The organism is Pedobacter sp. KBS0701, assembly GCF_005938645.2.
Lineage (GTDB): Bacteria > Bacteroidota > Bacteroidia > Sphingobacteriales > Sphingobacteriaceae > Pedobacter.
The window spans coordinates 4,844,401-4,902,071 of record NZ_CP042171.1 but is presented as its reverse complement, the minus strand read 5'-3'; the positions used below and the strand labels follow the sequence as shown (position 1 = coordinate 4,902,071).

At 38.9% G+C, this 57,671-nt stretch carries 38 protein-coding genes, 2 tRNA genes and 4 rRNA genes (2 of these 44 only partly in view); 29 read left to right on the top strand and 15 right to left on the bottom strand.

Going from position 1 to position 57,671, the window contains the following annotated elements; all coding sequences use genetic code 11:
* The 10 genes from FFJ24_RS19730 to FFJ24_RS19685 form a co-directional block, all read left to right on the top strand.
* A protein-coding gene (locus FFJ24_RS19730; RefSeq protein WP_138818873.1) for a hypothetical protein crosses the window boundary here: on the top strand, positions 1 to 782 show its 3' portion. Its footprint begins 127 nt before the window's first position; the window shows 782 of its 909 coding nt (coding positions 128-909); its start codon lies off the left edge, out of view; it ends in the stop codon at positions 780 to 782.
* Positions 783 to 828: 46 nt separating this feature from the next.
* A complete protein-coding gene (locus FFJ24_RS19725) occupies positions 829 to 2,043 on the top strand; it encodes a hypothetical protein (RefSeq protein WP_138818872.1) in 1,215 nt (404 codons plus the stop codon).
* A gap of 25 nt (positions 2,044 to 2,068) precedes the next feature.
* Positions 2,069 to 2,698: a hypothetical protein gene (locus tag FFJ24_RS19720; RefSeq protein WP_138818871.1), complete on the top strand. Its 630-nt coding sequence runs from the start codon at positions 2,069 to 2,071 to the stop codon at positions 2,696 to 2,698.
* A complete protein-coding gene (locus tag FFJ24_RS19715) occupies positions 2,670 to 3,797 on the top strand; it encodes a glycosyltransferase (RefSeq protein WP_138818870.1) in 1,128 nt (375 codons plus the stop codon). The genes FFJ24_RS19720 and FFJ24_RS19715 overlap by 29 nt, the downstream gene beginning before the upstream one ends.
* A 30-nt stretch (positions 3,798 to 3,827) precedes the next feature.
* Entirely contained in the window at positions 3,828 to 4,448 is a 621-nt protein-coding gene (locus FFJ24_RS19710) for an acyltransferase (protein WP_246862663.1), read from the top strand.
* A 199-nt stretch (positions 4,449 to 4,647) separates the two neighbouring features.
* Positions 4,648 to 5,394: a glycosyltransferase family 2 protein gene (locus tag FFJ24_RS19705; RefSeq protein ID WP_138818868.1), complete on the top strand. Its 747-nt coding sequence runs from the start codon at positions 4,648 to 4,650 to the stop codon at positions 5,392 to 5,394.
* Positions 5,395 to 5,476: 82 nt separating this feature from the next.
* Positions 5,477 to 6,421: an NAD-dependent epimerase/dehydratase family protein gene (locus FFJ24_RS19700; protein WP_210419401.1), complete on the top strand. Its 945-nt coding sequence runs from the start codon at positions 5,477 to 5,479 to the stop codon at positions 6,419 to 6,421.
* Entirely contained in the window at positions 6,414 to 7,322 is a 909-nt protein-coding gene (locus tag FFJ24_RS19695; protein WP_138818867.1) for a glycosyltransferase family 2 protein, read from the top strand. The genes FFJ24_RS19700 and FFJ24_RS19695 overlap by 8 nt, the downstream gene beginning before the upstream one ends.
* Before the next feature lie 20 nt (positions 7,323 to 7,342).
* Positions 7,343 to 8,467 (top strand): glycoside hydrolase family 99-like domain-containing protein, encoded by a 1,125-nt coding sequence (locus tag FFJ24_RS19690; RefSeq protein WP_138818866.1) that lies wholly within the window; start codon positions 7,343 to 7,345, stop codon positions 8,465 to 8,467.
* Positions 8,464 to 9,579, top strand: coding sequence for a DUF1972 domain-containing protein (locus FFJ24_RS19685; RefSeq protein ID WP_138818865.1), 1,116 nt, complete (start codon positions 8,464 to 8,466; stop codon positions 9,577 to 9,579). The genes FFJ24_RS19690 and FFJ24_RS19685 overlap by 4 nt, the downstream gene beginning before the upstream one ends.
* A 388-nt stretch (positions 9,580 to 9,967) precedes the next feature.
* On the opposite strand, the gene FFJ24_RS19680 is transcribed toward FFJ24_RS19685, so the two are convergent.
* The 3 genes from FFJ24_RS19680 to gmd are packed head-to-tail and all read right to left on the bottom strand — an operon-like array spanning position 9,968 to position 13,098.
* Positions 9,968 to 11,047, bottom strand: coding sequence for a mannose-1-phosphate guanylyltransferase (locus FFJ24_RS19680; RefSeq protein ID WP_138818864.1), 1,080 nt, complete (start codon positions 11,045 to 11,047; stop codon positions 9,968 to 9,970).
* A gap of 4 nt (positions 11,048 to 11,051) precedes the next feature.
* Positions 11,052 to 11,984 carry a GDP-L-fucose synthase gene (locus FFJ24_RS19675; RefSeq protein ID WP_138818863.1) on the bottom strand — a complete coding sequence of 311 codons (933 nt, stop codon included), beginning with the start codon at positions 11,982 to 11,984 and terminating at the stop codon, positions 11,052 to 11,054.
* A 1-nt stretch (position 11,985) separates the two neighbouring features.
* Complete coding sequence (gene gmd / locus FFJ24_RS19670) at positions 11,986 to 13,098, bottom strand: GDP-mannose 4,6-dehydratase (RefSeq protein WP_138818862.1); 1,113 nt, start codon at positions 13,096 to 13,098, stop codon at positions 11,986 to 11,988.
* 255 nt (positions 13,099 to 13,353) lie between these two features.
* Here gmd and FFJ24_RS19665 point away from each other — a divergent pair, with 255 nt between their 5' ends.
* The 6 genes from FFJ24_RS19665 (at position 13,354) to FFJ24_RS19640 (ending at position 25,838) form a co-directional block, all read left to right on the top strand.
* Positions 13,354 to 14,748 carry a UDP-glucose 6-dehydrogenase gene (locus FFJ24_RS19665; RefSeq protein ID WP_138818861.1) on the top strand — a complete coding sequence of 465 codons (1,395 nt, stop codon included), beginning with the start codon at positions 13,354 to 13,356 and terminating at the stop codon, positions 14,746 to 14,748.
* Positions 14,749 to 14,909: 161 nt separating this feature from the next.
* Positions 14,910 to 16,301 (top strand): undecaprenyl-phosphate glucose phosphotransferase, encoded by a 1,392-nt coding sequence (locus FFJ24_RS19660; protein WP_246862662.1) that lies wholly within the window; start codon positions 14,910 to 14,912, stop codon positions 16,299 to 16,301.
* 1,073 nt (positions 16,302 to 17,374) lie between these two features.
* Positions 17,375 to 20,422 (top strand): hypothetical protein, encoded by a 3,048-nt coding sequence (locus FFJ24_RS19655; protein ID WP_138818860.1) that lies wholly within the window; start codon positions 17,375 to 17,377, stop codon positions 20,420 to 20,422.
* Between the two features lie 827 nt (positions 20,423 to 21,249).
* Complete coding sequence (locus tag FFJ24_RS19650; protein ID WP_138818859.1) at positions 21,250 to 22,158, top strand: sugar phosphate nucleotidyltransferase; 909 nt, start codon at positions 21,250 to 21,252, stop codon at positions 22,156 to 22,158.
* Between the two features lie 130 nt (positions 22,159 to 22,288).
* Complete coding sequence (locus tag FFJ24_RS19645; RefSeq protein WP_210419400.1) at positions 22,289 to 24,226, top strand: nucleoside-diphosphate sugar epimerase/dehydratase; 1,938 nt, start codon at positions 22,289 to 22,291, stop codon at positions 24,224 to 24,226.
* Between the two features lie 4 nt (positions 24,227 to 24,230).
* Positions 24,231 to 25,838 (top strand): capsule assembly Wzi family protein, encoded by a 1,608-nt coding sequence (locus FFJ24_RS19640; RefSeq protein WP_138818858.1) that lies wholly within the window; start codon positions 24,231 to 24,233, stop codon positions 25,836 to 25,838.
* A 68-nt stretch (positions 25,839 to 25,906) separates the two neighbouring features.
* On the opposite strand, the gene FFJ24_RS19635 is transcribed toward FFJ24_RS19640, so the two are convergent.
* From FFJ24_RS19635 to FFJ24_RS26545, 4 genes are all read right to left on the bottom strand, one after another.
* Positions 25,907 to 30,247 carry a PAS domain S-box protein gene (locus FFJ24_RS19635; RefSeq protein ID WP_210419399.1) on the bottom strand — a complete coding sequence of 1,447 codons (4,341 nt, stop codon included), beginning with the start codon at positions 30,245 to 30,247 and terminating at the stop codon, positions 25,907 to 25,909.
* 308 nt (positions 30,248 to 30,555) lie between these two features.
* Complete coding sequence (locus tag FFJ24_RS19630; protein WP_210419398.1) at positions 30,556 to 31,758, bottom strand: sugar transferase; 1,203 nt, start codon at positions 31,756 to 31,758, stop codon at positions 30,556 to 30,558.
* Positions 31,758 to 32,162: a response regulator transcription factor gene (locus tag FFJ24_RS19625; protein ID WP_138818857.1), complete on the bottom strand. Its 405-nt coding sequence runs from the start codon at positions 32,160 to 32,162 to the stop codon at positions 31,758 to 31,760. The genes FFJ24_RS19630 and FFJ24_RS19625 overlap by 1 nt, the downstream gene beginning before the upstream one ends.
* Positions 32,163 to 32,616: 454 nt before the next feature.
* On the bottom strand, positions 32,617 to 32,841 hold the full coding sequence (locus FFJ24_RS26545; protein ID WP_246862661.1) for a hypothetical protein: 225 nt from the start codon (positions 32,839 to 32,841) through the stop codon (positions 32,617 to 32,619).
* A 96-nt stretch (positions 32,842 to 32,937) separates the two neighbouring features.
* Between FFJ24_RS26545 and FFJ24_RS19620 the strand changes: the two genes are divergently transcribed.
* A complete protein-coding gene (locus FFJ24_RS19620; RefSeq protein ID WP_246862660.1) occupies positions 32,938 to 34,869 on the top strand; it encodes a PAS domain-containing hybrid sensor histidine kinase/response regulator in 1,932 nt (643 codons plus the stop codon).
* A gap of 201 nt (positions 34,870 to 35,070) precedes the next feature.
* On the opposite strand, the gene dxs is transcribed toward FFJ24_RS19620, so the two are convergent.
* Positions 35,071 to 36,999: a 1-deoxy-D-xylulose-5-phosphate synthase gene (gene dxs / locus FFJ24_RS19615; protein WP_138818855.1), complete on the bottom strand. Its 1,929-nt coding sequence runs from the start codon at positions 36,997 to 36,999 to the stop codon at positions 35,071 to 35,073.
* A 245-nt stretch (positions 37,000 to 37,244) separates the two neighbouring features.
* Between dxs and FFJ24_RS19610 the strand changes: the two genes are divergently transcribed.
* From FFJ24_RS19610 to glmS, 3 genes are all read left to right on the top strand, one after another.
* Positions 37,245 to 37,988 carry a ScpA family protein gene (locus FFJ24_RS19610; RefSeq protein WP_138818854.1) on the top strand — a complete coding sequence of 248 codons (744 nt, stop codon included), beginning with the start codon at positions 37,245 to 37,247 and terminating at the stop codon, positions 37,986 to 37,988.
* Between the two features lie 63 nt (positions 37,989 to 38,051).
* A complete protein-coding gene (glyA, locus tag FFJ24_RS19605; RefSeq protein ID WP_138818853.1) occupies positions 38,052 to 39,323 on the top strand; it encodes a serine hydroxymethyltransferase in 1,272 nt (423 codons plus the stop codon).
* Between the two features lie 150 nt (positions 39,324 to 39,473).
* Positions 39,474 to 41,312: a glutamine--fructose-6-phosphate transaminase (isomerizing) gene (gene glmS / locus FFJ24_RS19600; RefSeq protein WP_138818852.1), complete on the top strand. Its 1,839-nt coding sequence runs from the start codon at positions 39,474 to 39,476 to the stop codon at positions 41,310 to 41,312.
* Positions 41,313 to 41,861: 549 nt separating this feature from the next.
* Here the strand turns inward: glmS and FFJ24_RS19595 are convergent.
* Together FFJ24_RS19595 and FFJ24_RS19590 are read right to left on the bottom strand one after the other, a co-directional pair.
* Positions 41,862 to 43,235, bottom strand: coding sequence for a hypothetical protein (locus FFJ24_RS19595; protein ID WP_138818851.1), 1,374 nt, complete (start codon positions 43,233 to 43,235; stop codon positions 41,862 to 41,864).
* A 60-nt stretch (positions 43,236 to 43,295) separates the two neighbouring features.
* Positions 43,296 to 43,994 carry a ComF family protein gene (locus FFJ24_RS19590; RefSeq protein ID WP_138818850.1) on the bottom strand — a complete coding sequence of 233 codons (699 nt, stop codon included), beginning with the start codon at positions 43,992 to 43,994 and terminating at the stop codon, positions 43,296 to 43,298.
* An 892-nt stretch (positions 43,995 to 44,886) separates the two neighbouring features.
* Between FFJ24_RS19590 and FFJ24_RS19585 the strand changes: the two genes are divergently transcribed.
* The 6 genes from FFJ24_RS19585 (at position 44,887) to rrf (FFJ24_RS19560) (ending at position 50,755) form a co-directional block, all read left to right on the top strand.
* Positions 44,887 to 46,408: ribosomal RNA gene (locus FFJ24_RS19585) — 16S ribosomal RNA — on the top strand.
* A 252-nt stretch (positions 46,409 to 46,660) separates the two neighbouring features.
* Positions 46,661 to 46,738, top strand: a tRNA-Ile gene (locus tag FFJ24_RS19580).
* 82 nt (positions 46,739 to 46,820) lie between these two features.
* Positions 46,821 to 46,897 (top strand) — tRNA-Ala (locus FFJ24_RS19575).
* A gap of 429 nt (positions 46,898 to 47,326) precedes the next feature.
* A 23S ribosomal RNA gene (locus FFJ24_RS19570) occupies positions 47,327 to 50,201 on the top strand.
* Between the two features lie 140 nt (positions 50,202 to 50,341).
* Positions 50,342 to 50,453 (top strand): 5S ribosomal RNA (gene rrf, locus FFJ24_RS19565).
* A 190-nt stretch (positions 50,454 to 50,643) separates the two neighbouring features.
* Positions 50,644 to 50,755: ribosomal RNA gene (gene rrf, locus FFJ24_RS19560) — 5S ribosomal RNA — on the top strand.
* Together the 16S, 23S and 5S rRNA genes with 2 tRNA genes alongside form the textbook arrangement of a ribosomal RNA operon.
* Positions 50,756 to 51,212: 457 nt before the next feature.
* Here rrf (FFJ24_RS19560) and rlmN read toward each other — a convergent pair.
* From rlmN to FFJ24_RS19540, 4 genes are all read right to left on the bottom strand, one after another.
* Positions 51,213 to 52,268, bottom strand: coding sequence for a 23S rRNA (adenine(2503)-C(2))-methyltransferase RlmN (rlmN, locus tag FFJ24_RS19555; protein ID WP_138818849.1), 1,056 nt, complete (start codon positions 52,266 to 52,268; stop codon positions 51,213 to 51,215).
* A gap of 89 nt (positions 52,269 to 52,357) precedes the next feature.
* Positions 52,358 to 53,332, bottom strand: coding sequence for a 23S rRNA pseudouridine(2604) synthase RluF (rluF, locus tag FFJ24_RS19550; protein WP_138818848.1), 975 nt, complete (start codon positions 53,330 to 53,332; stop codon positions 52,358 to 52,360).
* A 27-nt stretch (positions 53,333 to 53,359) separates the two neighbouring features.
* Positions 53,360 to 53,881 carry an NADPH-dependent FMN reductase gene (locus tag FFJ24_RS19545; protein WP_138818847.1) on the bottom strand — a complete coding sequence of 174 codons (522 nt, stop codon included), beginning with the start codon at positions 53,879 to 53,881 and terminating at the stop codon, positions 53,360 to 53,362.
* A 299-nt stretch (positions 53,882 to 54,180) separates the two neighbouring features.
* Positions 54,181 to 54,678, bottom strand: a complete 498-nt coding sequence (locus FFJ24_RS19540) for a DinB family protein (protein WP_138818846.1) — start codon at positions 54,676 to 54,678, stop codon at positions 54,181 to 54,183.
* 145 nt (positions 54,679 to 54,823) lie between these two features.
* Between FFJ24_RS19540 and FFJ24_RS19535 the strand changes: the two genes are divergently transcribed.
* Together FFJ24_RS19535 and FFJ24_RS19530 are read left to right on the top strand one after the other, a co-directional pair.
* Positions 54,824 to 55,096 carry a hypothetical protein gene (locus FFJ24_RS19535; protein ID WP_138818845.1) on the top strand — a complete coding sequence of 91 codons (273 nt, stop codon included), beginning with the start codon at positions 54,824 to 54,826 and terminating at the stop codon, positions 55,094 to 55,096.
* The gene (locus tag FFJ24_RS19530; protein WP_138818844.1) at positions 55,086 to 55,424 is read left to right on the top strand and encodes a type II toxin-antitoxin system RelE/ParE family toxin; all 339 of its coding nucleotides are present in this window, start codon (positions 55,086 to 55,088) and stop codon (positions 55,422 to 55,424) included. Before FFJ24_RS19535 ends, FFJ24_RS19530 begins: the two co-directional genes overlap by 11 nt.
* Here the strand turns inward: FFJ24_RS19530 and FFJ24_RS19525 are convergent.
* On the bottom strand, positions 55,421 to 56,110 hold the full coding sequence (locus tag FFJ24_RS19525) for a YafY family protein (protein ID WP_138818843.1): 690 nt from the start codon (positions 56,108 to 56,110) through the stop codon (positions 55,421 to 55,423). The genes FFJ24_RS19530 and FFJ24_RS19525 overlap by 4 nt on opposite strands.
* A gap of 140 nt (positions 56,111 to 56,250) precedes the next feature.
* Between FFJ24_RS19525 and FFJ24_RS19520 the strand changes: the two genes are divergently transcribed.
* Positions 56,251 to 57,671: the 5' portion of a hybrid sensor histidine kinase/response regulator gene (locus FFJ24_RS19520; protein WP_138818842.1), read on the top strand. Its footprint extends 1,057 nt past the window's final position; only the first 1,421 of its 2,478 coding nucleotides appear in the window; its start codon is at positions 56,251 to 56,253; its stop codon lies beyond the right edge, outside the window.

Below are 57,671 nucleotides of genomic sequence, written 5' to 3'. Positions count from 1 at the left end.
CTATGGGTACTTCGGAAGAAAAATACTGCGATGTTGATTTTATAGTGTCGCTGACAACTTATAGTAAAAGGCTTTATGACGTATATCTAACAATTGAATCTATTATGCAACAGAGCCGGAAGGCGAATAGAATAATATTATGGTTAGAAAATGAATTAGAAAGTAAGAATCTACCCATGGCCTTAAAATCACAACAGAAGCGCGGTCTGGAGATATACTACTGCACGGACATAAAATCCTACAAGAAATTAATCCCTTCGTTAAAATTATTTCCTGATAATCCAATAATTACCATTGACGATGATGTTATTTACGATGTCGACATGATCGACAAATTAATATTAGGTTATTTAGATAATCCGAAATATATCTATTACAATAGGGGTCATAAAATGAAATTACTAAAACCTAATTTATTAGATCGTTATCTAAATTGGAGTTGGTGCTCAAAGTCTTTAGACTCATCACTAATGAATTTTCCAACAGGTGTAGGGGGGGTCTTATACCCGCCGAACTGTTTTGATGATGAAGTATTTAATCAGGATGTATTTCTTGATATATGCAAAACAGCCGACGACGTTTGGTTTAAAGCAATGTCAATTCTTAGAGGTACCCAAGCTAAAAAAGTTTATACGAGAAATCCTAATGGAGAAGAATATCTAGAGAATTATCAAGTTCAAGATATTGGATTAAACAATTTAAATAACACGGAAAATCAAAATGATATTCAAATAAAAAAAGTATTTGATAAGTATAACTTATATCAAACTTTAATAGATTAACATTTCAAAACTGGTTCATTTTTAAATAGACTTAGCTATCAATTATATGATTCTTTTAGAAGTTCTAATAGTCGTTTTTATATTTATAGGTAATTCTATTTTTGCCCTACTAGGTTGGAGTACTATTGATGAGAATGCTTCCTTTTTAAGATCGATTCATCCTGTGTTCTATTTGTTACTTCTTTTTGCTTTGTTGAAAATTGATGTATTCATAAAGAACAAGTTCTATTGGGGAAATACGCTCTTTATAATATTTATAATTGTTCTATTCCGACTACTTTTCCAGCAAAGTATATCAACAAGACTAGTTGGGAATTTGTTGATACCGCTATTATTTTGTTTTTTTGCTAGCGAACTTATAAAAAAGGAAAGGTCACGATCTTTATGCGCCAAGTGGTTCTTATTTTTATTTATAATTGAGTGTTGCCTTGCAATTTACGAGAGAATAAGTCACTCGCTAATTTTTCCTTATACGCTTTATAATGCTGATGATATAAATGGAATGATAGATGGTGATGGATATTTTAGGAGTAATTCTTTACTCGGACATCCGTTGACAAATGCTCTTTGCGTAATGATTATATTTTTGTTTATTTCCATTTCAAATCTAAGTAAAAAGTGGAAGGCTGGCCTGTTGTTATTAGCCTTCTCTGCTTTGTTATGTTTCAATGCTCGCTTCGCGATAATAATAACATTTGTGGGTTATGGCATATATTTTCTGATCCGAAATAAGATTAGAGCGTCAACTATGATAGCCATGATTAGTGGTGGCATGGCTATTTTATTCTTTGTTACTTATTTTAATCTTGGTGATCGCCTATTTGCTCAAGGTATACAATCTGATGATACGAGTATTCTTGCTAGATTTGATGTTTTTGAAATGTTAAATTACATTGATTACAGCCTTATTTTCAAGGGATCTGGGTTGGAATTTGTGGAAGTTAAATTAGGATTATTACATATCGAGAATTGGATTTTGATTATGATTTTCGACTTAGGTTTGTTACTTACTGTGTATTATGCATACATGATTACTTTATTGTCATTTTCATTTATGGCAGGGTATAATAAATTAGATAAATATTATACATTTTTTATTTTTATCATAGTCGCTACATCTAACAATTCTTTAGCCTCCCAATCCCCAGCAGTATGTTTTTTTATTGCGTCCTGCCTCTTTTTTCCCTATTCATTAAAACCAATAAGAAATAATGTCATTACTAAAAGAAAATATACTTCTTTAATAATGGAAAGGCGCTAATTATATGGTTCTTAATAAACATTAAATGCGTAAAAAACAGAAAATTTTAGCAGTTGCTCATTTATCTACTTTAAATGGTGCAAACCGATCGCTGTTAAATTTAATCGAAGGAAACAATACTTCGATAGATTGGATTGTAGTATGCAGAGGATATAAGTATGAAAACCCATCTCTAAAAACCGAATTAACAAAAATTGAAGTCAAGAGTTATAATATACCATACCGATTAGATGTTCATTCAAAGTCATCTAAACTTATTAAAAAAAAGGTGTTTTTTGTGATAGAATTAATCTATAATTTTTTCATTGCTTTAACTCTTCCGGTTTTCGCAATATTAAAAAATGTAAAAATTCTTCATTCAAACTCCGTGAGTATTTGCCTAGGTTCCTATGTAAGTTTCTTTATCAGAAAGGCATACATTTGGCATTTCAGAGAGTTCTTAGTTAAAGATTATCGTTCAAAATATAACTTTGGATTTGGCTGTATGAAATTTTGGGCAGATAAATCGGCTAAGATAGTTGCGATCTCTCAAGCAATCCATCGAGCCTGTATTATGGATAACCTACTTTTCAATATCTTTTACAAATCAGAAAAATGGAGTTTAAAATTTTTAATTATAATATTCTATGAAGAATCTATTATTCGTACATCATAGTGGGGGACTTGGTGGGGCGCCAAGAAGTTTGTCGTTATTACTAGACAACGTAGATTCAACCAAGTATTCTACAAGTCTTCTTTGCATTTATCGTGGTCCTGTATTGGAAATTTTTGAGCCGAAGCCAATAAAGATAATAATTAATGAACGTATTTACCCCTTTCATGGATCAACGGTTGTTGAAAAGTCTTTAATAGTTTTCTTAGTAAACCTTATTGGTCCATTATTTTCTTTCTTTAACTCTAGAAAGGTTATTAGGCAAGTTAAGCCAGATATTGTTCATCTCAACTCTTCGTGTCTTTTTGTAACCGCTATGGCTGTTAAGAGTATTGATAAAAATATAAAGGTAATATGTCACGTTAGAGAGCCTTTGAGAAAAACAATTGCAGGCAAAATTATAAAGAATATGTGTTATTGGTTCGTTGATAGGTTTATCGCCATAGATCATTTTACCGGAGCGAGTATGAAAACTAAGAATAATATCGATATTGTTTACAATCCGGTTGACTTTACTTTATACAATCCCGAGTTGAAAAGTAGAATTCTTAGGGATGAATTAAATTTAGATGCCGATTCGGTCGTATTTTTATATCTAGCAAGAGTGGCTAAAGGTAACGGTGCTCTAGAATTAGTCAATAGGGCTAACATTTTATCAAAGAAACACCCCAATTATCATTTTGTAATAGCAGGCCTTGACGAGGAAAATTTGGATAGTTATTCTAAAAATGTAGTTAAGGAAGCTGAAGGTAATTCAAATATACATTTGATGAAATTTAGAAAAGATGTACCCGAATTAATTGCATCTAGTGATATAGTCGTAATACCATTTACTGAGCCACATTTTGCAAGAGCAGCAATTGAAGCCGCATCAGTTGGTAAACCTTGCATCGGTGCAAAGATAGGTGGGGTTGATGAATTAATTATACAAAATGTAACGGGATATTTATATTCCACTTTGGAGGAGTTTGATGAATATTGTATTGACCTAGGAGAGAATAAGCTCAAGCGGCAAGATTTTGGTGAGAAGGCTGTCCTTTTCGCTAGGGAAAATTTTGATGACAGGGAGTCTTCGCGTAGAGTGTTTGCTGCCTATGAGTAAAGTCATTGTCATGTGATTAATATGTTAATTATGATTTTAAGATACGGAACCAAATTAGTTAAAACTTTATTTTTTCACGTGGCCTTTAAGATATCTTGGCTAGTGACCTTTATAAAATTTAAATTAAATGGTGTAAATTTTAATAACGATTTTATAGCTAGAGGCATTCCAATAATAAACGTAAATTTAAAGGGGATTCTAAATATTCGAAGTGGATTTATGATGCATAGTGGAAAATATTATAATATGATAGGACGTCAACAACGTTGTTATTTTATTGTTGGTAAAGATGCTGTTCTAAACATTGGTGAGAATGTAGGGATAAGTTCTACAGCTTTAATTTGTTATAATAAGATAGATATAGAAGATCATGTGAGAATAGGAGGAGGTGTGGTAATTTACGATACAGATTTTCACTCGTTAAATTTAGATGAGCGAATACAAAATCCTGAGGTCACCACTAATATAAAATCTTCACCAGTTGTAATTAGGCGTGGCGCATTTATTGGAGCACATTCAATAATTTTAAAAGGCGTTACTATCGGAGAAAACTCCATAATTGGAGCTGGATCAGTTGTTGTTAAATCAATACCAGAAAATGAAATATGGGCAGGTAACCCTGCAAAAAAAATAAGAGACTTGATGTCTTAGCTTAACAATTCGCCTTCTCACAAAATTAAAGTTAAAATATCACGTATGATTTTTAGTATAGTAATCGCCATTTTTTAAGCTAATTAACGATCTGGATTTATATCAGTCTTTAGTTGTAAGTGACAAACGATTAAAAACTATTTCATTGTGAATTCAATGCGCTCTTAACTCAAAACTAAACTTAAATGCAAACTTTCTAATGAAGAAGATATCTATAGTTACCGCAACATACAACGCAGCCAGCCGTCTTGAGAGTTTAATTCTTTCAGTAGGTGCTCAAAAAACGGAAGAGGTCGAATTTATAATCATTGATGGTGGGTCAACTGATGGTACAATCGATATTATTAAACGGCATAATGTTTATGTTGACTATTGGGTTAGCGAACGGGACAAAGGGATTTACGACGCATGGAATAAGGGCATTGCTGTAGCTAAAGGCCAATGGATAATGTTCCTTGGTGCTGACGACTCATTATTACCGGATGCTTTATCCAATTTTCTTGAATTTTTGAGTTCTGAAAATTCATCATCTTATGATTACATCTCTGCACATAACCATTTTGTGAATAGTGAAGGCGCATTGTTAAAATTACTGGGTGAGGGTGCGGAATGGAAACTGATGAGACGAATGAATTCAGCAGCACATGTAGGATCACTTCATAACAAGCAGACCTTATTTGAAACCGTTGGTTATTACAGCCTGGACTATAAAATATGTGCGGATTATGAGTTACTATTAAGGAAAGGGCCAAACCTAAGAAGTTATTTTTTGCCCAAGGTTATCGCAAGAATGGAAGTTGGTGGAATGAGTTTTTCATTAAAAGCCATTAAAGAAACTTATAGGATAAGAAAGCAACACAAAACTGTACCAACACTATTTAACATGTTTTTATTCTTTAGAGATTACATGGGATATACGCTTTTCAAATTAAGAAAACCAATATGATCGAAAGCTATTGGCATAACCGAATTTCCATATAGCATAGTCACATACATTAATTTATGATCAATAATTAAAAGAATTTAATATGATTAATATCCTTTTCATAGGAGGTGCAGGTTTTATTGGTAGTAATCTGATAAGTACTTTCGTTAATAACTCAAAATATAAGGTTTACGTATATGAACCTGCTATGGCTAATTTATCTCGTTTGGACAAATACGAGAATAAAGTGATCATTTTAAGAGGTGGGTTATCAGATAGTGATTTACTGAGTGCAGTACTAAATGAGCATAATATTGACATCGTTGTTCATTTAGTATCAACGCTAATACCAGGAAGTCGTTATGAGGATTATAAGAAGGAATTTGAAAGTGTTATTTTTCCAACAATTATGCTCATGAAGTTATGTGCAGAACGGAAAACTAAATTTGTTTACTTTTCATCGGGTGGTACTATTTACGGGAATGATATAAATTCAGCATTTAACGAATCGGATCCGCTTGCGCCTATCTCATATTATGGATTATCTAAACAAATAATAGAAAATAGTATTTTATTTGAAAACCGAATAGAGAATCTTAATTATTTGATAGTCCGCCCATCAAATCCTTATGGACCTGGTCAAATGTTATACGCAAACCAAGGCCTGATTGCGGTTATGATTGGTAAGATATTGGCTCAAGAACAAATCGTGATTTGGGGTGATGGAAATAGTGTGCGTGATTATATTTACATTGATGACCTGGTAGATGCTTTTTACCAGCTCATAGATAACGATGTGATTAATGAGGTAGTTAATGTTGGCAGTGGTGAGGGAATGTCTGTTAATAACGTTATTGACCACCTGAAAAAAGCGGTTGGTCGAGAAATAGATGTAAGATATGAAAATAGTAGGTCAGTTGACGTTGCAAGAATGGTTTTAGATATCTCAAAATTGAATACTCTTATAAAAGTAAAACATACACCCTTAGAAATTGGGATGGAAAAATTTTTAAACTATATAGAAAAAACTGTAAAAAGAGATGCTTAACAAACCTTATATTTCTTTTTGTATCCCCACATTTAACAGATTGGAAATTTTACAAAAAACGATTGAGAGCATTTATGCCGACAAAGAAGTGGATTTAGATGATTTTGAAGTTATCATTTCTGATAACGAGCCAAATCAAAGTGCCAGGGAAATAATTGAGAAGTTTTCATATAAGAATTTGTACTACTATCCAACTAACACTACGGGATTTTTAAATTCGTTTAACGTGTTGAAATTCGGAAATGGTCATTTTTTAAAGTTGCATAATAATTACACAATGCTGAAGAGAAATTCTCTTAAAGAAATGATTGAGGAAGTAAAAAGAAATTTAGATAGCAAGCCAGTAATTTTCTATACCGACGGACTAAAGCAGTATAATGCTGTTAGGCAATATGACTCCTATGATAAATTTATGCGTGCGCTATCTTATTTTTCTTCATGGAGTACCGGGTTTGGTATTTGGAAAGATGATTTTGATAAAGTGCAGGGATCATTAAAAATAAATGAATATTTTCCTCAAACGTCTTTGTTAGTGACCCAAGCTGATAAGGTTAATTTTATTATTAATGACCTAAATGTTTTTGATAATCAGCATATACCCAAAAAGGGAGGCTATAATATTTTTAAAGTTTTTGCCGTTGATTTTGTTAGTTTAATTAAAGGAGAATGTGATGCAGGAAAGATTAGTCATGAAACGTTTGACAAAATAAAAAAGGACTTACTTCTAAATTATATAGCCGTTCGATACTTTAAGACGGTTATAGCCAGGCTTGACAATTTTGAGAAAAGTGATATTAAAAAGAGTATAGGGGTTTATTATTCGCCATCATTTTATTACTTAATGATTCTAACATCTCTTTTTTCTCCATTAAAACATTTAAAAAGGAAATTTAATATTTAATGATTTAAAGTAAATTGAAAATGGAACAGAAGCTAAATATTGATCTATTAAAAGAATTTTTTAAATTTAATATGAAGTTTGTAATATTAATTAGTTTTATTTTTTGCACTACTTCATTATACGGTCAAAGAATCCCTGTTACATTGGGAGCGTATTATTTCGATGGATGGAATGGAAAGAGTACAAATAATCTATTGACAGATAGCTTAAAAGTTCGCTATTTGGAAAGAAAACCAAAATGGGGATGGATTACCAGTACATCATATATTATGGATCAGCAAATTCAGCTGGCTGAACGCAACGGAATAGATTTTTTTAGTTTTTGTTGGTATTTGCCACGAGAAAAATCAGCTGATGAAGAGCCTTTAAATAATGCTGTTGGGCTTTTCATGAAATCACAGCTTAATAGTAAGATGAAGTTTTCAATCTTGGTGGCTAATCATCCGCCTTATTTAATAACTCCTGAAAACTGGAATATTGCTACTGCTGAATGGATTAGACTATTTAAAAATAAACGTTATCTAAAAACAAATCAAAAACCGTTATTGACTTTTTTCACATTTAGAACACTCTTGCAAGAATTTGGTTCCGTCAAAGCACTTGCAGATTCGATAACGAGTTTCAGAGCCAAAGTGAAGGCAGCCGGTTTTGAGGGGGTAGCTCTTGCTGTAAATTTAACTGATCCAAATGATAATGTTTTGTCAGCTAATGCTAAAGCTGCAGGTTTCGATATTTTCACAGGTTATAATTATCATGATTCGGGTTTAAAAGCAAATGATACGTTGACTCCAATTAATTCTATGATTGATGCAGAGCATAAGGTTTGGGATTTAACTAAAGATAAAACTAATCAGTTCATACCTGTTACTACACTAAATTGGGATCCGAGGCCATGGCGTCCCGGCAATGAGAATAAAATCAAGAGATTTAGTGGCTTTTCAGGTCATAGTGTTGAAATGTCTGTTTCTGCTATGCTTAGTTGGATGAGTGTAAATAAAATGTATTTAACAAAAGAACGAATAGCACTCGTATATGCGTGGAATGAGTATGGAGAAGGTGGATGGCTGACTCCCTCTAAACTCTATGGCAATCAACTTCTTGATGGACTTAGAAGAGCTAAACAAAAAAAAACACAAACTAAATGAAAGTTGCAATTTTAGGTACCAGAGGTATCCCAAATCATTATGGTGGATTTGAACAATGTGCTGAATATTTAGCCGTAGGTTTGGTTAAAAAGGGGTTTGACGTGATTGTCTACAATAGTCATAACCACCCTTATCAGGAAAAGGAATGGAACAATGTAAAGATTGTTCATTGTTATGATCCGGAGGATAAATTGGGCACGGCCGGCCAGTTTATATATGACCTTAATTGCATTTTAGATGTGAGAAAACAGCGATGCGATGTGATATTGCAGTTGGGTTATACAAGCAGTTCTATCTGGGGAAGACTGATGCCTAAAAATAGTGTAGTTACTACTAATATGGATGGGTTAGAATGGAAACGAACAAAATACTCTGAAAAGGTCAAAACATTTCTTCGCTGGGCTGAAAAGTTGGGTGTAAAGTATAGTGATCATTTGATTTCAGATTCAATTGGTATCCAGAATTATTTGAAAGATAAATATCAAAAAGATTCTACATTTATTGCATACGGCGCTACACTATTCGAAAAACCAAATATAGAACAATTAAAGCCATACGGGCTAACACCCTATGTTTATGATATGCTAATTGCCAGGCTGGAACCTGAGAATAGTATCGAAACTATCCTTGATGGTGTTGTTTTAGCCAATTTGCAACGGCCGTTTTTAGTTGTTGGCAAACACAACACAACATACGGAGCATTTCTAAAACAGAAATATGCCTTGCAAGCCCAGATTCAGTTTGTTGGTGGAATTTATGATATTGAGGTATTGAACAATTTACGATACTACTCTAACCTGTACTTCCATGGTCATACCGTTGGCGGAACCAATCCGTCGCTCCTGGAAGCGATGGCCTCTAATAGTTTAATTTGTGCAAATGATAATCCTTTCAATAGGTATATTTTAGAAGATGATGCCATTTACTTCAACGAAGCGATAGAGGTAAAACAACACTTAGAACGCGTTGTTTGCCAGGAACCGGCGTACCAGGCCAAAACTAAAAATAATGCTGATAAAATTGTTAATATTTATGATTGGAATATCATTGTAGATCAATACGCGCAACATCTAGAAGAAGTTGGCGGTAAGTTTAACAGGTTTCGTAAGTAGCTGATACGTTTTTCAATTCCCGTTCGGCCATAGATGTTGAGATACTAAGCATACCAATGTAAAATGTATTACTGCAATTGAATTGAATAGCTGTTCTCGCTGATTTTAGTTGTTCTTTTATTAATGATAACTAATTTCATAGCAGCATACATCAGCTGAAATTGAGCCCTAGACTTGGTACAGCAATACCTTCGCCTAAACTGATTGAAAGTGTTCACTAGGGCAATGTGGTTAAGTAAAAAGAGCAAGTCTAATTGTAGACTTGCTCTTTTTTATTGCTGATGCTGCCATAATTTGGCATGAAGGTTAGAACTGATAGATGTTTCGGGTAAATGGCGTTAATAACTTAAGTAAGTAGATTTTTTTACGCTAAATAACATTATCTATCTCAATTGAAGCGGTCGCCGTGAATTACGCCTAAGTTCTTAACCACTTCTTTGATCTCCTGTTCATTCGATTTTGGATAAATTAATAACGCATTGCCTTCATCAACAACAATGAAATTATCCAGCCCTCTAATTACTGCCAATTTCTCTCCGTTAATGTGGATAATACTGTTAGTTGTCTCCTTAACATCAATTTGCCTTGCGGCTATTACATTGTTTTCCTCATTTTTGTTAGCCGCCTCGTAAAGTGAGGCCCATGTACCTAAATCAGACCATCCAAATTCTGATGGTATAGTGTAAACATTTTCTGCCTGTTCCATAATCGCATAGTCAATAGAAATGTTCGGGCAATTTGGATAGTTGGTATCTATAAATTCACGCTCATTTACCGTATTGTAAATGTCGTTACCCGATTGGAATATATTATAGATCTCAGCAGAATACTGCTCAAGGGCTTTCAAAATCGTGCTCACTCTCCAGATAAATATACCAGCATTCCACACATAATTTCCTTCAGCTAAAAATTCTTGAGCCTTGATTGCGGATGGCTTTTCTTTGAATTCGGTAACCTTATGAACACCATCTGTTTCAGGGATCTGATATTTGATATACCCATAGCCGGTATCTGGTCTGGTTGGTGTTATGCCTAGTGTGACCAGCGCTTCATTTTGACTAGTGAAAGTTAAAGCCTGCTTTATTTTTTCTATAAAGATATCTTCATATAAAATGAAATGATCAGAAGGTGCTACCACAACATTTGCATTGGGATTCATTGCATTGACCTTGAAGGAGGCATAAGCAATGCAAGGTGCGGTATTATTACGGCTCGGTTCACAGATAATCTGGTCTGGGCTTATTCCTTCTAACTGTTTCAAAATAATATCCTGATATTGACTATTGGTAACAATGAAAATGTTCTCTGCAGGACAAAGTTTAAGAAAGCGTTCGTAGGTTAATTGTAACAAAGACTTTCCAATGCCTAAGATATCCAGAAATTGTTTAGGAAAGTCATTACGGCTCTTCGGCCAAAAACGGCTTCCAACACCGCCTGCCATTATTAGTACAAAATTATTTTTATCCACTGCGTTAATTCCAGTTTAAGTCTTTTACCTCATTATAGACATTTCTGATTCCCGATGCTAAAGATATTTTAGCCCTCCAGCCCTTTTCATTCAGTTTTTGTACATCCATTAGTTTCCGGGGTGTTCCATCCGGTTTAGTTTGGTCTGTAACGATTTCACCTGAATAGCCAACCACATCGGCGATTAATTGTGCGAGTTCTAAAATGGTAACGTCTTCCCCTACGCCGATATTTACCAATCCAGGTTCATCATACGTTTGCATCAGAAAAAAGCAGGCGTCAGCTAAATCATCTACGTGCAGAAATTCTCTTCTGGGTGTACCAGTGCCCCATATCGTTACACTTGTCTCGTTATTGTTTTTTGCTGAAATTACTTTGCGAATCAGCGCCGGTAAAACATGTGAATTGTTTAAGTCATAATTATCATTAGGTCCGTAAAGATTAGTTGGCATCACTGAGATATAATTACAACCATATTGCGCGCGATATGCGTCACATAACTTAATCCCTGCAATTTTAGCTATGGCATAGGGTTCGTTCGTCGGTTCTAATTCGCCGGTTAAAAGATAATCTTCTTTAAGCGGTTGCGGTGCCATTTTGGGATAGATGCAAGATGAACCTAAAAACATCAACTTAGTTACTTTATTTAAGTATGCCGAGTGGATAACATTATTCTGGATCATGAGATTTTCGTACAGGAAGTCGGCACGATAGGTGTTGTTCGCTAATATTCCCCCAACTTTAGCTGCAGCTAGAAAAACATATTGCGGTTTCTCCGTTTCAAAAAAATCAGCAACTGCTTTCTGATTTCTTAAATCCAATTCCTTTGAGGATCGAAAAATAACATTGCTAAACCCTTCAGCTTTTAATTTTCTTACAATTGCAGAACCTACCATTCCATTGTGTCCGGCAACATAAACCTTAGCAGATTGATCCATTTTATTCGAATTGATTTTTAACTGAATAACCTGCTTCTTTCAGCATTCTTTCTTTCTGGAAATGCTGAACATCGGATGTCATCATATCATTTACTAACCCGGCAAGATCATATTTAGGAGACCAATTTAGTTTTTCTTTACATTTAGCCGGATCGCCGATTAATAATTCAACTTCTGTCGGTCGGAAATAACGCGGATCTACCGCTACCACTTCTTTGCCAATTTCTACCTGGAACTCCTGGTTGTTGCAGGCAACTACATAACCTTTTTCATCTACGCCTTCACCCTTGAATTCTACCGTAATTCCAACCTCGTTAAAGGCCATCTTGATAAAGTCTCTTACGGTAGTAGTCACCCCTGTTGCGATCACGAAATCTTCTGGTTTTTCTTGTTGCAGGATTAGCCACATGGCCTCTACATAATCTTTTGCATGACCCCAGTCTCTTCTTGCATCCAAATTTCCTAAGTGCAGTTTGTCTTGCATACCTAATGCAATTTTTGCTGTGCCGCGCGTAATTTTCCTGGTTACAAAGGTTTCGCCGCGTAAAGGACTTTCATGATTGAATAAAATACCATTACAGGCAAACATTCCATAAGCCTCTCTATAATTTACAGTAATCCAATAAGCATACATTTTTGCCACTGCATAAGGAGAGCGGGGATAAAATGGGGTCGTTTCAGATTGTGGCACAGCCTGAACTAATCCGTACAGTTCGGAGGTAGAGGCTTGGTACACTTTAGTCTTCTCCACTAATCCTAAGATGCGGATCGCTTCAAGAATTCTTAAGGTACCAATTCCGTCTGCATTTGCAGTATACTCCGGGGTTTCGAAACTTACCTGTACGTGACTCATTGCACCCAGATTGTAGATTTCGTCTGGCTGAACCTGTTGAATTATGCGAATCAGGTTTGTCGAATCACTTAAATCTCCGTAATGCAAAATAAAACGTACATTGCTTTCGTGTGGATCTTGATACAAGTGATCGATCCTGTCGGTATTGAACAATGAGCTGCGACGTTTAATTCCGTGTACTTCATAGCCTTTTTTAAGTAATAAATCAGCTAAATAAGATCCGTCCTGACCTGTTATTCCGGTAATAAGGGCTTTTTTCATTAATTTGTTTTTATTGAGAGTTTTTGTGTTTGTAAGGATATACTTTTTCTATTACCAAGGTGTTTAGACCAGTATCAATTTTGAATTTGTTAATAAAAATTTATTTGCTGTAAATATATTCATTTCTATTTGAAATTTTGCATGGTGTATATTTTACACTAAGTTTTTTTAAAAAAAAATTATTTAAGATTGAAAAAGAATTACCTTTACGATAGTAATTAATAAATCCCTACTCGAAATCTAATAACTTATTAAATGACAAAAATTACAAACATTTGTTGCATTGGTGCAGGATATGTTGGCGGTCCTACTATGGCCGTGGTAGCAAAACAGTGCCCGGATATTAAAGTTACAATCGTGGATTTGAATGAGGCGCGTATCGCCGCCTGGAACGATCCTGATGTTAATAATATCCCCGTTTACGAGCCAGGGTTAAGTGATGTGGTTGCGGAAGCCAGGGGCAGAAACCTGTTTTTTTCGACAGATGTAGATCAGGCCATTGCTGAGGCAGAGATGATTTTTATATCCGTAAATACGCCAACCAAAACCTATGGTTCTGGTAAGGGAATGGGTGCTGATTTAAAATGGATAGAACTTTGTGCCAGACAAATCGCGCGGGTATCCACTTCTGACAAAATCATCGTAGAAAAATCAACTTTGCCGGTTCGTACTGCAGAAGCGGTACGTGATATTCTGCATAACACAGGCAGCGGGGTTAAATTTCAGGTCTTATCTAATCCGGAATTTCTGGCTGAAGGTACTGCCGTGGAAGACTTATTGGCTCCGGATCGTGTACTGATCGGTGGCGACGACTCTGAAGAAGGCCAGGATGCCATTGCAGCCCTTGTAGATGTATATGCGAATTGGATTCCCAGGGAACGGATCCTCACCACAAACGTTTGGTCATCGGAACTTTCTAAATTGGTAGCCAATGCATTTTTGGCGCAAAGAATATCCTCTATAAATGCCATATCTGAACTATGTGAAAAAACGGAGGCTAATATCAATGAAGTATCACGTGCTATTGGTACAGATAGCCGTATAGGACCGAAGTTTTTAAAGGCATCGGTAGGTTTTGGAGGGTCATGTTTTCAAAAAGACATCTTAAATCTGGTTTATATTTCCAGGTCCTTTGGTTTGCAGGAAGTGGCTGATTATTGGGAACAGGTGATCATTATGAACAACCACCAAAGAAAGCGTTTTGCCTTAAATATAGTGAAGAGCCTGTACAATACGGTTTCCGGTAAAAAAATTGCTTTCCTGGGCTGGGCATTTAAAAAAGATACTAATGATACACGGGAATCTGCCGCTATATATGTAGCTGATGAGTTGTTGAACGAACAGGCATATATTCAGGTTTACGATCCTAAAGTACAAAGAGATCAGATATACCATGATCTGCAATATTTAGAAACCAGGTCTGTTGAATCAAATACAAGCGGGGTAAGTGTGTTTGAAGATCCTTATGAGGCCTGTGATGGTGCTCACGCCATAGCTGTTTTGACGGAGTGGGATGAATTTAAGGACTATGATTGGCACAAAATTTATTCAAAAATGCTCAAACCGGCAAAAATTTTCGACGGTAGAAATGTTTTAGATCATAAACTGCTTAAAGAAATAGGTTTTCAGGTAAACGGAATTGGGGTATAATAGCTATTAATAACGATTAATGGGCCGTTAGCTAAATCTTTTACCTTAATTTTTAGTTTTATAAACATTCATTACAAATATCAATTACTTTTTACGCCTGATAGCGCTTAGTTCCAAAACATTTGTTTAAATTTGATTTCGTCTAATCTCATTATTTAAGTATGAACTCCCCAACGAGATACTTATATCTGCTAAAGTATATTTTGCCGGTTACGGACTTAATTATGCTTAATGTGGTGTATTTTTCTACCTATTATTTAACACCTCTTTTAGGTAAAAACATGCACAATGAAATCGATCGGCACCATGTGGTTGTCTGCAATTTGATTTGGCTCTTCGGATCTGCAATCTTTGGGCTTTACTCCTCTTATGGGGCCAGAAAACTTGAGCGGATCTACAGGGGTACCTATCGTACGCTGGCCCTGCACTTTGTTTTATACCTGTCGTACTTATTGTTTTCTGCAGAATATGAATTTTCAAGAACTTTTTTGATCGTTTTTTATATTTTACTGGTCGGCGCATTTATCCTGAATAGATTTGTTGGGACGTTTATTCAATACGTTGTGATCAACAAATTTAATGCAGCAAAAAAGGTGGCTGTAATGGGATCAAATGAAACGGCTACGAGATTGTCAGACTATATTCATAAGCAAAGAAGTTTAGACTTTTTTGGATTTGTTGGCGATGATGATGATATCTATGATTCGATGGATGGTAATGACAGGATCTCAGAGAAAATGGGAAAAGCTGTCGAGTCTGGCGTGAAAGAAATTTATGTAGCGATAGCACCGCATAGGATGAATGATGTGAGCAGATTGGTATCCGTTGCGGATCAGCAGTGTGTGAGGCTAAAGTTTGTGCCTGATATTGGCGGAGCGTTGGCAGCCCCTTATACGATATCCTATATGGGTGGTGAATTTCCGATGATCACCTTGCGGAATGAACCTTTAGAGATCATGGGGAACCGATTCAAGAAACGTGCTTTTGATGTGATTTTTAGTGCCTTTGTTATTGTATTTATAATGAGCTGGCTCTATCCGATAATTGCCATCCTGATTAAACTCCAAAGTCCGGGCCCTGTACTCTTCAAGCAGCTCCGAAGCGGAAGGAATGATGAGCCATTTTGGTGCTGGAAATTTAGGAGCATGAAAATCAATAAGGATAGTGATCACAAGCAGGCTACTAAGGATGATGATCGAATTACTAAAATTGGACACTTCCTGCGTAAAACAAGCCTGGATGAAATGCCCCAGTTTTTTAATGTCTTTTTCGGGTCAATGAGTGTTGTTGGCCCACGTCCGCACATGCTGAAACATACTGAAGAATATAAGAAGATTATTAGTCAGTTTATGGTTCGCCACTTTTTAAAACCAGGAATAACTGGCTGGGCGCAGGTTAATGGGTTTAGGGGCGAAACCAAGGAGGACGATGCCATGGAGAACAGGGTCAAATTCGATATCTTTTATCTGGAAAACTGGACGGCTATGCTTGATGTTAAAATTATTTTTATGACGGTAATTAATGCCTTAAGAGGAGAAGAGAATGCTTATTGATTAGTTAAATTGATTTTTCAATAAATAGTCCAAAGATTTCTCCATTTCGCTGCTTCATCCGATAGCGATCGGATGAAGTGAAACGAAATAAAATTCTGGCCTTAAATGCCAGATCTTAATTTGATACAGCCTCATGACGATCGCGCTAACTTAAAGGCTTAAAATTAGTCGGTAGGAATAAATGTTAATCGAAAGAAGCTAATCATTTATATCTATTCTAATGTATTTGAGTGAATATAGATTAAATACTTAAGACTTCGGAACACCCTTATCATTATTCGCCAGATCGTGGCCGGCTAAAGTTGAATCATCTGGACGCTGAAATTGTGAAAGTGTTGTTGGATTGTGAGGAGATGGATGCGGAATTGGACTCACATTCCGTCTTCCGGGTATTTAGGTGAAACTGCTACAGTCCCACTTAGCATTTAACTAAAAAGTTTTAGTATTATTTGATTAGTCGTTGCTTAATAAGTGATTGAACGCGGGTAGTATGGGATTTCGTTTTTGTCGTAAGTTCTGCAATAGGTTGGATGAGCTATGAAATAAGAGCCAGAATGTTGTCTTTCCGGATATTCATCATCCTTTTAAATTCATTGCAGCAGCCAGCCTTACGTTGATGTTCTCATTTATACCTTTGTAAAAGTTAAGGCTTAGGCGGTGGTCTGCTTTCAAATACCCGATTTTAGGTTCGATTGCGGATTTTTTGGTAAAGTCCCCATAAACTTAGCTTTTCTCCCAAACTTATATTTCTTATGTTTCTTGCCCCTACTGATGCCGGTGAACTCCGGTTCATAGAAGGCTATAGACCTTATTTTTGTAAGCGCAATACGACGTATATTTACTTCTATTAGTACCTTTAGGTTAAAATCAGAGTCATCAAAACAGTTCTATATTTCTATCTTATAATCCAGCCAATTGAATGAGACTCTCAAATAAAAGTAACAGTTCTATAGTATTTAAACCCCGGTTTTTATATATTTAAATTCTATATACTGGTTATTTGCCAATTGCAAATAACGGTATTCCAGGTAACCAACATACATGGTGCCAAGAATTTTAATTTAATTAAAGCAATGGATTCATCTACGTATTACATAAGCAGCACCGATGGTAATGATACTAACTCAGGGTTATCTGCTACAACTCCTTTTAAAACTATTTCTCCAATAAATGTACTCGCTAGCTCAGGTGTTCTTTCCGGTAGCGATACTATTTTATTTAAAAGAGAGGATGTATTTCCAGGAATGGTATTAAACTGGAATACAAACTCGTATACTGAAAATATACAAATAGCTACATATGGCAATGGTAATAAACCATTATTCGATATGTATAAATATATTAATTCTGATAGTTGGATTCTTCATTCTACAAACATTTGGAAAGTTGATTTGTCCGATAATACTAAATTTACAGGTTGGACTGCAAATAATTCCGGTAATGTTGGTTTCCTTAAAGTTAATGACGAAATCTTCGGAATGAAAAAGAAATTACTAGGTGATTTATCTTCACAATGGGATTTCTGGGATGATGTTACTACTGTTTATGTATTTAGCGTTTCGAACCCTGGGGTAATAAATGGTTCAGGAACTACTGAAATAGCTATTTCCGTTAGAGGTACTTCTTCTATTGCCTTAATGAGAAATGCAGATGTGTATGATATAGCAATAATTGGTCATGGTGCACACGCGATCTCCGCAGCTTCAACATTTAGAAATTTAAGTTATAACCATCTTGATATACGAGAAATTGGGGGATCAACTTTAACAAGTTTTACACCTAACCCAACTGTTAGATATGGAAATGGCATTGAGTTAAACGGAGGTGGTAAGGATGCCATAGTACAAGGATGTTATTTTGAAAACATTTATGATGTAGCTATGACCTGTCAAGAGGACAATATAGGCGTACAAGGGTTTGAAAATATAATTTTCAGACATAATAGGACAAAAAAAGCTGAGCAAGCATTTGAACTTTATACGCACAATGAAAACTCTTTTTTTAGAAATATTAAATTTCATGATAATATATGCGAGGAGAGTGGATATGGTCCTCTGCACTTTGGACACCAATCGGGGTTTGGTTACCCGCAATTTTTAGGAGTTCATATTTTACTACAGGATTCGTATGTCGATATGGATCAGGTTGAAATATACAATAACACATTTGACAGGGCTGCTAATGGGTTGTATTTTTGGCTAAAAACTAATCCATTAGCACAAAAGAAATTTGTTAACAGCCATAGCAATGATATATATCTTTATGCAGGTCAAAAAATACAATCTGTTAATGAAACCTGGAAGATTGAAGATCATCAACAATTCGTATTAGATACGGGGTTAGAGGTTGATTCCAATTTTTATGTAATTCCTCAGGACATCTCTGGAGTAGTAGAGATATTACGTGAGCAAATAGCCCAAGGTTCTAAAGTAACCACAGTTGGTGATTCACTTAGAGACGTATTATCATTAGCATACAACGCATTGATTAAATCTGATAAAAATACAAAAAGACTAGATCGATTACCTATAGCTTCAGATAATTTAAAAGTAGCAACGACTTCATTTGGAAACGCTACCGATACGGATAATTGGACTAGAATTTCCGAGATCACACTACAGCAAGTTGCTTACAGAGATTTTTCACTTACTTTGGGTTTTAACACTGCCAGCGGGGATATGCAATCTGCAAAGGTTACTTTTTCTGTTAAACAATCAAGTTCTGTAATTATAAGTCCTGCCACTATGGCCATTGATGTAGAGACAATAGGAGGATTTGCCAGGACCCAATTTTTAACCGAAGACGGTTTTAAAATCACAAATGACGGATTTGGCACGTCTTTCAATATTTACATTAAAAGATCCAATAATTTTTCATCAATTAATGTTTTTGAATTAGGAAAATATATACCTGCGGGAACAATAAAATACTTTAGTAATCAGCCATGGCTATCAATTGAACCCTCAGCAATCTACAATCATAAATCGGCAATTAAGGATAAACCTGTCTATAACGCACAGGCAACTTCAACCGCTACTCCGGGTGTCGTAGTTCGACGAGACAATTCAGGTGGCATATTACAGTCTAGTTTATTACTTCAAAATCTTCCTAACGGCTGGAATGACGCAAGAACGGCAAATATTGTTTACCAAGCCGTTGGGATAACAATAACAGGGGAGCCATTATTGAATTTTAACGGGTTATGCGAATATCTAGGAGATTCAAACAAAGGCATACAAAGTGCATACGATTCTTCGGGTACAGTTGTATATCAAAGAGTATATTGGTTTGGTACTTGGCGGCCCTGGTTAAAAATGCTGAATTTATCGTCGGATCTTAAGGGACAAAATATTGTTAACATTTATAGAACAGCGTCGGATTCAGATTATTCAATTATGGACTATAACTCTTATCACCTATTGCCCGCTATAACAGCAGATAGAACACTTGGGTTACCTCCAACTTACCAAGCTAAATCTATTACTATTTTTAACACTAATAACACTATTTTTAAGTGGATTACAAGCATACGAATAATCGATAACAATGGAGTTCAGTTTCTCGAACTTCCTTCAAGATCAGTCATAACCCTCGTGTCAACTAATGACAATACCTTGTGGAGAATAAGTAATGTTTATACCGGGAATAATTCAACTATCAAATATAATCATATTAGTACCACATATACTTTGATGCCAGCATTGCAAAATGAAATGTTGGTAATGGATGGATTGGCAGATTACACAGTCTCAATTGCACGAGATGTAAAAACACCAGCTGGAGTTGTTAAAATTTTCAAGAATGTCGGAGACTATATAATAACTATCTTACTAGAACCTGGAGTTATGATAAACGATTCTAATACAATTATTAAGGTATTTCCAAATCAAGAATTAGTAATTATAAGTCAATCAGAGAGTACATGGAAAATTACGAGTGGTCCCCAAACAATAAAAGTAAATAATACAACTGATACAGTAAATAAAAGCTTCCTGAATACAACTTATCCATATTCCAGATACGGTTTAAATACAAGGGTTATTTATTCAGCTCAACTTTTTGCCTACGAAAGAATTTCCCCGATAGATTGGACTATCATGCCAATTAATTTATTGACTTAAATATGAAATATTAGATCAGTAAATTCAGTCGGATAATTGAATACTGGCATATTAGTATTCTGGAATAGAATAAAGCTTGTAAAAAAGAACTCGGCTGTGTTGATTGCTTTGTTAAACATAAATATTAGTAAGATTTTAATGCCAAAAACGGAAAATCCAGGACATTTAGATAACATATTTTATCAACAATTTTTGGCAATCAAATTAATTTTTAAGGGCTGACTAATTAATAGGTCTCAGATAAAAACTTTACCTGGGTTAAATGTTGTAAACGGTTTGGTGTACTATTTTACTGGGTAGGTAATCAACTTAGATCACCTCATAAATATAAAATTTTCAATTTTAAGAACTGATTCTATAAAATTTTCGCTTGCACCTGTAGCAGATAAAATGTTTAAGCGGAATGAAAGGGAGTATTTTTTTTAAAATGAAGTTTCTTGGAATTCTACTTAATTCATTTTTGCATTTAGGACATTTATGCTCTGCTTTAACTACTTCTGATGATGCCATGATGATAGAATAGTTTGTTATTTCGTGAAAATCTATAAATATTCAGATATGGCACAAAGATAAGGAAATTATGCGTTTGTTTTTGGGTTTGGAAGGGTGTAATTGTCCTTATTTTTGATAATTTTAACTATTATAGATGACTTTAATCAAGTATTTTATGATTTTTCTGTTCCGTTATTTGTTAATATTAAGTTAATGTTAATAATTTGTTTTATTTGATTGCAATAAATATGATTTATATCAATTTTTAATGATGTCTAGTCTTTTTTTGGGTTAAATAATGTATTTTAGCGTTATTTTTTTAAAAAAAAGTTTAAATGAACAATCTCAAACCTTCATTGGTAATTCTTGCAGCCGGAATGGCAAGTCGTTATGGTAGCGCTAAACAAACAGAATCTTTTGGTCCTACTGGTGAAACCATTATGGAGTATTCAATTTTTGATGCCATTAAAGCCGGATTTGATAAAGTGATCTTTATCATCAGGGAGGAATTTGCCGGATCTTTTAAAGCTGCGATGGAACCAAAGCTTCTGGGTAAAGTTAAACTCGAATATGTTTATCAAAGCCTGGATAAATTCAGGAACGGGCGGGCTTTGCCTGCAGATCGTGTTAAACCTTATGGAACACAACATGCCTTATTGTGTTGCAAGGATGTTCTCGATGCACCCTTTGCGGTCATCAACGCGGATGATTTTTATGGAATGGATGCTTTCAGAAAAGCTTATGAGTTTCTGACGGAGACCATTGAAGATGGAAAGTATGCCTGCCTGGGTTACCAGTTGAAAAATACGCTGAGTGAGCATGGTGCGGTTACCCGTGGAGAGATAAAGGTGGATAAAGAAGACTTTGTTGTAGGCATTACCGAAAGAAAAGAAATTTTTAAGCGTGATGGTAAGGCATTCAGGGTGAATGACGGGCAGGAGGTAGAAATGGATTTACTGACGCCGGTAAGTATGAATTTTTTCTGTTTTACACCATCATTTGTGGCGTGGAGCGAAGGTGAATACTATAAGTTCCTGGATCAGCATGATGGTGAGCTAAAATCGGAATTTTTGATTCCGGAGGTTGTAGATAAGCTAATCAATAATGGTAAAGGGGTAGTTAGTCTTGTTAAGACCGATGCCAGGTGGTTTGGGGTAACTTTTAAAGAGGATGCGGAGATTGTGCGGTCTGAACTTGAACAGCTAACGTCTGACGGTGATTATCCAAAAAGCCTTTGGGCCTAAGTAGATTGAATTTCTCCGTTCTTTAAAATATTTTTACTGCTTTGGGCGTAGACAAGCACTTTGTTGATAGAATGGCAGGATTATTGCGGACACTGGGTATCTTTGAAATACACACTTAGCCTATAAAAAATTGTTTACACAAATTAATATTGTCCCACGATGGGTTATTTTTACCCTTGATCTGATTTGTTGTTCACTGGCGATGGTTTTCGCCTATATGTTAAAGTTTAATTTAAACCTAACATCAGTGGATATACCCCAGTTGTCAACCAACCTGCTTTTGTTGATGCTGATTAATTCGATCGTATTCTTATCGACCAAAAGCTATTCTGGTATCATCAGATATACCAGTGCCCAGGACTCCATTAGAATATTATGCTCCGTCATGATCTCGACCGGGGTTTATTTCATCTTTAACCTGTTCGCTATCAGTTTTCTGACAAAGCCACTTATACCAAACACGGTATTGATCATTGGCGGATTATTCAGTTTTCTTTTTCTGATTACCTACCGGATTTTTATTAAGTATATTTTTATGTACATCAAAAATCTGAAACTGGACAAAAAAAAGGTCATCATTTATGGTGCGGGCGAAGCGGGTATGGCTACAAAAAGAACTTTTGATCATGACGAGAAAGTTAATAAATATATTGTTGCCTTTGTAGATGACGACCAGCGTAAGATAGGTAAGGCGATTGATGGTGTCAGTATTCTGGATGCCCGCAATCTTGCACATTTAATTGTCAAGCACGAGATAGATGAAATTATTTTTGCGTCCTACAGTATTCCTTCGGAAAAAAGAGATGCTATAGTAGACCTGTGCTTAGAACATGATATCAAGGTGTTGAACATTCCTCCGGCAGATGCATGGACCAATGGAAAATTACAGCATGCGCAGATTCAAAAACTGAATATTGAAGATTTGTTGAACAGAAAACCGATCAGCATAGATATTGAAGGTATCGGAAAGATGCTGCACAAAAAAAGAATACTCATTACCGGAGCTGCGGGTTCTATTGGAAGTGAAATTGTCAGGCAGTTATCAAAGTTTGATGTTGGTCTGATCATCTTGTGTGATCAATCAGAAACGGCATTACATGATCTTTATCTGGAGCTTGATGAAGGCGACCGTACTAAAAATTATCAGTCTTTTGTTGGCGATGTCCGGGATGAACAGCGCATGGACAAGCTCTTTAACATGTACAGGCCAGATTACGTTTATCATGCCGCTGCATACAAACACGTGCCTTTAATGGAGGATAATCCTGCTGAAGCGATAAAGGCGAATGTGCTGGGTACAAAAACGGTTGCGGATAAATCAGTTAAATATGGTGTTCAGAAATTTGTAATGATCTCGACCGATAAAGCGGTAAATCCAACCAACATCATGGGCGCATCTAAAAGAATTGCAGAGATCTACGTTCAGTCACTCAACAATTCACTAGGCCAGCGGGATTTTTTATTCAGTAATGGATTGAGTTATATTAACCGGTTGGAAAAAAGGCCTGTGACCAAATTCATTACCAGTAGATTCGGCAATGTGCTGGGATCTAATGGTTCGGTTATTCCGCGCTTCAAACAGCAGATCGAAAAAGGTGGTCCTGTCACCGTTACGCATCCTGATATCACCAGATACTTTATGACCATTCCTGAAGCCTGCAGGTTGGTGCTGGAAGCAGGATGTATGGGCAACGGTGGAGAAATATTTGTTTTCGATATGGGCAAATCTGTCAGGATTCTTGACCTTGCCAAAAAGATGATCAAGCTGGCCGGTCTTGAACCCAATGTAGATGTTAAAATAGAGTTTTCAGGTCTTCGTCCTGGAGAAAAATTGTATGAAGAACTGTTAAATGATAATGAGAATACCATGCCTACCCATCATGAGAAAATTATGATAGGTAAAGTGAGGGAATATGTATTTGATGAGGTGGCAAGCAACATCGCCGAGCTGATCAGATCTGCTAAGCAGGACGATGACATGCAGGTGGTGATCAATATGAAAAAAATGGTTCCGGAATTTAAGAGTATGAACTCGATATTTGAAGAGCTAGACCATTTGGTTAATTAATAAAATGAAGAAAATTTTTGTTCTGGCTGTTCTGGCCTTTTCAGCGATCTGCTCCTGGGGTCAATCTACTCCAAATGTTAATATCCCGTATGATTATCAGTTTTATCAGAAATTTAATCAGCAGATCTATAGCCAGGATAACAAGTTCCACTCTTCAATAAAGGGCATCTACTCCGATGGGGTTGAAACTGCGGGATCTTACGATTCGCTAATGAAAATTGGAATGGATACGCTGAACAAAGGTTCCTGGGTGCACAGGAAGTTATTCAATGAGCATTTATTAGAATTTAATGGTGAGGATTACAAGGTTTATGCTGACTTTCTACCCGATTTTCAGGTGGGCAGGGATTTTAGTGGTAAAAGAAATACCTGGTTGAACACCAGAGGATTTCAGGTTGGTGGATCGGTAGGAAAGCAGTTTTCTTTTTATCTAAACGGATTTGAGAACCAGGGCAAATTTGTTGATTATGTAAACCGTTACATTGTCGCCAATCAGGTTGTTCCGGGACAGGGCTCTGGTAAGCTCGGGACTGACACACAGGACTGGTCATACGTTACGGCATTATTATCTTATACGCCGAATACACATCTTAACTTTTCATTGGGATATGATAAGAATTTTATTGGAGACGGATACCGCTCGATGCTGCTTTCTGACGTGTCATCCAATTATTCGTTTTTTAGGGTAAGGGCTACGCTCGGTGCTGTTCAATACCAAACGATCTTTGCCTATATGCTCGATCCCGGCGCACCCAAACTTACCGACGACCGCAGGTTGGGCGATAGGGGAAAATGGATGGCAGCCCATTACGTGGACTGGAACGTTACCAAAAAATTCTCTCTGGGATTTTTCCAGGCCGTGACCTGGGCAGATGCTGAAGTAGAAGGCAAACGGGGATTTGATTTTAACTATGTACATCCTTTTATCTTTTTACGGCCAGTAGAAAGTACAAATACAACCTCGCCTGATAAGATGAGACTTGGTTTTAATCTGAAATACGAAGTGTTAAAGAATACCGCGCTTTACGGGCAGTTTATGTTTGATGAATTCACCGCAAAGGAATTTTTCGCTGGCAATGGATACTGGGCGAACAAATATGCCGTTCAGCTTGGATTACGCGGATCTGATCTTTTTAAGGTAAAGCGTCTTAATTATCTGGCTGAATTCAATACTGCCCGTCCCTATACTTATGCCCACTTTGACAGGCTGTCTAATTATTCTAATTATAACCAGCCTCTTGCACATCCTTTTGGTGCTAATTTCAGGGAATTTTTAGGGATATTAAACTACAGTTATAAACGTTTCGATTTACAGGGAGAGGCACTCTATTCGAGGTACGGGAAAGATCCTGATGGCCAAAACTATGGTGGGGATATCTTTAAAAGTTATGATACGCGGTCTGTGCAATACGGCAGTAAAGTTGGTCAGGGGATAAAGACCAATCTCTATTTTGCCCGTGCTCAGGTGTCCTACTTGCTTAATCCAAAATACAACCTCCGCCTGGAACTGGCCGGGACATTCCGCCGGGAGAGTAGTACTACTGTAGAAAATAGTAATTTGCTTACCTTCGGTATCAGAAGTAGTTTCAGAAATATATACCACGATTTTTAGCGGGTAAAACTCTTTACCGGGAGAAGAAGATGCTTTAGCGCACTTGGGTTCTGAAGCGCGCTAAAACATTATTCAACAGCATATCTTTTTTTCAATAATGGAATAAGTATTTCAATTTCCTTTTTTAACAGTTCTGTTTCGGCTTTTAAAGAAATGGGGTCGGAAATATTCAGTTCTTGTATCCTGGAACTAATTTCTGCGAGATTGTTCAGTCCTGCTGAAGAGGACATGCCATAAAGCTTATGTGAAAGGGAGATGATCATTTCGGGATCTATGGGAGAGATCATTCTGTCCAGCTGCGAAAATGTCTGATCAAGCTGAATGATCGTAATGCCGATTATTTTTTTTATTCTTTCCATGTCACTATCCAGATAGGATTCAAGTTTTCTACTGTCGAAATGCACAGGCTTGACTATTTCAATGATATGTTCATCAGGTTTTTTAACATCAGGCAGCCATTTTTTTAATATGGTTTCGATATTTTCTTCTAAAACGGGTTTGGTGATGAAATCGTCCATTCCTGCTGCTAAGCTTTTTTCGCGTTCCCCCATTACATTTGCCGCAGTAAGGGCAATTATAGGGGTTCTTTTTCCATTTTCGATTAGTCGTATATTGCCCGTACATTCATACCCGTTCATTTCCGGCATCTGAATGTCCATAAAGACAAGATCAGGAGATTCCTTCTTGAAAGTCTCAAGGGCTACCAGGCCGTTTTCAGCTTCGAGTATAATACTCTGGGGATGAAGTTTTTCAATCAGTGCACGGGCCAGAAAACGGTTGACCTCATTGTCTTCCACAATCATAAATTTATACTGATAACCGTTGTTCTCCCCATGGAAGGCTGTTAGTTCCATGGACTCATTAGCAATTTCGCTGGTTTTGAGCCTGGAAAGTACACGGTAAAGCTCATGCATTTTGATCGGCTTCAACAGGCGGTGGTGAATCTGAAGTTCCCGGCATGCTTTAATAATCTTTTCATCATCAGAGGAACTGTGAAGGAGTATCAGAGGAAGATTTTCCTGATCGAGAGTGAAGTTCTCCCTGATTTTTCGCGAGGTCTCCAGTCCATCCATATACTGCATGTGATAGTCCATCAAAATCGCATCATAAACTCTTCCTTCGGCCAGGAACTGAAGTGCTTCAAAACCATTTCTGGCCTGGTCGGCCTGAATATTTTTCAGGGAGAGCATATTCACCAATATTGCTCTGTTATTATCATTATCATCGACTACAAGAACATGAGTTATACTTTCTATGCCTCTCCATTCAATCGGCTCTCCCTGTTCAGATTTTAGTTTAAGATCAAAGAAGAAAGTACTTCCTTCTCCAGGTGTACTTTTGAGCTCAAGATGGCTACCCATCATCTTGAGTAATTTATTGGAGATTGTAAGCCCTAATCCCGTTCCACCATATTTTTTTGTGGTTGAGGAGTCCTCCTGAGAAAAGGCGCCAAAAATCTTTGCCTGCTTACTTTTTGCAATGCCTATCCCCGTATCCCGTACGCTGAAGCGGTATGAATGCTGATCCTCTGCTATGCCCAGGCTTTCTATTTTGAGTTCTATTTCCCCTTTGGTTGTAAACTTTGCTGCATTTCCCAGTAGATTGATCAAAACCTGTTTTAACCGAAGCGCATCCGTCCATACAAATCTTGGCAAATCCGGTGGCAGGTTTAAAAGCATCTCCAGGTTTCTGGCCTGGATCTGGTAAGTAGTGATGTCGCTGGCCTGCCAGGCAATATCGTACAGATCACATTTTTCAATATCCAGTTCAAACTTACCCGCCTCAATTTTTGAAAAATCCAAAATGTCATTGATAATACTTAATAAAGAATTTGCCGACTGGTTTACAATTGTCAGGTATTGTTTTTGCGTTTCACTCAGCTGGGTTTTCAGTACCAGATCGGTAAAACCTATCACGCCATTGAGCGGGGTTCTGATTTCATGGCTCATATTGGCAAGAAATTCCGACTTTGCAGCATTGGCATGATCGGCACGCAGTCTGGCGACGGTCATCTCTTCCCGGTGTTTGACTGCAGCGGATATATCCTGTGTGAAAATCATCATTCCGCCTATAGATCCATCTAGCTGGTGCCAGGGCCGCATCTCCCAGGTGATCTGATGGGGAGTATTGTTCCTGACGTCAACATATATATCTTCTTCCTTTTTAACTATCTTACCACCTAGCACCGCTTTGTGATTGGCGATCCGGTCTTCTGAAAGATTAGGGAATACGTCATAGTACCATAGCCCTTCGATGTTGCTGGAGATCTGTGTATAGTCTTTAATCCATTTGCGGCTGGCTGCAAGAAAATGCATATTGTTGTCAAGCATTGCTACCGAAGCCGGAGCATTTTCGATGAAAGCAAGCAATATGGCTTTCTCCCGGGCGAGTGCTCTTTCGGTTTCTTCTTTTTGAGTGATGTCTGTAGATATACCAAGGTATCCGATTGTTTCCCCTTCGGTGTCCTTGATTGAGGTGATGGATAATGAAACCCTTAAGCGTTTACCCGACTTGGTGATAAAGGTGAAGGGCCTTTCTTTATGTGGACTCTCTGCGCATCTTTTAAAAACATCAAACCCTTTAATTTCATAGCCGAGTGTTGACGAGAAACTTGTACAAAGTTCTTCAACTTCTGCCTTGTCATGCAGCATTTCAGGTGTTTGCTTACCGATCATTTCCGCAGCACTATATTCCAGTAAACGCTCTGATGCCCGGTTAAATACAGTAATGATCCCTTCAGTATCTGTTGCGATAATGCTTACCTCTGTGGATGCGGAAAGTACGTCGTCCAACAGTTTTTTAGATTCCAACAGTGCCAGTTCTGCCCGTTTCTGATCGTCTATGTTCTGAAAGGTTCCAAAGATACGGTTCGTCGCGGACTCCACAGATTCTGCGTGTCCTTTTGCCCTTACCCAAATTTCCTTTCCATTAAAGTCTGTAATTTCAAGCTCTAGGTCCCAGTCTTTGCCTGTTTGAATGCATTCTTCAATGGCCTGCTGAATTTTCTCCCTGCTTACTCCCTCCTTGTAAAATTTAAGTGCGTTATCAAAAGTGGGTATGAAATCTACCGGCACACCATGTATTTCCCTGGTGGTAGCTGTCCAGACAACTTTTTCCTCATTCAGGTTAAGTTCCCATCCTCCTATTTTTGCAAGTTTGCTTGTTTCCTCTAAAAGGTTCCGGGTATGGATCAGCTCATGCTCAAGTTTTTTCTGATCGGTGATATCAACTGCGTTACCAACAATGTAAGGCGTATTGTCAAGATCTTTCTGTAATACGTTAGAATATAGCCAAATCCGCTCTTCTCCCGACTTCCGTTTCACGATCATTAATCCTTTTGAATGCCCGTTTTCTGCAATTTCAGATAGGTATTGACGCAGATTTTTATGCCTTTCAACCGGAATAATGTCAAAAAGGCTCTTATACTTTAGTTCTTTTCTTTTAAAACCGAGTATTTTTGCGCCGGCAGAGTTGATTGAGATGAAGTTTCCTTCCATGTCATGGGTGCACATCAATCCCTGCGAGCTTTCAAAGAAAGCTTTGAATTTCTGTTCACTGACTTTTAGTGCCCTGTTTTTTTCTACCTCGGCGGTAACATCACGCCCAATGGCAAAAAGATTTCCGTTGATCTTTTCAATCGTTGCTGTCCATTCAATGGTTTTATGTTGTCCATCTTTGGTGAGCATGTTATGTGTTGTCTTATCAGACGGTTGACCGCTTTTTAAGCTATCCCAAACTTCCATTCCCTCTTTCAAGTCCTGAGGTGGAATAAAGTCAAAGATCGTTTTTTGCTTCAGTTCGGTTTCATCGAATCCGAGCCGTTTATTAAAGCCTGGATTTACCTTTTTGAATTTTCCATCCGGTGCCAAAATACAGATCAGATCTTCAGAGTCATTAAACAGCGTACTGAAATTCTTATATTCTTCTTTTTTGCGGCGTTCTATGATTAGCGATATGGCCTCTTCGGCAAGTAAAGACAATATTCGCTGCTGCGCAGCCGTTAATTTTTTTGGTGCCAGGTCTGCTACGCATATTGAACCCAGGGTAAAGCCATCGGGGTCTATTAAAGGATATCCTGCATAAAACCTCACTTTCACGCCGTCCTCAGAAAGCGCATGGTGCCGGAAACGTTCATCTTCGAGTGTATCTTCTACTATGAACACCTCCTCACCAAGTAAGGTATACTCACATATTGCAAAGTCCCGGGGAACCTCTTCTATAATGAGACCAGTTGCTGATTTATACCAGAGTCTATCCTTTTCCGCGAATGAAATTAATGATATTTCACACTCACAGATTAACGATGCGATCTCGGTAAGCCTGTCAAATCCCCTCTCTTGTCCAGAGTTTATGATTTCATAATTATAAAGTGCTTCCAGACGAGCATTTTCATTTTCTTGCATTTCCATCTTTTTGTCAGGTAAAGCATTGTTAATTTTACTTTAAACTAATAAGTAGAAATAAAAGCAAATTATTTAATAGCCTGATTTTTATGCCATGTATCCGGCATTTAAATTAACTGAATTTACAGTTATATTAGTATTCTTTAATATTACGATTAGTTGTTGAATATCAAAAACAAAAATGGGAAAAATTGATTTTCTTTAGAAGTTTATCTGTTCCTTCAGCTAAAGAATTGGGAATGGTAGGCTTTCCAAAGAATATAGTCTGTTTAAACCATAATAAGTTTTTTTAATTTCTCCTTCAGCCGTTAGGGCTAAACGCTTTCTTTCTGGAAAAGCGCAGGGATCGTCTTCAGGATGAGTTTGATATCGTTCGAAAAACTTTGGTTCTTTGCATATTTGTTATCAAGAAGGAGGCGCTCTTCCTCACTCATTTCTCCTTTTCCCCGTTTCTCCACTTGCCATAGTCCCGTTATTCCTGCAGGTGCGGCAAACCGCAGTACATATCTATCTGTCGTAAGTTTTTCAGCTTCATAAATTGGCAGGGGTCTGTTTCCAACAATGCTCATGTCTCCTTTGATTACATTCCAGAGCTGTGGCAGTTCATCGATACTCGTGTTTCTGATGAAATTGCCGATCTTTGTTATCCTTGGGTCATTCGCGATTTTGAAAAATGCAGATCCGCTGTTGGCTGCACTAAAATAACCCCCGTCCTTTTCACACCACTGTACACCATCGCCATACAATGGATACTGGCATTTCCCAGCCTGTAAGCAGTCCTGGCAAAGGACGGTATCCCCGGCTGTTGTTTTTTGCTCAACCCGGTCCAGATCATATTGATTGAGATGCATCAGATCTTTGATCTTTTTATCTGCATCAACATACATGGAGCGGAATTTATAAAATCTAAATACCTTAAATCCGGTTCCGGCACGCAGTGAGTAATAAAAAACAGGGCCTTTTGATTCCAGCCATATTGAAAGCGCAACCAGCACTAATAAAGGAAATAATACGATTAGTGCAAAACCGGCAAAGAAAATGTCAAACGTTCTTTTTGCTAATCCGATCGGGCGTATCACATTTGGTCTGATAGCAAGACTTTTGGTCAGTGCTGTCCAGTTCCGGACAAAAAAATTAATACGTTTTTCTACCCGGGCTTGATGCATAGGCAGCCGGAATACATCTGAAATGCCTGCTGTAAGGGCCAGGATCCTTAAATTCGGATTGAAGTACTTTACAACCAGAAAAAAAGGTACGCTTGGCATCTGTATATTTTTGAGGGTTTCGATAAGCGCAAGGCCACCGTTCGACAGAATTTCGCTGTTAGATATGATGGCCACGATTTCAAGATGCTGTTCGGTCCATGTCTGTGCGAGCTTTAGTCCATTGTCGAAATAGACGAGTCGCATGCCGTCAAATCTGCAGTTTTCAAAAAAGGTACGTTGTGTATAGTCATCAAAGCCTATCATGGCTATGATGGGTAGCTCAATCGGCCCGTTGATCTCTTCCTCCGCCATTAAAAATTGCTTTTTCCGGCTCGTCGGAGTACCATCTTTATTCTGGCTTCCAGTTCAGCAGGATTGAAGGGTTTAACCATGAAGTCATCAGCACCAGCTTCCAGGCATTTGATGCGTTTATTCGAGCTTTCCTCTCCTGATAATATCATAATTGGCAGGGAACTGAAAAAGTCGCTGGTCTTTAGCTGTTCGATCAGCTCAAGGCCACTCATATTGGGCGTGTTCAAATCAGATATAATCAGATCCGGAATGTTTCCGTTCTGTAGGAAAGTGAGTGCAGTCATTCCGTCAGGCCTAATATCTATGCGGTATTTAGTCTGCAATATCTCTTCAAGTATTGCCTGCATAAATTCATCATCCTCAACAAGGAGAATATGTACTTTAGGATTAGTCTGTTGGTTCATTAGTCAAGAAGCGTTATTGGAATAGGACTCTTATGTAATTTTTTTGCACAGTCACTGTCTGAAAGTAAAGGCCAACCATTTGAATGTAAAATTGATTTTCAATAATTATTATCTTCGTTGATGCGTTAATAAATTCGAAATAATTTCAGTTTTGATAAATAATAAATTTAATTTAGGCACGGCGACATTTCAATGCAATTATAAGAAAAAATAAATAAATAACTTTTTTTATTCTTTTTAGGAGTATTAAAAATCATTGGGATAAGCCGATTAGCCTTAAACATAATTTCTCTTTCTATAGAACTTTGGCTCCTTGTTATTGTTCTAGTTGGCAGGGGATGAGGTAAGGCATTATGGCCCTGCCTGTACGATATAGTTCCTAATTTACCGCTATAATAGTATAAAAATGATAAACAGAAACCTTTTGTCGCTGGACAGCGCCCAGCTTAACCGGCTATTTCCGTTCTTTGTCATCGTTGATGCAGATATGAATATAGTTGAACTGGCTGAGCGCCTGGAAGAAATCAGCGGTAACTGTGTTGGTGAACCGATTTTCGATCATTTCGAAGATCTCCATACCGGTAAAGATGATCAATATCCTGATTTGGGAAGCACTGGGATGACGATTAAAAAACAGCCTGTGCGGATAAATGGAAGATGGGAAAAAATCTTTGCTCAAAATTTATTTTTTTTCGCCGGATACGGGCAATCACTCCTTAACACGCCTAAGCCTGCTATAGGAGGTTTAGTAGTTGATAGAGATCAAGATAGCCAAATGGAAAACCTGCCGTTTTCTGTTAACGAACACAGTTATTATAATGTTATCGCAAACATGAAGCTTGGTTTGCTGGAACTGGATATAGAAGAGCAGATTGTTTATGCAAATAACAGCTTTTGTGAAATATCAGGATACGATTTTACAGACATTAAAGGCAGATCAGTCTCAGAATTGTTTAACGGCAAGCTATTCTCGAAAGAGGGTGATGCGATAAGTTATGAAAGCATCAATGCAGAGGTAAGTGAAATCCAGTTTTTGGATGCGAAAGGCGAGCGGAAATGGTGGCTGATATGCAGGACCATAAATTTTAACAATAAAAGTGAAGTAATCGGTTCTCTCCTGGTCAATTTTGAAATTACCCGTAACAAGCAACAGGAACTCGAACTGATCGCTTCAAAATTAGAGGCTGAAAAAGCTGCCAATAGCAAGGACATGTTTCTGGCGAATATGAGCCATGAGATTAGAACGCCTATGAACGCAATCATCAATATGGCTAACCAGCTTTCCAGGACCAACCTTACTGTTGAGCAGGATTACTGCATCCAGACCATACAAACAGCATCAAAGAACTTACTGGTCATTATTGATGATATTTTAGATCTTTCAAAGATTGAAGCCGGTAAAGTGAATCTCGAATATATCGGGCTGAATATTTCCAATGTACTCAGGGAGGTAATTCAGGTGATTATACACAGGGCTGAAAAAAAAGGGTTGGTAATCCATTATCTTCAACCCCACTATGATGATATCGCACCAGTTTTGATAGGAGATCCCTTTAGGATCAGTCAGGTAGTATTAAATTTGTTAAGCAACGCCATAAAATTTACAGACACGGGATTTGTATCCCTTACGGTAAGCCTTCTGGCAGATTTTGATGATGCTCAGGAAATTGAGATTCTGGTGAGGGACACTGGAATAGGAATGGAGCCTGAATTTATTAAACGTCTTTTTGACAACTTCAGCCAGGAGTATGAGTCTGTATCACGCAGGTATGGTGGAACTGGCCTGGGAATGAGTATATCTAAGAAGCTGGTTGCTCAAATGGGTGGATATTTTAATGTTAAGAGTGAAAAGGGGAAGGGTTCTGACATTTCGTTTGTCATCAGGCTGAAGAAAGGTGTTGGGACCGATCTCCCCGTGGAACCAAAATTAGCGCTTAGTGATGACCTGTTTTCAGGCAGGAGGATTCTCATTGTTGACGACAACGAAATGAACAGGCTTGTTGCTTCAACTATACTATTAAACTTTGGTCCTCAGATCATGGTCGCTGAGAGTGGGGAGATCGCTCTTGAGATGGTTGATAGGGAAGATTTTGACCTGATCCTTATGGATATTCAGATGCCAGTTATGAATGGTTACGATACAACACGATTATTAAGGGATGGTGGCTATAACGGGCCTATCATTGCGCTCACAGCCTCTGCAATAAGCGGGGAAAGGGAAAAGTGTATTGCTGCGGGCATGGACGATTATATTACAAAACCGATAAACGAAGAACTTTTTATTACAGTGATCGATAAATGGATGATAAAAAAAGCAGTAGCGCCTGATCAGCCGGAAGCTGTGCTTCCGCTTTACAGTCTGGATGGCCTGTATGTTATAAGTAAGGGGAAGGAGGATTTTGTTACCAAAATGATTCAGCTATTCTGCGATCAGATGCCCGTTACCCTCCGTGATCTAAACTACTCTGTAGAAAATACTGACCTTCCAAATATATCAAAACTGGCACATAAGCTTAAGTCAACCATTGATCACCTTGGTATTATTTCGATTCAGCGTGTAATAAGGGATATTGAATCCTTAAGCGATGAAAACGCTCCGGTTTCAGAACTTATCCCAATGATTGACCAGGTGAATCGTGTCATTGATAGGGTAGTTTTGGATCTCCAAACTGAACTAAAAGGAAGGAATCATGATCTGGCTGATTAACCGTGTGGGACTTATAGCCAATTTTTGACTTTGGGAAATAGGTAGAAAGCCCCTTTTTCTCTGATTATGGTTATTGATTTTGAATTTTGGCGGCTAGAACAATATATGCTGGTCAGTTCTGTACCATCAGCGTTCAATAGACTTAAGATCTAAGCTCAAAGCGTTAAACCGAAACAGGTAATTATACCGATAAAATGGGCTTTATCCCGCCATTTTATCGGTAACACGCTTAACGGCAACGTTTTTAACTGCCTTAACGATGGCATCTTTATCATAGCCACACTCTGCCCAGAGCTCGGGCTGTTCTCCATGGTCAACAAACTTATCAGGGATTCCAAGTCTGACTACCTGTGCGTTATAGTTATTATCGGCCATAAATTCCAATACTGCAGCACCTACCCCTCCTGGTAATGAACCATCTTCAACAGTGATCACATTTTTGTATTTGGAAAATACCTCGTTCAATAAAACTTCATCCAGTGGTTTGACAAAACGTAAATCGTAATGCGCAGGATAAAAACCCTCGCTATTTAATTCTGTACATGCTTCAACAGCAAAATTACCCACGTGGCCAATAGTTAATAGTGCTACGTCTTCCCCGTCACAAATTTTACGGCCTTCACCAATTTCCAATGCTTTGAAAGGTCTCTTCCAATCGGGCATTACCCCATTTCCGCGGGGGTAACGGATTACAAAAGGCCCTATATTTTCTTGTTGAGCTGTAAACATCAGGTTACGAAGCTCTTCTTCATTCATAGGGGAAGAAATGATTAGATTGGGTATACAGCGCATATAGGCGATATCGTAAGCACCATGGTGTGTTGCACCATCGGCACCTGCCAGACCAGCCCTATCCAGACAGAAAACTACGTTTAGTTTCTGGATGGCTACATCGTGGATTACCTGATCGTATGCCCTTTGCATGAAACTTGAATAGATATTGCAGAAAGGAACCAATCCTTGCGTAGCCAGGCCGGCGGAGAAAGTTACCGCATGTTGTTCTGCAATACCTACATCGAATGCGCGTTTCGGCATTGCTTTCATCATAATGTTTAATGATGAGCCGGATGGCATTGCTGGTGTAATGCCTACAATTTTATCGTTAGCCTCAGCCAGTTCTACCATGGTATGCCCGAAAACATCCTGATATTTTGGTGGTTGCGGCTTATCTGGAATGCTTTTTTTGATTTCGCCTGTAATCTTATCGAATAAACCCGGGGCATGCCATTTGGTTTGGTCTTTTTCTGCCAGGGCAAAACCTTTTCCTTTTACTGTAATACAATGTAGAAGTTTAGGCCCCGGAATAGCAGATAAATCTTTTATGGTTTGCGCCAGGCGTGTTACATCGTGCCCGTCAACAGGACCAAAGTACCTGAAGTTTAATGCCTCAAATAAATTACTTTGTTTGAGTAACGTGCCTTTAATACTCTTCTCTATTTTCTTAACGTATTTATGTGCATTTGGGCCAAGCTTAGATAGCCCTGTGAGTACATGAGAAATGTCATCACGAAAACGATTATAAGATTTTGAAATGGTGATACTGGTTAGATATTCTTTAAGTGCACCTACATTCGGATCGATAGACATACAGTTATCATTCAGGATCACAAGCACATTACTGTTTTCGATCCCTGCATGGTTTAATCCTTCAAAAGCTAAACCAGCTGTCATGGCACCATCGCCAATAACGGCCACGTGCTGCCTGTCGGTTTCACCTTTTAATTGTGAAGCCACCGCCATCCCTAAAGCTGCGGAAATGGAAGTAGAAGAGTGGCCTACACCAAAGGTATCGTACTCACTTTCTGAAATTTTCGGAAAACCGCTAATGCCACCATATACTCGGTTGGTATGGAATAAATCTCTGCGGCCAGTTAAGATCTTATGCCCGTATGCCTGATGGCCCACATCCCAGACTAATTTATCGTAAGGGGTATTTAAGGCATAGTGTAAGGCTACGGTTAATTCTACCACACCTAAGCTGGCGCCAAAATGGCCGCCATTAACACTAACTACATCAATAATATATTGTCGTAATTCCTGGCTTATTTGTACTAAGTCAGATTCGCTATATTGCTTTAAATCAGCAGGATAGTTAATTTTAGATAATAGGGGGCCAGCTTTTACTTGCATTCGGAATTTAGGGGAAAAAACAAGATACAAAGTAAGTTAAATTTGTTTTAATATAGAAGAGAAAAATAGCAGTTTGTTATAGCGGGTTAAGCGAGCTGGCGTTTAGCGGCTGGCGCAGCGCGTTGAGGATTGGCCTATGGCATTGAATTAGGGTGGAGCGGTGAGCATTTGGCGAAGTTTGGCTGAGGGTTACGTATAACGTTTAAGTTAGAGGACCTGGAAATTTTCATTATGTTTGTTGCTACATGCAGGCAGAAAATTTTGAAATAAAGCTTCCGGTATTTGAAGGTCCCTTCGATTTGTTGCTGTTCTTTATTGAACGCGATGAACTTAATATACAGGATGTGGAGATTGCGAAGATTACCAACGACTTTTTGGCTTATATTCACCAACTCCTTGCCTTAAATGTAGAAGTAGCGAGCGAATTTATTCTGGTTGCTGCCACCCTGATGCGGATTAAATCTAAAATGTTATTACCGAGGATCGAGTTAGATGAGGTTGGCAACGAAATCAACCCGGAGCAGGACCTTATTGCCAGGCTGATTGCCTATAAGCAGTTTAAATCAGCAGCAGAAGAAATGAAGGTTTATGAAGAGGATCGGTTAAAGCAAAACCAGAGGGGTAACATTACGTATGATCTCACATTGGCTGCCGCTTCATCTACGCATCAGGACGAGCTTTTATCACTGGATTTGTATAAGCTTTTAACCGTTTATCACCGGACCATGCAGAAGTATGAGCTGCGCAGTGAAGAAGTTAAACATACTGTAGTGCAATATCCCTATACCATCGAACAGCAAAAACACTTTATTGCCAACTTGCTTGATATCAATAAACAGATCGATTTTGCCCTCGTGCTTAAAAACTCAGAAAATAAAGTACATTTCGTTTATAATTTCCTGGCCATTTTAGAGATGTTGCAACAGCAAATCTTAGAGATAACCATTGGGAGCGGCTTTAACAACTTTAATGTGAAAGCATTATCCTAAATACGGCCAAAATTAAATTTGAAATCCTTACTTTTGCAAAAAAAATACAAACCTAAATATACAATGACACGCGACAACCAAATTTTTGAACTTATCGATAAAGAATTAAACCGCCAGGAGCATGGTTTAGAGCTTATTGCATCAGAAAATTTTGTAAGCAAGCAGGTAATGGAAGCTGCCGGATCGGTACTGACCAATAAATATGCCGAAGGCTTACCAGGAAAACGTTACTATGGCGGTTGCCAGGTGGTAGATGTGGTAGAGCAGATTGCTATCGATAGGGCAAAAGAATTGTTCGGTGCGGCTTGGGTAAACGTTCAGCCACATTCTGGAGCACAGGCTAATGCGGCAGTAATGCTTGCTGTTCTGCAACCAGGCGATAAAATATTAGGATTTGATCTTTCTCATGGCGGGCACTTAACACATGGTTCGCCAGTTAACTTTTCGGGTAAATTATATCAGCCATTATTTTATGGTGTTGAAAAAGAAACCGGACTCATTGATTATAAAAAATTAGAGGAAGTTGCTTTAGCCGAAAAACCAAAACTGATTATCTGCGGAGCCTCTGCCTACTCACGTGAGTGGGACTATGCTTTTATCCGTGCAGTAGCTGATAAAATTGGTGCTTTGGTTTTAGCTGATATTTCTCACCCGGCAGGTTTAATCGCAAAAGGATTGTTAGCGAACCCACTTCCACACTGCCATATTGTAACCACTACAACCCACAAAACTTTACGTGGACCACGTGGCGGTATGATTATGATGGGCCAGGATTTCGAAAATCCATGGGGATTAAAAACGCCTAAAGGCGAAATCCGTTTAATGAGCAACTTGCTCGATATGGCGGTTTTTCCTGGTACACAAGGTGGTCCGTTGGAGCATATTATTGCCGCTAAAGCAATTGCCTTTGGCGAAGCTTTAAGTGAAGAGTACGGAACATACATTAAACAGGTAGCTGCTAATGCACAGGCAATGGCTAAAGCATTTGTAGCAAAAGGTTATGGCATTATTTCAGGTGGTACAGATAACCATTTAATGTTAATTGATTTGCGCAATAAAAACATCACCGGTAAAGTCGCCGAAAATGCTTTAGAGAAAGCGGAAATCACCGTGAATAAAAACATGGTGCCTTTTGATGATAAATCTCCGTTCGTAACTTCCGGTATCCGTGTGGGTACTGCTGCCATCACTACCCGAGGTTTAAAAGAAGCCGAAATGGAACAGATTGTTGAATTAATCGACAGGGTTTTAACTAATCCGGAAGATGAAGTTAACCTAAATACAGTGAAAGCTGAAGTGATTAAATTGGTGAGTGCATTTCCACTTTATAAATAGGAAAGGTAATTCGATTTAGTACTGGTATACAAAAAGCAGTTACATTAATTTGTAGCTGCTTTTTTGATTAAATAAAAAGATCTTTAGCGCTTAATGCTTTAAAACAAACGTTTGTTTATATATTTATCCCAAATTAATTAGACATAAATTATGTGTGGAATAGTGGGCTATATTGGCTATAGAGAAGCCTGGCCAATTGTACTTAAAGGCCTTAAAAGATTAGAATACCGCGGTTATGATAGTGCGGGTATTGCATTAATGAATGAAAGCGGAGAGCATATTTATAAAAAAGCCGGTAAAGTAGCAGTTTTAGAAGAGTTTGCTAAAGACCAGGATAAGTCTGGTACTATTGGTATGGGCCATACCCGTTGGGCAACCCATGGTGTTCCTTCTGACCGTAACTCCCATCCGCATACTTCGAACAACGGTAAATTATCAATTATACACAATGGCATTATAGAAAACTATGCTACTTTAAAAGAAGAACTGATTAACCGCGGGCACGAATTTAAAAGCGATACCGATACGGAGGTACTCATTCATCTCGTAGAAGAAATTCAGGAAATTGAAAATATAGATCTTTTGGAAGCCGTTCGTTTGGCTTTGAAGGAAGTGATTGGCGCCTACGCCATCGTGATTATGGATCAGGATCATCCTGATCGTTTAATTGCAGCCAGAAAAGGCAGTCCGATGGTAATTGGTGTGGGGCAGGGAGAATACTTTATCGCTTCTGATGCTACGCCAATTATCGAATACACCAGGAATGTTATCTATCTGAATGATAATGAAATTGCGCTGATCACCAAAGATGATCTTTTGGTTAAAAGATTGGATAATGTGGTACAAACGCCATTAATCCAGGAGCTGCAGTTAAAGTTAGAAATGCTGGAGAAAGGTGGCTTCGATCATTTTATGCTCAAGGAAATTTATGAGCAGCCGCGTTCGATTAAAGATTGTATGCGAGGTCGTATTTATCCTGAAGAAGGGAAAGTTCAGCTTGGCGGGATTAAAGAATTTGCAGAGAAATTAAAAAATATAGATCGCATCATCATTGTGGCCTGTGGAACATCGTGGCATGCAGGTTTGGTTGGCGAATACCTGATTGAAGAATACGCCCGTATTCCTGTTGAAGTTGAATACGCTTCAGAATTCAGGTATAGAAATCCGATTATTACTGAAAAAGATGTGGTAATTGCCATTTCACAGTCTGGAGAAACGGCCGATACCATGGCGGCTATAGAGATGGCTAAAGAACGTGGGGCAACTATTTTCGGAATTTGTAATGTTGCTGGTGCTTCAATTCCGCGTTTAACGCATGCGGGCGTTTATACTCACGCCGGACCAGAAATCGGTGTAGCTTCTACAAAGGCATTTACTGCACAGGTAACGGTTTTAACTTTGATGGCCTTTTATATGGCGCAACAAAAAGGAACCATTACTACTTCAAAGCTAATCGAACTTTTAACCGAGCTCGATAATATTCCTGAAAAGATTCAGATTGCTTTAGAATCGAATGAACTGATTAAGGAAGTAGCAGAAAAGATTAAAGATTCTACCAACTGTTTGTTTTTAGGTAGAGGAAGTGGCTTCCCTGTAGCTTTAGAAGGAGCGTTAAAACTTAAAGAAATTTCCTATATCCATGCAGAAGGATATCCTGCTGCAGAGATGAAACACGGTCCTATTGCTTTAATTGATGAAGAGATGCCTGTAGTTTTTATCGCTACGCAGAATTCATCATACGAAAAAGTGATCAGCAATATACAGGAAGTAAAAGCAAGGAAAGGTAAAGTGATTGCTATTGTAACCCAAGGCGATACCGAGGTGAAAAAAATGGCTGATTACTGTATTGAAATTCCTGATGCCAATGAAGCCTTTTTACCTCTCTTGGCCACAATTCCACTTCAGTTATTGTCGTATCATATTGCGGTAATGCGTGGTTGTAATGTAGACCAGCCAAGAAACCTGGCAAAATCAGTAACTGTAGAATAATTTACAACACAACGAATAGATCAAGCAGCTGCATTAATTTGTAGCTGCTTTTTTGATTGTAGAAGTATTTAATGCTGAATTGTTAACTAAGCCCGATCCGATAGCTATCAGATGAATGGATGCCGTTTTGAGCTATATATTTTTGATCTCAGTAAATTAAAAACGGCAGAGGAAAAGCGGGGCTGAATGCCGCCATTTGTGCCGATGCTAAATTCTAAAGAAATAAATATGATTGATGGAGATCGTTGCCAAAAAAGAGACTTAAATCTGGATTCGGTAATTTAATATTGATTTTGAGCTATTGTATGACATTTTGTTCGAACAGTCGTCACCCTGAATTTATTTCATGTTCTGTTTTGCATGAAAGATGCTGAAATAAATTCAGCATGACGATAGCGTGTGGTAATCCTATAATCTTAAAATCCTGGTGAAAAGTAAAGGGCCGATATTCTTTAGAAGAAATATCGACCCTTACCATCTAAATTAACGCTCTCATATACATAAACGAGATTTCCCTACGATTGGTTTTAAAAAAATAAAAAAAAGTTGTTATTTCTCGTAACTACCTAAGGTTGAGGGGTAAAATCTGGTATTGCCTTTGATGTCTTTATTAAGATAAACGGTAAAATAAGGATCGGTACTCAAATCAGCGCCTTTCTTTCTGGCTAAACTGTTCGCCGAGAGTTCAAAATTTTCCATTTCCTGGTTGATGAATAAGGGATCAATATTCAAAATATTGCCGTTACTGTTATAAGTACTGTTGGTGCACCGGATTAAATTACTCCACACATTGAGTTGCACCATGGCAGAAGTTTTCTTTTGGATATCAAGTTCATTAGTTAAACTTCCCCAAATGATGTTATTGGTTAAATTGATTTGAAGTTTATTGTACGCATTTGCTGCTAAGTAATCTGAAAAGCTCAATGAGGCAGTTTTACGCGGAAAGTTTAAGTTGTAACCAACCAAGGTATTCTGTTTCAAATTATAATTCCCTCCCCCAACTCCATATATCAAATAATTTCCGCAGTTATACATCACATTATTAAATGCGAGCAGTTCTGAGTGATAGCCGATATAAGCTGCCACCTGCATGTTTTTGATGATACTGTTGCTTAAAATTAATTTGGGGTTATTGTTAACAGATAAAGAATCGGAGGTAATGCCAACAGATGCATTTTTAATGATCGCATTTTTAATCAGTCCATGTCCGGTGCGTTTTAAGAAAATTCCTTTCCATTGCCCGGGCTCATCGCTATAAATTCTTTCAAGCCTGTCGCTGCAAAATAATACAGGCTCAGTAAAGTCGCCATTAACGATCAGATTTCCTTCTATGTTTAAATTGGCATCCTTATGGAAATAAATTTTAGTTCCGGGCTGGATTGTTAATGAAGCCCCACTCTTAATGGTTAATGATCCATTAATAATATAGGGTAAAGCTTTTGTCCAGATGGTATTCGTATTAACCGTAGATTCATTTATAAATACGGCATTTTGTCCGTAAGCTAGGAGCTGAATAACCTGTTTATTCCCATTTGTATTTAACAGGATAGAATCTTGAACAAGAAAGGGTAGATTGGTTGAATTTGGATTGATCGAAACCTTGACAAAAAGATTTATAGAATCCTGACCGTTTATGATGAGATCATTTTTATGCTGCGTTTGCTCTCCGTTAATGTTGATACTAAAAGCAGAAGTATTCCCTCCGGATAATCTGATTTCGGATACTTTAACCGCATCATTATTTTTGTTTACAATCTTTATTCTTCTGGTTGTTGAGCCTACAGAAGTAAAAATGGTATCAAATAATACCTCTTTACTGGAGATATTTAGTTTAGCATTCGGATCTGTGGTGATACGCTCTGCTTTCCGGCAAGCTAAACCAAAGAATGAAATTAAAATCACCAAACCAATATTTAAACGCATAAATCAAACTTAGAAAATTGTTTCGCTACTTACAATAGTACTTAAACCATATAGTGGTAATTATTCTGCGAAGGCAAGTGCTGCTATGCTCACTTTTGTTGCTCCTGTAGTTAAGAGTACATTTGCGCAGGCCTCAAGCGTTGCCCCAGTGGTAATTACATCATCAACCAGTAAAATATGTTTGCCGGTTATATCCTCAGGAGAATTTACCTTAAACACACCTATCATATTTTCGTAACGGTTATACCTGCTTTTTTTAGTTTGGCTCTCGGTAGAAGTATTCCGGATAAGGTGGTCCTCGCTAATGCCAATCCCCATCTGCGTCGCAATTCCTTCTGCAATAAAGGTACTTTGGTTATATCCTCTTGACTTATGTTTTTTACGATGTAAAGGAACCGGAATAACCAGATCAATATCCTGGTAAAGTGCTGCGGTTTTTAGCTTTTCTCCCAGCATATTGCCTAACAATACGCCAACATCTGTTCTGCCGTTATATTTTAAGTTGTGTATCAAGTTCTGAACCTTCGCTCCTTTTTTAAAATATAACATGGCCATTGCAGCATGAAGTGGTAAGCGGCCCCATAGTTGCTTAGCAACCCTATTATCTGCATATTGATGATAGTCGGTAAAAGGCAGATCGTATAAGCATTTTAAACAGATCAGCTGTTCGTGGCGAAATAAAGAACGGCCGCATGCATTGCATAAATTTGGAAACAGCAGTCCAAACAAATCAGAAGTCCATTGTCTAACCCGAAGCATCTAACTAATTTATAAAATATTTACGAGGAATACTATGTTTTTAAGGCTAGGATAAAATATAGTTAACTAGTTTTTTAGCAAAGCAGTTGTTTTGCTACTATATAAGCATGTTACGAAGTTTTCAGGTGGCGTGTGCGCCGGGAACTCATAAGTCTTCAGATCGCAGATTTCAAAAACCTGCGAGGTTTATAAGTAGGCTTAAACACCTTTTGCTTCAAAAAGTTTTAACTATAGTAATTTTTTTTCCTGCTGAAAACCATTCACTTACGTCAAAGCCTGCACTATTCTGTAAAAAACCTTTGGCGTTATAGAGAATTTTCCTACTTTTGCATCCCGCTTCGGAGGAAGGGATTTGGTTGAAAAGGTGTTATAGAGAGAGAGGAGAGCAGGATTTATTTTAAAATAAATATTGCGGGAGAGAAAAAGATTGTTACCTTTGCAGCCCGGTTCGGAAGAACGGAAAGCCAGTTAAACCTGGCGTATTGAAAAGCAAACAAGGAAAGAAGAAGGCTTAAAAAATAAAATTTATTTTATTTGTGATTTCGGAAAAGATCCTTACCTTTGCACTCCCAACCGAAAGGAAGGGTAAAAAAATCGGAACGGCGGATGCCGGAAAGATAGAAAAAAGATTGAAACAAATGGAAACACGTTTAAGACGAACACGACTTGAACGAACAGAAGTTTGAAGATATATAAATGACCGGCCGTGAGGTTTACCAGGTCAATAAGTTCTTAAAAGAGATGTCAATGTAGCGTAGCGAGGTAATGGAGTACCGATCAAAGTACATGATTACGTAGCTTTATTTTAAAGGTGGTGTCTAACAGACAACATAAAAAAAGAAGACTATTTTTAACAATAGTTAAAACTGGTCAGCATCTTACAACACATTTTACAATGGAGAGTTTGATCCTGGCTCAGGATGAACGCTAGCGGCAGGCCTAATACATGCAAGTCGAACGATATTTTCCAGCTTGCTGGAAGAGAAAGTGGCGCACGGGTGCGTAACGCGTATGCAACCTACCTTTATCAGGGGGATAGCCCGGAGAAATCCGGATTAACACCGCATAAAAACACAGGATAGCATTATCCAATGTTCAAATATTTATAGGATAAAGATGGGCATGCGTGTCATTAGCTAGTTGGCGGGGTAACGGCCCACCAAGGCGACGATGACTAGGGGATCTGAGAGGATGACCCCCCACACTGGTACTGAGACACGGACCAGACTCCTACGGGAGGCAGCAGTAAGGAATATTGGTCAATGGAGGCAACTCTGAACCAGCCATGCCGCGTGCAGGAAGACTGCCCTATGGGTTGTAAACTGCTTTTATCCGGGAATAAACCTCTTTACGAGTAGAGAGCTGAATGTACCGGAAGAATAAGGATCGGCTAACTCCGTGCCAGCAGCCGCGGTAATACGGAGGATCCAAGCGTTATCCGGATTTATTGGGTTTAAAGGGTGCGTAGGCGGCCTGTTAAGTCAGGGGTGAAAGACGGTAGCTCAACTATCGCAGTGCCCTTGATACTGATGGGCTTGAATGGACTAGAGGTAGGCGGAATGAGACAAGTAGCGGTGAAATGCATAGATATGTCTCAGAACACCGATTGCGAAGGCAGCTTACTATGGTCTTATTGACGCTGAGGCACGAAAGCGTGGGGATCAAACAGGATTAGATACCCTGGTAGTCCACGCCCTAAACGATGAACACTCGCTGTTGGCGATACACAGTCAGCGGCTAAGCGAAAGCGTTAAGTGTTCCACCTGGGGAGTACGCTCGCAAGAGTGAAACTCAAAGGAATTGACGGGGGCCCGCACAAGCGGAGGAGCATGTGGTTTAATTCGATGATACGCGAGGAACCTTACCCGGGCTTGAAAGTTAGTGAATGATTTAGAGATAGATCAGTCCGCAAGGACACGAAACTAGGTGCTGCATGGCTGTCGTCAGCTCGTGCCGTGAGGTGTTGGGTTAAGTCCCGCAACGAGCGCAACCCCTATGTTTAGTTGCCAGCATGTAATGGTGGGGACTCTAAACAGACTGCCTGTGCAAACAGAGAGGAAGGAGGGGACGACGTCAAGTCATCATGGCCCTTACGTCCGGGGCTACACACGTGCTACAATGGATGGTACAGAGGGCAGCTACATAGCAATATGATGCGAATCTCACAAAGCCATTCACAGTTCGGATTGGGGTCTGCAACTCGACCCCATGAAGTTGGATTCGCTAGTAATCGCGTATCAGCAATGACGCGGTGAATACGTTCCCGGGCCTTGTACACACCGCCCGTCAAGCCATGGAAGTTGGGGGTACCTAAAGTATGTAACCGTAAGGAGCGTCCTAGGGTAAAACCGATAACTGGGGCTAAGTCGTAACAAGGTAGCCGTACCGGAAGGTGCGGCTGGAATACCTCCTTTCTGGAGTAGACTCACCTACTCGCCACGCAACATGATATTTCTAATTAAGGTATATGGTAATAAGGTATAAGGCTTAAGGTCTTGATACTGGATACTAAATACTTTAAAAGCACAAGAGAAAAAAGAAACACCCAGAAGAAAACGGTGGGCTACTATAAAGGTAAGCTTAACGGAGACAAGAAGGGGAAGCCAAAGGAAGCAGTAGCGGTAAGATACTATATACTGCAAACTATTGCTTACCTGAAATCAAGAAGTCCCGTAGCTCAGCCTGGTTAGAGCACTACACTGATAATGTAGGGGTCTCCAGTTCAAATCTGGACGGGACTACCATTGAAGTTGGGAGTAAAGAGAAAAGAGCCTGGGAGTTATGAATACTCCAGACTAATGACTCCAAACTCAAAACTGATACTCTGGGGGATTAGCTCAGCTGGCTAGAGCGCCTGCCTTGCACGCAGGAGGTCAACGGTTCGACTCCGTTATTCTCCACCATTGAGGTTGAGGGTCAGAAGGTAGAAGGCAAAGAGGTAAACTTTAAGCCGGTACATAGACCACAACAGAATAAATACCTTATTATCGGGATAGATAATATACATTGACATAAAGATTAAGAAAAGAAGAAACGCCAGGGGGCACATATATAGATATAATAATATCGAAATATGAAACGGTTCGAGACCGCAGTTTTTTACTAACGAAGCTGAAACGAAGCTTAGGTTGGGGACAATGAAACCCTCCGCCTTTATACCTTCGGCCTTCAGCCTCAGTAAAGTTCTTTGACATATTGGAAGAAGTTAAAAAAGAAGAGCAAACAACAATAGGCGACTGTTGTGTTTGTGCTCTCCCGACTTTACGTTGGGAATGAGACATCATAACAAGAGCAAAAAAGCATACCTTGCGGCGCAAAAGGCGCAAGAGTAGAAGAAAGTAATAAAGAGTACACGGGGGATGCCTTGGCTCTCAGAGGCGATGAAGGACGTGATAAGCTGCGATAAGCTTCGGGTATTTGCAAATAGGAATTGATCCGAAGATTTCCGAATGGGGCAACCCGGCATGTTGAAGACATGTCACATATAATGAGCAAACCTGCCGAACTGAAACATCTAAGTAAGCAGAGGAAGAGAAAATAACAATGATTTCCTAAGTAGTGGCGAGCGAAAGGGAAAGAGCCCAAACCTACTTTGTTACGGCAAAGTGGGGGTTGTAGGACTGCAACATGGCATTAGCAAACAGAAGTGGAATGGGATGGGAAGCCCAGCGATACACGGTGATAGCCCGGTACACGTATAGAATGCTAGCCTAGCAGTATCCTGAGTACCGCGAGGTCGGAGACGCCTTGTGGGAATCTGCCGGCACCATCCGGTAAGGCTAAATACTCCTGAGAGACCGATAGTGAACCAGTACCGTGAGGGAAAGGTGAAAAGAACCCCGAACAGGGGAGTGAAATAGAACCTGAAACCGTGTACTTACAAGCGGTCGGAGCGTCCAGGTGGCGTGACGGCGTGCCTTTTGCATAATGAGCCTACGAGTTACTCTTCTCTGGCAAGGTTAAGTGCTTCAGGCACGGATCCGAAGCGAAAGCGAGTCTGAATAGGGCGTATAGTCAGAGGAGGTAGACGCGAAACCTTGTGATCTACCCATGGACAGGTTGAAGGTGCGGTAACACGTACTGGAGGACCGAACCGATAAACGTTGAAAAGTTTCCGGATGATCTGTGGGTAGGGGTGAAAGGCTAATCAAACTGGGAAATAGCTCGTACTCCCCGAAATGTTTTTAGGAACAGCGTCGACGTTGAGTTATATAGAGGTAGAGCTACTGATTGGGTGCGGGGGAGTCAAATCCTACCAAATCCAGACAAACTCCGAATGCTATATAATATAGTCGGCAGTGAGGCGCGGGGTGCTAAGGTCACGCGCCGAGAGGGAAAGAACCCAGACCATCAGCTAAGGTCCCCAAGTTACAGTTAAGTTGAACTAACGAGGTCCGATTGCACAGACAGCTAGGATGTTGGCTTGGAAGCAGCCATTCATTTAAAGAGTGCGTAACAGCTCACTAGTCGAGCGATCGGGCATGGATAATAAACGGGCATTAAACTGTACACCGAAGCTATGGGATTGAAATATATCGGTAGGGGAGCATTCTATCGGCAGCGAAGGTACCTGGTAATGGGTGCTGGAGCTTATAGAAAAGCAAATGTAGGCATAAGTAACGATAAGGCGGGCGAGAAACCCGCCCACCGAAAGGATAAGGTTTCCTGATCAACGCTAATCGGATCAGGGTTAGTCGGGACCTAAGGAGAACCCGAAGGGGAAATTCGATGGACAACGGGTTAATATTCCCGTACTTTTTATAACTGCGATGTGGGGACGGAGTAGTGACACTGCCGCGATCTGACGGAATAGATCGTTAAAGGCTGTAGGTATTAGAACGGTAGGCAAATCCGCCGATCTAGCTGAACGCTGATAGTACCGCAAGCCTTCGGGTGAGTGGATAGTGCAGGTAATCAGACTTCCAAGAAAAACCGCTAAGCTTCAGGTTATAAAAACCCGTACCGCAAACCGACACAGGTATCCGGGAAGAGGATTCTAAGGTGCTCGAGTGAATCATGGCTAAGGAACTCGGCAAAATGGCCCTGTAACTTCGGGAGAAGGGGCGCTGGCAGTAATGTCAGCCGCAGTGAAAAGGCCCAGGCGACTGTTTAACAAAAACACATGGCTTTGCAAAATCGAAAGATGAGGTATAAGGCCTGACACCTGCCCGGTGCTGGAAGGTTAAGAGGGGATGTCATCGTAAGAGAAGCATTGAATCGAAGCCCCAGTAAACGGCGGCCGTAACTATAACGGTCCTAAGGTAGCGAAATTCCTTGTCGGGTAAGTTCCGACCTGCACGAATGGTGTAACGATCTGGGCGCTGTCTCAGCCATGAGCTCGGTGAAATTGTGGTCCCGGTGAAGACGCCGGGTACCCGCAACGGGACGGAAAGACCCCATGCACCTTCACTACAATTTAACATTGACATTGGATACAGGATGTGTAGGATAGGTGGGAGGCTTTGAAGCGGCGTCGCTAGGCGTCGTGGAGCCAACGTTGAAATACCACCCTTTCTGTATTCGGTGTCTAATCCCTCTAAGGGGGAGACATTGTTTGATGGGTAGTTTGACTGGGGTGGTCGCCTCCAAAAAGGTAACGGAGGCTTTCAAAGGTAAGCTCAGTACGCTTGGTAACCGTACGCGGAGTGCAATAGCATAAGCTTGCTTGACTGTGAGACAGACAAGTCGATCAGGGTCGAAAGACGGATATAGTGATCCGGTGGTTCTGCATGGAAGGGCCATCGCTCAAAGGATAAAAGGTACGCTGGGGATAACAGGCTGATCTCCCCCAAGAGCTCATATCGACGGGGAGGTTTGGCACCTCGATGTCGGCTCGTCACATCCTGGGGCTGGAGAAGGTCCCAAGGGTTCGGCTGTTCGCCGATTAAAGTGGCACGCGAGCTGGGTTCAGAACGTCGCGAGACAGTTCGGTCCCTATCTGTTGTGGGCGTAGGAATTTTGAGTGGGGCTGACCTTAGTACGAGAGGACCGGGTTGGACCAGCCTCTAGTGAATCTGTTGTTCCGCCAGGGGCATTGCAGAGTAGCTACGCTGGGAATAGATAAGCGCTGAAAGCATCTAAGTGCGAAACTAGCCACGAGATGAGAATTCCATATAGGACCGTAGCAGACTACTACGTTGATAGGCTACAGATGTAAAGCTGGCGACAGCACAGTCGAGTAGTACTAATCATCCGAAGCTTTCAAAGCAAACAGACTGTTGTTTGTTCTTCAAACTAACTTCTTTCAATAATATGTCATTTAAGGCTGGAAGGCCGAAGGTAGAAAGGCGGAAGGTATAACCCTCCCACCCTAAAACCCTCCTCCCTTTAACCTTAATTAAAAATATTCAGGTGCCTATATCGGTGGTGTCCACCTCTTCCCATTCCGAACAGAGAAGTTAAGCCCACCAGAGCCGATGGTACTGCGGTAACACGTGGGAGAGTAGGTCGGTGCCAGATCTTAAAAGAAACCCTTTAGCAGAAATGTTGAAGGGTTTTCTTGTTATATACAAGGCCTTGTGTTTAAGGTCAGCGAAATTTAAATACTGAAATCGATATACATTAAGGCTGGAAGGCCGACGGTAGAAAGGCGGAAGGTATAACCCTCCCTCCCTAAAACCCTCCTTCCTTCAACCTTAATTAAAAACATTCAGGTGCCTATATCGGTGGTGTCCACCTCTTCCCATTCCGAACAGAGAAGTTAAGCCCACCAGAGCCGATGGTACTGCGGTAACACGTGGGAGAGTAGGTCGGTGCCAGATCTTAAAAAGAAACCCTTCAGCAGAAATGTTGAAGGGTTTTCTTCGTTTTAAAGGCTTTTTGAAATATATTATTAGCTTCCATTTGATTAACAGTTCTTGATTATTCTCACCATTAAGGAGTGAAGAAGGGTTAAGGTATGGGCGCTATTCTTAATGTCCTTAATCCCTTAATGGTAAAGGGAGCCATAAACTTTTTCTCAACATTAAAGAGTTAAGCAAAGTTAAGGGTTTGTTCCCGCAGATCACGCTGATCTCCTCAGAGGCATTCATCCATCCGTTTCAATCTTACCTGTTTTTCTTCTGTCAAGGGTTAAATAGCCCTGATGGGAGTGAGCACGGAGCCAATTCTTCATGGGCGGAGTAAAACGGACAGCAGGACCGAACCCAACCTAAATGCACAGGAAACCGCGCTTCAAAAAATGAAAGAGATTGTATTAAGAATGTTGTAGTAGATGGCTTAAGCGTTCGCTTCTTCCTTAACGGCCAATTGCCCGCAAGCGGCATCGATGTCTTTGCCACGACTACGGCGAATATTGGTATTAATACCCTGGCTTTTCAAATAATTTGAAAATGCATCAATTTTATCCCCTTCCGCATTGGTGAAATCGGCGAAAGAAATGGGGTTATATTCGATCAGGTTTACTTTACAAGGAATATGTTTGCAGAATTTGGCCAAATCCATTGCATCAGAGATTTCATCATTAAAATGATTAAAAACAATGTATTCGTAGGTTACCGGATTCTTCGTTTTTGCAAAATAGTATTTAAGTGCATCTGCCAATGCTTTTAATGAGTTGGCTTCATTAATGGGCATGATTTCATTACGCTTTTTATCATCAGCAGCATGTAGGGATAATGCAAGATTAAATTTTGCGCCATCATCGCCCAGTTTTTTGATCATCTTTGCAATGCCCGCGGTAGAAACCGTAATGCGTTTATAGCTCATGTTTAGGCCATCCGGAGCTGTAATACGCTCGATAGACTTCAATACATTTGCATAATTTAACAAAGGCTCTCCCATTCCCATATACACTATATTGGTAAGTGGATTGTTATAATTCTGCTTCGCTTGTTTATCAATCAGTACAACCTGGTCATAAATCTCATCCGCATTTAAATTACGCTTACGGTCCATGTAGCCGGTGGCACAGAATTTACAGGTTAAACTACAGCCCACCTGCGAACTCACACAAGCAGTCATGCGGTCTTCTAAAGGAATGAGCACCCCCTCTACAATATTACCATCTGCTAACCTGAAAGTATTTTTAATGGTATGGTCGTTACTGAATTGGGAGTTGTTAACCTGAACGGCATTGATAGCAAAAGTTTCGTCCAATACCTTACGAAGGTCTTTAGATAAATTACTCATTTGCTCGAAACTCGTAGCCGATTTTTCCCAAAGCCACTGGTAAATCTGCTTGGCCCTAAATGCAGGCTGTTGCATTGCTACAAGGTGTTGTTGCAATTGGGGAAGATCTAATGCACGGATATCGGTTTTTTTTGCTGTTACCATTTGTTGCAAAGGTACTTAAAAAAGGTGTAAGGCAGAAAGGTAGAAGTTGAGGGTGCTTGTAAGAGGCCAAATTTTACAATTAATTAGCTTTATCTTCCTCTGCCTCTTGAGTTTGACTTGCTGATTGCCTTACCTTTAGCAGGTCTGGAATTTCTGTTCCCCGCATTGCTTTTTCCTGTTGGTTTTGCTCCGGAATGACCTGCGCTCTTTTTTCCTATTGATTTTGGGCCAGACGGCTTTGGTTTAAACGTTTTTTTTGTTTGCTCTTCTCTAAGTTCAGGGATTTCCTCCCAGGTATTTGTTTTTTTCCTGGTAGTGCTTTTTGTTTTGGGTTTAGCTTCAGAAGATGAGTTTTCGACACTTTTGGTAATGGCTTTCATCTCTTCTTCGGTAAGTTCCCTAAATTCTCCCGTGGGGATACCTTTAAGGCTGATATTCATGATGCGTGTACGCTCGAGTTTTGTCACTTCGTAACCAAAATGCTCGCACATTCTTCTTATTTGCCTGTTTAATCCTTGAATTAAGATAATATTGAAAACAAAAGTGCTGATCTGCCTTACCTTGCATTTACGTGTATTCACACCTAAGATTGGAACTCCATTACTCATCTCGAAAATAAAATCTTCAGTGATGGGCTTATTAACCGTAACTACATATTCCTTTTCGTGTTTATTCCCTGCCCTTAAAATTTTGTTAACGATATCGCCATTATTGGTGAGGAAGATCAGACCTGACGAATCTTTGTCCAACCGGCCAATGGGAAATATTCTTTCACTGTGGTTAATGTAATCGACAATATTATCGCGTACGCTGCCTTCAGTAGTACTGGTAATGCCAACAGGCTTGTTAAAAGCCAGCAGGATGAAATTACTTTCTTCTTTAGGTTCGATGTTATGGCCGTTTACCATCACTTTATCGCCTGCAAAAACCTGATCGCCAACCTTAGCCCTTTTTCCATTGATAAAAACAGTGCCCTTTTCAATATAGCGGTCAGCTTCACGGCGTGAACATAATCCGCTTTCGCTGATGAATTTATTTAAACGGGTGGCAGAATTATTATTCATGCTGCAATTTTACGGAAATAAATTGTGTTATCCATTCTCAACAGTAGCAACAAATGCATGAACAGTACTTTTAAGCTTTGTTAAAGTTTCGTGATCTGTAATTTCTGCATTATGATTAATTTTAGCTTTTGCAAAGGGAATGAGCTGTGAAGATATTTTAGCCTCAAGTACGGTTAAAATATCTATTATGGATTGATAGGCTTTTTCACCCTGTGTAGAAGCAACAAGCACTAAAACGGATTTATCAGAAAACGATGCGGCACTTACCGTCCAATCGAGCAGGTTTTTTAATGAACCGGGTAGCCCCATAGCATATTCAGGTGTAGAAATGATGATGCCATCTGCTTCCTGGATGGTTTTACGAAGATCATAAACAACCTTTGGTGGATCTGCTAAATCCAGATCAGGGTTGAAATGTGGAACATCTGCAATAGTTGGGAAGATGGAGACCTCAAAATCTTTCCCTAGAAGCTGGCTAATAGCCGAAATATAAAGTCCGTTGGTTGATGAAGTTTTGGTGCTGCCTGAAATCGCAAATATTTTTTTCATTGCTAAAAATAGCAAAGTGCAGCTAAAGTATGAAGTGGACCTGGTAATTCGATGGTCATTTCAAATGAACCCATTGAAACGCAACAAGTTTCAACAGCTGATCGATGATAATGCTGATTCAATAGCTTTAATATTCAAGCCCAATGGCCTTAATTTAAAGGCTTTTAACTACAGATCTGCACAGATAAACACGGATTTTTATATCTGTGTTTATCCTTTTTACCTGTGGTTAATGTGTTGGGCGCTTAAATAACGACATCGATTTATGCCTGTACGGAAATGACGATTATCTTTATAAACTAAAAACTATGATCATCAGCACTTGGGCCATAACTTCCCGGAATTGGAATATTCAATAACCTTAAATAAACACCCAATTGTGCCCGGTGATGAGAAGTTTGGTTTAAAGAGTGGCGGATGGTTTCGTATTTAGAATAATCGGCCAAAACCTGTTTACCCATACTGAGTACCCAACGCCCGTTTAAATTATCTTCGGTAGCTTTTTCTAAATCGGCCTTTCCGGCTGCATAATTTTTCTCCAAAATTTTAACCAGGTCACCAGCATTTTCTACATGAGGTTCTGTGTAAGGTTCGGTTTCAAAATCCAGTCCATCGGTATTTAGAGCCAATGAAACCCAGCGTGGAAGGTCGGCAATATGAACCGCAAGCGATTTCATTTTCATACTTTTTTCGTGCGGTGCCCAGTCAAATTTATCTGCCGGTACAATGGCCAGGAATTTTTTCGTGGTATTGAATTCGTCTGCCAACTCTTTCAATAATAATTTAATAATGTCCATATTTTTCTGTTTTGTTTTTTCTACTGTGTGTAACTCCATAAGTAATAAATCGGCGATGCTCATGATTTTTGATGTTTGTTTACACAAAGAAAATACAGACTACTGACAACCCTATGGCAGTGTGAAAAAATAATTTAATTGAGAAATGTTTTATTCAAAAAAGTGTATTTTTGTAGTAATGACGACGTTAACCGTAAATATCGAAAACAAGAAATCTGAAAAAGCTGTAAAGGCTGTGCTTGATGCCTTGGGCTTGAACTACGAGGTTGTATCTAATATTAAAGCAAAAGAAAGAACACCAAATAGACCTGAACAGGCAATCTATAAGCGCCTAAAAGAATCTCTTGAACAAATCAATCTTCATCACGAAGGAAAAATAGAATTACGAGATGCCAAAGATTTTTTAGATGAGCTTTAAGGTTAAAACGGTTCCTAATTTTGAAAGGGAAGTTAAACGAATCTTTAAGAAACATCGCGGCATAAAATCTGATTTATTAAAACTCATTAATGATTTAGAAGTAAATCCTGAATTGGGAGCTCATCTAAGCCAGAACATTTATAAAATCCGATTATCCATTTCTGGTACGAATAAGGGTAAATCTGGCGGTGCAAGGGTTATAATTTATGTCGTTGTCCTTGATAAAATAGTTTATCTTGCCGAAATATACCTCAAAAGCGACCATTCAACCGTAAATATTGAAGATGTGATACAACGTTTGAAAGATGCAGGAATTTTTGATTCTTAATAATTTACCGGCAGTAGATGCATATAATCGCTTAATGGAATATGTTGCGTTTTTTTGAAAGGAATACCCAAATTTTTGAGGCAGATAATCCGCGTGAGGTTAAAATCGCGGTATTGGTTTCGGTAATGGCACCAGGCAATGAGGTGCCAGCTAAATGCGTAAAAAATTAATCCGATCGGTTCTACCTCTCTTTTGCTTACCTCCTCCTTATTATTTTTATAATCAAGTGCAATAAGGTATTTTTCGGCGATGGCGTGCTGAATAAGGGACAGGTATTCAAAGTTGAAACTCAATCTTTCAGGAATCTGCAGTTTGATATGCTGGTTTAAAGTTTCGAGTTTTTCTTTTTGACTTGTTTTTAATACTGCTTTTACCTTGGTTAGTGCAGAAGAGTAATGCGTACGGATGGAGTTATCCGCAAAACCATTTACCAAACTTTCTACCAATAATAAAGCATTGGCTTCATCCATATTAAAGGAAACCGGTGGCAAAAAATAGCCTTGCACGAGATAATAACCTTTATGTTGCTCAAAACTTACGGGTATTCCCTGCTCGCAAAGCGCTTTAATATCGCGGTAAACCGTACGTATGCTCATGTTAAATCTTTCTGCAATTTTTTCTGCAGTAATATATTTTTTGGATTGGAGTAAAGTCAGGATTCCAAAAAGTCGGTCGATACGGTTCATGTTTGGTTTTTTTAGGCGATGATAAAATTAAAGCTTTTTAACCAATTTTCTTATGGTACGTTATTTGTAAAAGATAAACAGATACCAATTCTAAACGATAAACCGTTATTATAATGGTTTAAGGTAATAATCTGAATTAAATGGCGGCTGTTATTCAAAAACGTTTCTTCCGGGCAATAAAAAGTAAAGTAATTATAGGTTTTCTGTTCGCCTGTTTTGCGCTGCTATTGGCATGGGGTATCAGCAAGTTCGCTTTTACCAGGATGCTGAATACCGTGGAAGAAATTTCAGCGCCGAACGACCGTTTAAGGATTGTTAATGATCTTTCGCACAAGATAGCCAGGTTGGATCAGTTGCAACGTGATGAAGCTTTTAATAAACAGGGCAATTATAGTTTCCTTAAGGAATCGCGTAAGTTAAGATCAAGTTTAGATACGCTTCGCAAATTATATCGTGGAGACTCTGCGCAATTGTCTAGGATAAAATCGATCAAAAATTTACTTTCAGATCGCGATAAACAGTTTGTAAACTACCTTAAAGTAAGGGAAACACTGGTCAATACCAAATCTTTTTCTGACGAAGTTAAGAAATTGAATGAGCTGGTGGCTATACGCAGCAGGCAAACGGATAGTGCAGTATTAACTACCGAAACGACCACATCAACCACCACGGTTGCGCCAGAGGAAGAACAAAAATCAAGAGGTTTCCTGAGCAAACTTTTTGGGAAGAAGAAATCAGATGTTTATAAAATCATTAACGAAGAATTTAAGGTTAAGCGTGATACCTTAAATGCAAAGGCTGAAGACAGCATCATGAAAAGCATGACGGGTTCGTTAAGGAATATCGAGCTGGAACAGCGTCAGAAAAGCCAGAAATTTTTAAAAAGGGAGGCTGATTTATCAAGTGCCAGTAATGCCTTAACTGCGAAAATGCTGCAGATTCTTCGTGAGGTAGAGGGTGAGGCGGTAGCGCAGGTTGACTTAAATGGTATTCAGGCCAAGGAAGTGGTTAACGACGGAATTACACAGATCACAACCATTATCATTATCTTTTTTCTGTTAACGGTTATTCTGCTGTATTTAATTTTAGCAGATATTACAAAAAGCAACAGGTATAGAAAGGCTTTGGAGCTGGCTAAAGATGAAGCAGAATACCATGGTAAAGCGAAGCAGCGGTTCCTGTCAAACATGAGCCATGAGATCAGAACCCCGCTGCAGTCTATTTTAGGCTACGCTGAGCTGATTACCCAGCAGGATGTGCCCAACAAAAAAGATGTGGATGCGATTTATCAGTCTTCCATTCATTTACTTCAGATTGTTAATGAGGTATTAGATTATAACCGGATTATTTCAGGTGAGTTTAGCTTTAATAATCAGGTATTTAATATCAAAAAAGCCTTTGATGAAGTAGTTTCGGTAATGCGGCCATTGGCAGAACAGAAATCACTTCAGTTAAATACAGCACTTGATCTTGCCGGTTTGGAATTTGTAAAGGGCGATGCTTTTAGACTAAAGCAGATTTTATTTAATTTATTGGGTAACGCCGTAAAATTTACCTTAAA

What these genes read in the sequence shown, in the direction of transcription:
- FFJ24_RS19610 (WP_138818854.1), top strand. Translation starts at nt 37,245, where the DNA reads ATGCAGGCAGAAAATTTTGAAATAAAGCTTCCGGTATTTGAAGGTCCC.
- FFJ24_RS19710 (WP_246862663.1), top strand. Translation starts at nt 3,828, where the DNA reads ATGATTTTAAGATACGGAACCAAATTAGTTAAAACTTTATTTTTTCAC.
- FFJ24_RS19625 (WP_138818857.1), bottom strand. Translation starts at nt 32,162, where the DNA reads ATGAACCAACAGACTAATCCTAAAGTACATATTCTCCTTGTTGAGGAT.
- FFJ24_RS19700 (WP_210419401.1), top strand. Translation starts at nt 5,477, where the DNA reads ATGATTAATATCCTTTTCATAGGAGGTGCAGGTTTTATTGGTAGTAAT.
- glmS (WP_138818852.1), top strand. Translation starts at nt 39,474, where the DNA reads ATGTGTGGAATAGTGGGCTATATTGGCTATAGAGAAGCCTGGCCAATT.
- glyA (WP_138818853.1), top strand. Translation starts at nt 38,052, where the DNA reads ATGACACGCGACAACCAAATTTTTGAACTTATCGATAAAGAATTAAAC.
- dxs (WP_138818855.1), bottom strand. Translation starts at nt 36,999, where the DNA reads ATGCAAGTAAAAGCTGGCCCCCTATTATCTAAAATTAACTATCCTGCT.
- FFJ24_RS19545 (WP_138818847.1), bottom strand. Translation starts at nt 53,881, where the DNA reads ATGAAAAAAATATTTGCGATTTCAGGCAGCACCAAAACTTCATCAACC.
- gmd (WP_138818862.1), bottom strand. Translation starts at nt 13,098, where the DNA reads ATGAAAAAAGCCCTTATTACCGGAATAACAGGTCAGGACGGATCTTAT.
- FFJ24_RS19650 (WP_138818859.1), top strand. Translation starts at nt 21,250, where the DNA reads ATGAACAATCTCAAACCTTCATTGGTAATTCTTGCAGCCGGAATGGCA.
- FFJ24_RS19705 (WP_138818868.1), top strand. Translation starts at nt 4,648, where the DNA reads ATGAAGAAGATATCTATAGTTACCGCAACATACAACGCAGCCAGCCGT.
- rlmN (WP_138818849.1), bottom strand. Translation starts at nt 52,268, where the DNA reads ATGGTAACAGCAAAAAAAACCGATATCCGTGCATTAGATCTTCCCCAA.
- FFJ24_RS19635 (WP_210419399.1), bottom strand. Translation starts at nt 30,247, where the DNA reads ATGGAAATGCAAGAAAATGAAAATGCTCGTCTGGAAGCACTTTATAAT.
- FFJ24_RS19715 (WP_138818870.1), top strand. Translation starts at nt 2,670, where the DNA reads ATGAAGAATCTATTATTCGTACATCATAGTGGGGGACTTGGTGGGGCG.
- rluF (WP_138818848.1), bottom strand. Translation starts at nt 53,332, where the DNA reads ATGAATAATAATTCTGCCACCCGTTTAAATAAATTCATCAGCGAAAGC.
- FFJ24_RS19525 (WP_138818843.1), bottom strand. Translation starts at nt 56,110, where the DNA reads ATGAACCGTATCGACCGACTTTTTGGAATCCTGACTTTACTCCAATCC.
- FFJ24_RS19655 (WP_138818860.1), top strand. Translation starts at nt 17,375, where the DNA reads ATGGATTCATCTACGTATTACATAAGCAGCACCGATGGTAATGATACT.
- FFJ24_RS19620 (WP_246862660.1), top strand. Translation starts at nt 32,938, where the DNA reads ATGGAAAACCTGCCGTTTTCTGTTAACGAACACAGTTATTATAATGTT.
- FFJ24_RS19675 (WP_138818863.1), bottom strand. Translation starts at nt 11,984, where the DNA reads ATGGATCAATCTGCTAAGGTTTATGTTGCCGGACACAATGGAATGGTA.
- FFJ24_RS19660 (WP_246862662.1), top strand. Translation starts at nt 14,910, where the DNA reads ATGAACTCCCCAACGAGATACTTATATCTGCTAAAGTATATTTTGCCG.
- FFJ24_RS19690 (WP_138818866.1), top strand. Translation starts at nt 7,343, where the DNA reads ATGGAACAGAAGCTAAATATTGATCTATTAAAAGAATTTTTTAAATTT.
- FFJ24_RS19685 (WP_138818865.1), top strand. Translation starts at nt 8,464, where the DNA reads ATGAAAGTTGCAATTTTAGGTACCAGAGGTATCCCAAATCATTATGGT.
- FFJ24_RS19530 (WP_138818844.1), top strand. Translation starts at nt 55,086, where the DNA reads ATGAGCTTTAAGGTTAAAACGGTTCCTAATTTTGAAAGGGAAGTTAAA.
- FFJ24_RS19590 (WP_138818850.1), bottom strand. Translation starts at nt 43,994, where the DNA reads ATGCTTCGGGTTAGACAATGGACTTCTGATTTGTTTGGACTGCTGTTT.
- FFJ24_RS19640 (WP_138818858.1), top strand. Translation starts at nt 24,231, where the DNA reads ATGAAGAAAATTTTTGTTCTGGCTGTTCTGGCCTTTTCAGCGATCTGC.
- FFJ24_RS19720 (WP_138818871.1), top strand. Translation starts at nt 2,069, where the DNA reads ATGCGTAAAAAACAGAAAATTTTAGCAGTTGCTCATTTATCTACTTTA.
- FFJ24_RS19535 (WP_138818845.1), top strand. Translation starts at nt 54,824, where the DNA reads ATGTTTTATTCAAAAAAGTGTATTTTTGTAGTAATGACGACGTTAACC.
- FFJ24_RS19540 (WP_138818846.1), bottom strand. Translation starts at nt 54,678, where the DNA reads ATGGACATTATTAAATTATTATTGAAAGAGTTGGCAGACGAATTCAAT.
- FFJ24_RS19725 (WP_138818872.1), top strand. Translation starts at nt 829, where the DNA reads ATGATTCTTTTAGAAGTTCTAATAGTCGTTTTTATATTTATAGGTAAT.
- FFJ24_RS19695 (WP_138818867.1), top strand. Translation starts at nt 6,414, where the DNA reads ATGCTTAACAAACCTTATATTTCTTTTTGTATCCCCACATTTAACAGA.
- FFJ24_RS19665 (WP_138818861.1), top strand. Translation starts at nt 13,354, where the DNA reads ATGACAAAAATTACAAACATTTGTTGCATTGGTGCAGGATATGTTGGC.
- FFJ24_RS19630 (WP_210419398.1), bottom strand. Translation starts at nt 31,758, where the DNA reads ATGGCGGAGGAAGAGATCAACGGGCCGATTGAGCTACCCATCATAGCC.
- FFJ24_RS19595 (WP_138818851.1), bottom strand. Translation starts at nt 43,235, where the DNA reads ATGCGTTTAAATATTGGTTTGGTGATTTTAATTTCATTCTTTGGTTTA.